The 55,847-nt window shown below is 60.2% G+C and carries 52 protein-coding genes and 1 tRNA gene (1 of these 53 only partly in view); 22 read left to right on the forward strand and 31 right to left on the reverse strand.

What is annotated here, in order from left to right:
- Positions 1-136 precede the first annotated feature (136 nt).
- Genes QVG21_RS05455 through surE form a run of 3 tightly spaced genes read right to left on the reverse strand, consistent with a single transcriptional unit; the run spans position 137 to position 2,554 of the window.
- On the reverse strand, positions 137-772 hold the full coding sequence (locus QVG21_RS05455; protein WP_287922901.1) for a response regulator: 636 nt from the start codon (positions 770-772) through the stop codon (positions 137-139).
- Positions 769-1,746: a sensor histidine kinase gene (locus QVG21_RS05460; protein WP_287922903.1), complete on the reverse strand. Its 978-nt coding sequence runs from the start codon at positions 1,744-1,746 to the stop codon at positions 769-771. Before QVG21_RS05460 ends, QVG21_RS05455 begins: the two co-directional genes overlap by 4 nt.
- A 34-nt stretch (positions 1,747-1,780) precedes the next feature.
- Positions 1,781-2,554 carry a 5'/3'-nucleotidase SurE gene (surE, locus tag QVG21_RS05465; RefSeq protein WP_287922905.1) on the reverse strand — a complete coding sequence of 258 codons (774 nt, stop codon included), beginning with the start codon at positions 2,552-2,554 and terminating at the stop codon, positions 1,781-1,783.
- Positions 2,555-2,888: 334 nt separating this feature from the next.
- Here surE and rplS point away from each other — a divergent pair, with 334 nt between their 5' ends.
- Positions 2,889-3,269, forward strand: a complete 381-nt coding sequence (gene rplS / locus QVG21_RS05470) for a 50S ribosomal protein L19 (RefSeq protein ID WP_251214116.1) — start codon at positions 2,889-2,891, stop codon at positions 3,267-3,269.
- Between the two features lie 398 nt (positions 3,270-3,667).
- Here the strand turns inward: rplS and QVG21_RS05475 are convergent, their stop codons facing one another.
- Genes QVG21_RS05475 through prfA form a run of 6 tightly spaced genes read right to left on the reverse strand, consistent with a single transcriptional unit; the run spans position 3,668 to position 8,474 of the window.
- Positions 3,668-4,441 carry a class I SAM-dependent methyltransferase gene (locus tag QVG21_RS05475; RefSeq protein WP_287923017.1) on the reverse strand — a complete coding sequence of 258 codons (774 nt, stop codon included), beginning with the start codon at positions 4,439-4,441 and terminating at the stop codon, positions 3,668-3,670.
- Complete coding sequence (gene xseB / locus QVG21_RS05480) at positions 4,441-4,632, reverse strand: exodeoxyribonuclease VII small subunit (protein ID WP_251214115.1); 192 nt, start codon at positions 4,630-4,632, stop codon at positions 4,441-4,443. The genes QVG21_RS05475 and xseB overlap by 1 nt, the downstream gene beginning before the upstream one ends.
- Complete coding sequence (xseA, locus tag QVG21_RS05485) at positions 4,596-5,873, reverse strand: exodeoxyribonuclease VII large subunit (protein WP_287922907.1); 1,278 nt, start codon at positions 5,871-5,873, stop codon at positions 4,596-4,598. Before xseA ends, xseB begins: the two co-directional genes overlap by 37 nt.
- A 3-nt stretch (positions 5,874-5,876) precedes the next feature.
- Positions 5,877-6,764, reverse strand: coding sequence for a 1,4-dihydroxy-2-naphthoate octaprenyltransferase (menA, locus tag QVG21_RS05490; RefSeq protein ID WP_287922909.1), 888 nt, complete (start codon positions 6,762-6,764; stop codon positions 5,877-5,879).
- Between the two features lie 40 nt (positions 6,765-6,804).
- Complete coding sequence (locus tag QVG21_RS05495) at positions 6,805-7,341, reverse strand: energy transducer TonB (protein WP_287922911.1); 537 nt, start codon at positions 7,339-7,341, stop codon at positions 6,805-6,807.
- Positions 7,342-7,388: 47 nt separating this feature from the next.
- Entirely contained in the window at positions 7,389-8,474 is a 1,086-nt protein-coding gene (prfA, locus tag QVG21_RS05500; protein ID WP_287922913.1) for a peptide chain release factor 1, read from the reverse strand.
- A 106-nt stretch (positions 8,475-8,580) separates the two neighbouring features.
- Between prfA and QVG21_RS05505 the strand changes: the two genes are divergently transcribed.
- On the forward strand, positions 8,581-9,471 hold the full coding sequence (locus QVG21_RS05505) for a glycosyltransferase family 2 protein (RefSeq protein WP_287922915.1): 891 nt from the start codon (positions 8,581-8,583) through the stop codon (positions 9,469-9,471).
- 119 nt (positions 9,472-9,590) lie between these two features.
- Here the strand turns inward: QVG21_RS05505 and QVG21_RS05510 are convergent, their stop codons facing one another.
- The 10 genes from QVG21_RS05510 to QVG21_RS05555 all read right to left on the reverse strand — a co-directional run bounded on the left by QVG21_RS05510 (position 9,591) and on the right by QVG21_RS05555 (position 18,824).
- On the reverse strand, positions 9,591-10,592 hold the full coding sequence (locus tag QVG21_RS05510; protein ID WP_287923019.1) for an adenosine kinase: 1,002 nt from the start codon (positions 10,590-10,592) through the stop codon (positions 9,591-9,593).
- A 38-nt stretch (positions 10,593-10,630) separates the two neighbouring features.
- Positions 10,631-11,611: a 6-phosphofructokinase gene (gene pfkA / locus QVG21_RS05515; RefSeq protein WP_251214109.1), complete on the reverse strand. Its 981-nt coding sequence runs from the start codon at positions 11,609-11,611 to the stop codon at positions 10,631-10,633.
- Between the two features lie 202 nt (positions 11,612-11,813).
- Entirely contained in the window at positions 11,814-13,112 is a 1,299-nt protein-coding gene (locus QVG21_RS05520; RefSeq protein WP_287922916.1) for a PspC domain-containing protein, read from the reverse strand.
- Between the two features lie 13 nt (positions 13,113-13,125).
- A complete protein-coding gene (locus QVG21_RS05525) occupies positions 13,126-13,986 on the reverse strand; it encodes a head GIN domain-containing protein (RefSeq protein ID WP_287922917.1) in 861 nt (286 codons plus the stop codon).
- A 26-nt stretch (positions 13,987-14,012) separates the two neighbouring features.
- Complete coding sequence (locus tag QVG21_RS05530) at positions 14,013-14,351, reverse strand: PadR family transcriptional regulator (RefSeq protein ID WP_287922919.1); 339 nt, start codon at positions 14,349-14,351, stop codon at positions 14,013-14,015.
- A gap of 7 nt (positions 14,352-14,358) precedes the next feature.
- Positions 14,359-14,562: a PspC domain-containing protein gene (locus tag QVG21_RS05535; protein WP_251214105.1), complete on the reverse strand. Its 204-nt coding sequence runs from the start codon at positions 14,560-14,562 to the stop codon at positions 14,359-14,361.
- 6 nt (positions 14,563-14,568) lie between these two features.
- Positions 14,569-15,078 carry a PspC domain-containing protein gene (locus QVG21_RS05540; RefSeq protein ID WP_287922923.1) on the reverse strand — a complete coding sequence of 170 codons (510 nt, stop codon included), beginning with the start codon at positions 15,076-15,078 and terminating at the stop codon, positions 14,569-14,571.
- Between the two features lie 278 nt (positions 15,079-15,356).
- Positions 15,357-16,100 carry a succinate dehydrogenase/fumarate reductase iron-sulfur subunit gene (locus QVG21_RS05545; protein ID WP_251214103.1) on the reverse strand — a complete coding sequence of 248 codons (744 nt, stop codon included), beginning with the start codon at positions 16,098-16,100 and terminating at the stop codon, positions 15,357-15,359.
- A 35-nt stretch (positions 16,101-16,135) separates the two neighbouring features.
- Positions 16,136-18,082: a fumarate reductase/succinate dehydrogenase flavoprotein subunit gene (locus tag QVG21_RS05550; protein WP_251214102.1), complete on the reverse strand. Its 1,947-nt coding sequence runs from the start codon at positions 18,080-18,082 to the stop codon at positions 16,136-16,138.
- A gap of 37 nt (positions 18,083-18,119) precedes the next feature.
- A complete protein-coding gene (locus QVG21_RS05555; protein WP_287922925.1) occupies positions 18,120-18,824 on the reverse strand; it encodes a succinate dehydrogenase cytochrome b subunit in 705 nt (234 codons plus the stop codon).
- Positions 18,825-18,972: 148 nt separating this feature from the next.
- On the opposite strand from QVG21_RS05555, the gene QVG21_RS05560 reads away from it, so the two are divergent.
- Together QVG21_RS05560 and QVG21_RS05565 are read left to right on the forward strand one after the other, a co-directional pair.
- On the forward strand, positions 18,973-19,509 hold the full coding sequence (locus QVG21_RS05560) for a 5-formyltetrahydrofolate cyclo-ligase (protein WP_287922927.1): 537 nt from the start codon (positions 18,973-18,975) through the stop codon (positions 19,507-19,509).
- 63 nt (positions 19,510-19,572) lie between these two features.
- On the forward strand, positions 19,573-20,358 hold the full coding sequence (locus tag QVG21_RS05565; protein WP_251214099.1) for a patatin-like phospholipase family protein: 786 nt from the start codon (positions 19,573-19,575) through the stop codon (positions 20,356-20,358).
- A gap of 447 nt (positions 20,359-20,805) precedes the next feature.
- Here QVG21_RS05565 and QVG21_RS05570 read toward each other — a convergent pair whose 3' ends face one another.
- Both QVG21_RS05570 and QVG21_RS05575 read right to left on the reverse strand, forming a co-directional pair.
- The gene (locus QVG21_RS05570) at positions 20,806-22,167 is read right to left on the reverse strand and encodes a DUF5723 family protein (protein WP_287922929.1); all 1,362 of its coding nucleotides are present in this window, start codon (positions 22,165-22,167) and stop codon (positions 20,806-20,808) included.
- Positions 22,168-22,182: 15 nt separating this feature from the next.
- A complete protein-coding gene (locus QVG21_RS05575; RefSeq protein WP_287922930.1) occupies positions 22,183-23,103 on the reverse strand; it encodes a hypothetical protein in 921 nt (306 codons plus the stop codon).
- A gap of 131 nt (positions 23,104-23,234) precedes the next feature.
- Between QVG21_RS05575 and uvrC the strand changes: the two genes are divergently transcribed.
- From uvrC to QVG21_RS05590, 3 genes are all read left to right on the forward strand, one after another.
- Positions 23,235-25,064: an excinuclease ABC subunit UvrC gene (uvrC, locus tag QVG21_RS05580; RefSeq protein WP_287922931.1), complete on the forward strand. Its 1,830-nt coding sequence runs from the start codon at positions 23,235-23,237 to the stop codon at positions 25,062-25,064.
- Positions 25,065-25,350: 286 nt separating this feature from the next.
- Positions 25,351-25,434, forward strand: a tRNA-Leu gene (locus tag QVG21_RS05585).
- Between the two features lie 228 nt (positions 25,435-25,662).
- Positions 25,663-26,388: a YebC/PmpR family DNA-binding transcriptional regulator gene (locus QVG21_RS05590; protein WP_287922932.1), complete on the forward strand. Its 726-nt coding sequence runs from the start codon at positions 25,663-25,665 to the stop codon at positions 26,386-26,388.
- 53 nt (positions 26,389-26,441) lie between these two features.
- Here QVG21_RS05590 and QVG21_RS05595 read toward each other — a convergent pair whose 3' ends face one another.
- The 3 genes from QVG21_RS05595 to QVG21_RS05605 all read right to left on the reverse strand — a co-directional run bounded on the left by QVG21_RS05595 (position 26,442) and on the right by QVG21_RS05605 (position 29,694).
- Complete coding sequence (locus QVG21_RS05595) at positions 26,442-27,092, reverse strand: rubrerythrin family protein (protein ID WP_287922933.1); 651 nt, start codon at positions 27,090-27,092, stop codon at positions 26,442-26,444.
- 256 nt (positions 27,093-27,348) lie between these two features.
- A complete protein-coding gene (locus QVG21_RS05600) occupies positions 27,349-28,680 on the reverse strand; it encodes a glucose-6-phosphate isomerase (RefSeq protein ID WP_287922935.1) in 1,332 nt (443 codons plus the stop codon).
- Between the two features lie 6 nt (positions 28,681-28,686).
- The gene (locus QVG21_RS05605) at positions 28,687-29,694 is read right to left on the reverse strand and encodes an NAD(P)H-dependent glycerol-3-phosphate dehydrogenase (protein ID WP_251214092.1); all 1,008 of its coding nucleotides are present in this window, start codon (positions 29,692-29,694) and stop codon (positions 28,687-28,689) included.
- A gap of 157 nt (positions 29,695-29,851) precedes the next feature.
- On the opposite strand from QVG21_RS05605, the gene QVG21_RS05610 reads away from it, so the two are divergent.
- The 6 genes from QVG21_RS05610 to QVG21_RS05635 all read left to right on the forward strand — a co-directional run bounded on the left by QVG21_RS05610 (position 29,852) and on the right by QVG21_RS05635 (position 38,185).
- Complete coding sequence (locus QVG21_RS05610) at positions 29,852-30,871, forward strand: rod shape-determining protein (protein ID WP_251214091.1); 1,020 nt, start codon at positions 29,852-29,854, stop codon at positions 30,869-30,871.
- 79 nt (positions 30,872-30,950) lie between these two features.
- Positions 30,951-31,805 (forward strand): rod shape-determining protein MreC, encoded by an 855-nt coding sequence (mreC, locus tag QVG21_RS05615; protein ID WP_287922939.1) that lies wholly within the window; start codon positions 30,951-30,953, stop codon positions 31,803-31,805.
- Between the two features lie 12 nt (positions 31,806-31,817).
- Positions 31,818-32,336 (forward strand): rod shape-determining protein MreD, encoded by a 519-nt coding sequence (locus QVG21_RS05620; RefSeq protein WP_287922941.1) that lies wholly within the window; start codon positions 31,818-31,820, stop codon positions 32,334-32,336.
- Entirely contained in the window at positions 32,333-34,162 is a 1,830-nt protein-coding gene (locus tag QVG21_RS05625) for a peptidoglycan D,D-transpeptidase FtsI family protein (RefSeq protein WP_287922943.1), read from the forward strand. The genes QVG21_RS05620 and QVG21_RS05625 overlap by 4 nt, the downstream gene beginning before the upstream one ends.
- A complete protein-coding gene (gene rodA / locus QVG21_RS05630; RefSeq protein ID WP_287922945.1) occupies positions 34,152-35,603 on the forward strand; it encodes a rod shape-determining protein RodA in 1,452 nt (483 codons plus the stop codon). Before QVG21_RS05625 ends, rodA begins: the two co-directional genes overlap by 11 nt.
- The gene (locus QVG21_RS05635) at positions 35,600-38,185 is read left to right on the forward strand and encodes a calcium-translocating P-type ATPase, PMCA-type (RefSeq protein ID WP_287922947.1); all 2,586 of its coding nucleotides are present in this window, start codon (positions 35,600-35,602) and stop codon (positions 38,183-38,185) included. Before rodA ends, QVG21_RS05635 begins: the two co-directional genes overlap by 4 nt.
- An 81-nt stretch (positions 38,186-38,266) precedes the next feature.
- Here QVG21_RS05635 and gdhA read toward each other — a convergent pair whose 3' ends face one another.
- Entirely contained in the window at positions 38,267-39,604 is a 1,338-nt protein-coding gene (gdhA, locus tag QVG21_RS05640) for an NADP-specific glutamate dehydrogenase (RefSeq protein ID WP_251214085.1), read from the reverse strand.
- 117 nt (positions 39,605-39,721) lie between these two features.
- Positions 39,722-42,694, reverse strand: a complete 2,973-nt coding sequence (locus QVG21_RS05645) for a PEP/pyruvate-binding domain-containing protein (RefSeq protein WP_287922949.1) — start codon at positions 42,692-42,694, stop codon at positions 39,722-39,724.
- A gap of 148 nt (positions 42,695-42,842) precedes the next feature.
- On the opposite strand from QVG21_RS05645, the gene QVG21_RS05650 reads away from it, so the two are divergent.
- The gene (locus QVG21_RS05650; protein ID WP_287922951.1) at positions 42,843-44,048 is read left to right on the forward strand and encodes a hypothetical protein; all 1,206 of its coding nucleotides are present in this window, start codon (positions 42,843-42,845) and stop codon (positions 44,046-44,048) included.
- Positions 44,049-44,097: 49 nt separating this feature from the next.
- Entirely contained in the window at positions 44,098-45,198 is a 1,101-nt protein-coding gene (gcvT, locus tag QVG21_RS05655; RefSeq protein WP_287922953.1) for a glycine cleavage system aminomethyltransferase GcvT, read from the forward strand.
- A gap of 128 nt (positions 45,199-45,326) precedes the next feature.
- Here gcvT and QVG21_RS05660 read toward each other — a convergent pair whose 3' ends face one another.
- From QVG21_RS05660 to QVG21_RS05675, 4 genes are all read right to left on the reverse strand, one after another.
- The gene (locus QVG21_RS05660) at positions 45,327-46,421 is read right to left on the reverse strand and encodes an FKBP-type peptidyl-prolyl cis-trans isomerase N-terminal domain-containing protein (RefSeq protein WP_287922955.1); all 1,095 of its coding nucleotides are present in this window, start codon (positions 46,419-46,421) and stop codon (positions 45,327-45,329) included.
- Between the two features lie 169 nt (positions 46,422-46,590).
- Positions 46,591-47,283 carry an FKBP-type peptidyl-prolyl cis-trans isomerase gene (locus tag QVG21_RS05665; protein ID WP_287923021.1) on the reverse strand — a complete coding sequence of 231 codons (693 nt, stop codon included), beginning with the start codon at positions 47,281-47,283 and terminating at the stop codon, positions 46,591-46,593.
- Positions 47,283-48,665 carry a Na+/H+ antiporter NhaA gene (nhaA, locus tag QVG21_RS05670; RefSeq protein WP_287922956.1) on the reverse strand — a complete coding sequence of 461 codons (1,383 nt, stop codon included), beginning with the start codon at positions 48,663-48,665 and terminating at the stop codon, positions 47,283-47,285. Before nhaA ends, QVG21_RS05665 begins: the two co-directional genes overlap by 1 nt.
- 12 nt (positions 48,666-48,677) lie before the next feature.
- Positions 48,678-49,736, reverse strand: a complete 1,059-nt coding sequence (locus QVG21_RS05675) for an agmatinase family protein (RefSeq protein ID WP_287922958.1) — start codon at positions 49,734-49,736, stop codon at positions 48,678-48,680.
- A 100-nt stretch (positions 49,737-49,836) separates the two neighbouring features.
- Between QVG21_RS05675 and QVG21_RS05680 the strand changes: the two genes are divergently transcribed.
- The 6 genes from QVG21_RS05680 to QVG21_RS05705 all read left to right on the forward strand — a co-directional run bounded on the left by QVG21_RS05680 (position 49,837) and on the right by QVG21_RS05705 (position 53,973).
- Entirely contained in the window at positions 49,837-50,832 is a 996-nt protein-coding gene (locus QVG21_RS05680; protein WP_287923022.1) for a 4-phosphoerythronate dehydrogenase, read from the forward strand.
- A gap of 26 nt (positions 50,833-50,858) precedes the next feature.
- Positions 50,859-51,983 carry a quinone-dependent dihydroorotate dehydrogenase gene (locus tag QVG21_RS05685; RefSeq protein ID WP_287922959.1) on the forward strand — a complete coding sequence of 375 codons (1,125 nt, stop codon included), beginning with the start codon at positions 50,859-50,861 and terminating at the stop codon, positions 51,981-51,983.
- 10 nt (positions 51,984-51,993) lie between these two features.
- Positions 51,994-53,241, forward strand: a complete 1,248-nt coding sequence (locus QVG21_RS05690; protein ID WP_287922960.1) for a competence/damage-inducible protein A — start codon at positions 51,994-51,996, stop codon at positions 53,239-53,241.
- A 128-nt stretch (positions 53,242-53,369) separates the two neighbouring features.
- A complete protein-coding gene (gene rpmB / locus QVG21_RS05695) occupies positions 53,370-53,603 on the forward strand; it encodes a 50S ribosomal protein L28 (RefSeq protein ID WP_251214076.1) in 234 nt (77 codons plus the stop codon).
- A 14-nt stretch (positions 53,604-53,617) separates the two neighbouring features.
- Complete coding sequence (gene rpmG / locus QVG21_RS05700) at positions 53,618-53,800, forward strand: 50S ribosomal protein L33 (protein ID WP_251214075.1); 183 nt, start codon at positions 53,618-53,620, stop codon at positions 53,798-53,800.
- Between the two features lie 11 nt (positions 53,801-53,811).
- Positions 53,812-53,973 carry a DUF4295 domain-containing protein gene (locus QVG21_RS05705; protein ID WP_251214074.1) on the forward strand — a complete coding sequence of 54 codons (162 nt, stop codon included), beginning with the start codon at positions 53,812-53,814 and terminating at the stop codon, positions 53,971-53,973.
- 117 nt (positions 53,974-54,090) lie between these two features.
- On the opposite strand, the gene QVG21_RS05710 is transcribed toward QVG21_RS05705, so the two are convergent.
- Positions 54,091-55,014 (reverse strand): hypothetical protein, encoded by a 924-nt coding sequence (locus QVG21_RS05710; protein ID WP_287922963.1) that lies wholly within the window; start codon positions 55,012-55,014, stop codon positions 54,091-54,093.
- Positions 55,015-55,200: 186 nt separating this feature from the next.
- On the opposite strand from QVG21_RS05710, the gene ftsY reads away from it, so the two are divergent.
- Positions 55,201-55,847 carry the 5' portion of a signal recognition particle-docking protein FtsY gene (ftsY, locus tag QVG21_RS05715; protein WP_287922964.1) on the forward strand. 376 nt of this gene lie beyond the right edge of the window, so only the first 647 of its 1,023 coding nucleotides appear in the window; its start codon is at positions 55,201-55,203; its stop codon lies beyond the right edge, outside the window.

The raw sequence follows: 55,847 nt of genomic DNA on the forward strand, positions 1-55,847 counted from the left end.
CTTGGCTTATTGAAAAAACGGGAAGAACTCGCCGAGTTCTTCCCGTTTTTTATTGTTGCACGGACCGAATGAATCAAAATGATTCTTAAGGTGCCTGCGACATATCGCCTTTCACTTTTAACCTTTCACCTCGGTTTTACACTTCCACCACTCCGTTGCGGATGGCATAGACCACCAGCGACGCGGTGTTCTTGCAGCCCGTTTTTTCCAGGATGTTGGCGCGGTGCTTGTCGACCGTGCGTTTCGAGATGAACAGGCAGTCGGCGATTTCCTGGTTCGACAGCCCCCGGCAGATTTGTACCAGTATTTCGCGCTCGCGTTCGGAGAGCTGCTCGTCCTGGGCGTCTTCGCGCGTGCGCATCCGGTGGGTCAGCGACGCCAGCAGCTGCGGACTGAAGTAGCTCCCGCCCGCCGCGACGGTCTCCACGGCTTCCAGCACTTCGCCTATCTGCGAATCCTTCAGCAGAAACCCGCGGGCTCCGGCTTCGACCATCCGCGAATAGTAGCTTTCTTCGCCGAACATCGACAGCGTGATGATTCGCAGGTCGGGCCGCAGGGCCAGGGCCCGTTCGGTCGTCTGCGCTCCGTCGAGCCCCGGCATCGAGAAGTCCATGAACACCACGTCGGCTTCGCAGTCCGGCAGCATCGCCAGCAGCTCTTCGCCGCTCCCCGCTTCGCCCGTCACCCGGCAGCCGTTGTGCTCCAGCAGGCCGCGCAGACCCTTGCGGAAAAGCGAGTGGTCGTCGACCAGTATGATGCGGGGACTGTTCATCGTTCGCGGTGTTTGTGCGTTCGGCGCGGCGGTTCCTGCCGGGCCGTTTCCACCCGGACCGTAGCGTGCATGCCCTTGCCTTTGGCCGACGCCATGTCGAAAGTTCCGCCCAGCGAGTTGATGCGCGAGGCGATGTTCGAGAGCCCCATGCCGCAGTCCATCATCGCCTGGGGGTTGAAGCCGCGGCCGTTGTCGCTGTAATCGAGCGTCAGCAGGCCGCCCGTCTGCGAGAGCGAGAGGTTGACGGTCGTGCAGGCGGCGTGCTTGAGCGAATTGTTGATGAGCTCGCAGATGACCCGGTAGAGTATCACTTCGATGTCCGTGTCGTAGCGTTCGGTCCGCAGGTTGGTCGTGAAGCGGATTTTGACGTTGTGCATCGCGGCGCTGCGGTCGATGAAGTGCTGCACGCCCCGCGCCAGCCCGAAGTCGTTGAGTACGTGGGGCGACAGGTTGTTCGAGATTTCGCGCAGCGAGCGTATCGCTTCTTCGATCACGTAGGTCGTGTTGTCGATGATTTCGCGCTGTTCCGGCGAGCGTTCTTCGTGCGCGAGGGCCGACAGCGACATCTTGGCCGACGAGAGCAGCGGCCCCAGCCCGTCGTGCAGCTCCTTGGAGAAGCGCGACCGGGCTTTCTCCTCGGTGCGCAGTACGGCGGTCAGAATGCGCCGGTTCATCGTCTGCCGCTGGCGGTTGAGACGCTCGATGTATTTGAACAGCTTGTGGGCGTACATCACCCCGATAGACAGGCACGCCGAGACCACGATGCCCAAGTAGCCGAACCACCAGCGGGGCATGACTTCGACCTCGCAGGCCATCAGCAGCTGTACGACCCGTTCGACCGACAGCAGCGAGAATCCCACGATGAAAAGTATCCACACCGAATTGTATTTCGTGGTGCGGACCAGCCGCAGGGCATAGACCGTGGCAGCCGACTGGATGAGAATCGAAAGGACAAGCAGGAACTTGAGGAGCATGGAAGCGGTTTTTACAAATGTACGTTGTTTTTCTCTATTCGCCGAAGATGCCGCCCAGTTTTTTCAGTTGGCGGTAGTCCGTCATGTCGGTCTGCACGGGTACGACCGAGACCCAGCCGTGCGCGAGGGCCCATTCGTCGGTGTCGTCGGCACCCGGTTCCATGTTGACGAATTCGCCCGTGAGCCAGAAGTATTCGCGGCCCCGCGGGTCTTCGTGGCGGTAGAATTCCTCGCGCCAGAATCCCCGGTTCTGGCGGCAGAGCTTGATACCGTGCAGCTGATCGGGTTTTCCCACCGGGACGTTTACGTTCAAGCACAGCGGCAGGTCGACCTCCTGGGCCAGGACCTCGCCCACGATGCGCTTGCCGTAGAGCACCGCGGCCTCGAAATCCGCGTCGGCCGAATGGTCGTCGAGCGAGAGCCCAACGGCCGGACAGCCGTAGAAACTGCCCTCGATGGCGGCGCCCATCGTCCCCGAATAGAGTACGTTGACCGCCGAGTTCGAGCCGTGGTTGATGCCCGAGATGACCAGCCCGACCCGTTCTTCGCGCAGCAGGTAGTCGAAAGCCATCTTCACGCAGTCGACCGGAGTGCCCGAAAAGGCATAGACTTCGAGCCCCTCTTCTTCGCGCACCTTGCGCAGATAGAGCGGGTTGTACATCGTGATGGCCTGGCTCATGCCGCTTTGTGTGGTCTCCGGGGCCACGGCCACCACCCGGCCGAATCCGCGCGCCACCTCGATGGCTGCGGCCAGTCCTTTCGAGGCGTAGCCGTCGTCGTTGGTCACCAATATCAGTCGTTCGTCCATTTTTTTCAGAATATGTCGATTACAAAGATAGCGCAAGCCGAACGCAAAAACAACCCTGTTCGCTTTTTTTGCCGGAGAGCGCGGCCGAAAACCGGGTTTGCCGAATGCCGTGCCCTGCTTCGCCGACGCCGAAGATACGAATATTTCGTGCCGTATTTGTTCGGAACGAAAAAACTTTCTATCTTTGTCGTCCCTTCGGGGACGTATATCAACCTCTTCCATTGGGCGGAGCGGTGCTGGCGGCAGGTACGCGGGATTGCCGGCCACAGGGCGGGCATGGTAGCCGCAACGCAGCGGGAATGTTGGGTGCGAAACTTCAAAATTTGTTGCAGCAATGAACAAAGACGCAATCATCCGGCTCGTCAACGAGCAGATGTGGCCCAAGACGGACGCCGACGTGCCGTCGTTCAAGGCCGGTGACACGATCACCGTTACCTACAAAATCGTCGAGGGCAGCAAGGAGCGCCTCCAGAGCTTCCGGGGTGTGGTTATCCAAATCAAGGGTCAGGGCAAGACCAAGATGTTCACCATCCGCAAGGTTTCCAACGGTGTGGGCGTCGAACGTATCTTCCCGCTCTACTCGCCCCATATCGAGAAGATCGAGGTCAACAAGATTGGTGTGGTTCGCCGCGCCCGCATCTACTACCTCCGCAATCTGACCGGTAAGAAGGCCCGTATCAAGGAGAAGCGCATGACGTCGGCTGCGGAGAAATAGTCCGTGGTCCGTCGCAAGTAAAAAGGATGCCGCATGTGCGGCATCCTTTTTAATTTTCATTCTTCACTCCGTTAAGAATCTGTTTCTCGCCGAAACTTTTGCGAGCAACTCGCAGCTCCATTTTCCTTTTCTTGTACTTTCTTGTGCAAGAAAGTACCAAAGAGCCTTTGCACAGTGAAAATGGCGGCATCCGTCTTCGGTCGTTCGCTGAGCAGGCACGGAAGACTTACGCTGTTCCGAACACCCGCTCCGGGCGCTCACTCCCTCGACGAATGAAACCCCGCCATTTCCACGAGTGCGGGATTTCGCAAGAACCATTCGTGGGCCTTGTCGGGGCGGTCGTGCAAAGTATTATCCCGTTATTCCGAGGAGGGCATCGGCCCGAGAAAATCTGTCGGTTACTTCTTGTAAACCGCGTAGATGTGGTCTTCCGGCAGGGCGTACAGGCGTCGTTCCGCATCGCTGAAAGTTGCGGCGTAGTCGATGTCGGCGACCTCGAATCCTGTTTCGCGCAGGCGGTCGGCATAGTCCCGGCCGTAGATGCGCCGATGGTCGTATTGGCCGAAGATGCGGGTGCGTTCGGCCGGGTCGGTAATCGTGTCGTCTTCGTAGGTGGTGGCGCGAGTCGGGTCTACGGGCGACAGAACGATGCCCCAGCCCCCGGGACGCAGCACGCGGTGGAGTTCGCGCAGGGCTTGGCGGTCGTCGGCCACGTGTTCCAGCAGATGGTTGCACAGCACTGCGTCGACCGACCTGTCGGCCAGCGGAATCCGTTGCACGTCGAAGTGCAGGTCGGCCAGCGGACTCTCCAGGTCGGCCGTCAGATAACGCTCCGGGCAGTCGGCGAAACGGGGCTTCAGGTGGCGCAGAATGCAGACTTCGGGGGCTATGTGGAGCGTGCGGGGCAGGTTTTGCAGCAACTCCGTCTCGCGCGAGAGGTAGAGCCACAGCAGGCGGTGGCGTTCGAGTGAAAGGCAGTTGGGACACAGCGCATTGCTACGCGAATGTACATAGCCGTAGGGCATGAACCTGCGGTAGCGGGCGCCGCATACCGGGCATTCCGCGCCGCGGCCTTTGTACAGCAGCCCGGCCAGCGGCACCGCCCATCCGGCCATGCGTTGGAGCATGGGGCGGGGTATGCGGTTGAGGGCCCAGCGGATAAGCCGTTTCATCATTCTCCCAGCATTTTGTTCACTTCGGCTTCGGCTTTCAGCAACCGGGCCTTGCAGGCGGCTATGAGTTCCGTGGCGCGCCCGACTTCGGCCGCCAGCTCGTCGACGGTCACTTCCTCGCGCTGGATGCGGCCCAGAATCTCTTCGACGCGGGTCATCGCTTCTTCGTAGCCGATTTCTTTCTTTGCCATATCGTCGTTTTGTTGATCGTTGCGGTGATGGTTCCGTCGGCGAGGCGGATTTCCACTTCGTCGCCCGGCTGCGCTTGTGCGGCCGAGGTTATCGCACCTCCGGTGCCGTGGAGCAGGGCAAAACCCAGTTTCAGCAGCCGTTCCGGGGCGTGGGCCGCTGCGATTTCCGCCGCGTTGTTCAACCGTTGTTTTTGGCGCGCTATCCATTCGCGGGCCGCTTCGGCCGGGCGTCCGGTCAGCCCTTCGGTCCGCAGGCGTTCGCGGGTCAGACGTTCGCCGCTCGTGCGGCGGAGTTCGGCCGTCAGTCGTTCCAGTTGCAGTTTGGCCGTGTGGGTCCGGCTGCAGGTCGCTTCCCGCAGCCGCACGGCCAGGTAGTCGAATCCTCCCTCTGCGTTCGCAAGCCGTTCGACCAGCCATCCCGCGACTGCTGTCGGGGTCTTGAGGGCCGCATAGGCCACCATGTCGGCGACGCTCGTGTCTTTGTCGTGGCCTATGCCTGTCAGTACAGGGAGCGGAAACTGCGCGACGTGGGCGCACAGCCGATAGGCGTTGAAACAGTTGAGGTCGCTTGCCGAGCCGCCGCCGCGAATCAGCGCCACCGCGTCGAATTCGTCCGCGCGTGCAGCAATCCGGCCCAGCGCGCCGATAATCGAGTTCTCCGCTTCGGCGCCTTGTACGAACGCGTCGAACAGCGTCAGGTCGAACCGGTAGGGGCTCTTTTCCAGCTCTTTGCAGAAGTCGCGGCAGCCTGCGGCATGGGCGCTCGACACCACCGCTATGCGCTGGATTCCGGTTGGGGCTTCCAGCTGGCGGTTCATTTCCCAGACCCCCTCTTCCTGCAATTGCGCAATGGTCTGTTGGCGTTGGCGTTCCATGTCGCCCAGCGTGTAGGTGGGGTCGATGTCGCTGATTTGCAGCGAAAAGCCGTATATTTCGTGGTACGATACCAGCGCTTTGGCCAGAATTTGCAGTCCTGCGGCGAGGGGCCGTCCCGTTTCGTGCTCGAAGCGAGCCGCAATCCGGGGGTAGCTGCTGCTCCAGATCATCGCCCGGGCCTGGGCCGTCGGCACTCCGTTCGCGTCTCCTTTTTCGACCAGCTCAAGGTAGCAGTGGCCCGAGTAGTTGACTTTGATTTCGGCGATTTCGGCGCTCACCCACACCGGCAGCTCGAACCCTTCTTCGAGGGTTCGTTTGACCGCGCGCTGGAGTTCGCGCAGGGTGATATGCCGGGGTTCGGCCATGCGTCAGCCCAAAAGGATGCCTATGGTCAGCAGGAGCCCGAAGAGCTGCATGTTGCGTGCCGTTTCGCCCAAGCAGGCGTTGAGTTCGTCGCCGTGGTCGATGCGGATGATTTTGCGCCACGTGGCCAGCAGCAGCGGCAGATAGAGCAGTGGCAGCAGTCCCGCCCACATTCTTCCGCCGAAAATCCACAGGCTCACGCACAGCGCTATGGCCACGGCGCCCAGCACCAGATAGCCCCAGCGGCCGACCCGCTCGCCCCAATAGACCACCAGCGTCTTCTTGCCGCAGCGGGCGTCTTCTTCGCGGTCGCGGAAGTTGTTGATCCACAGCATTGTGTCGATGACCAGCCCGCAGGCCAGCGCCGCCGCGGTCACTTGCCAGTTCCAGCCGCCCGTCTGTATATAATAGGTGAAGCAGGCAGGCACCAGTCCGAAGAACGTCACGACCGCCGCGTCGCCCAGCCCGTGATAGGCCAGCGGCCACGGCCCCGCCGTGTAGATGTAGGCGAAAAGCAGGCAGACCGCGCCCACCGGAATCAGCTGCCAGCCGCCGTAGAACAGCAGCCCGCAGCCCGCCAGCGCGGTGGCGAGGGTGAACAGCCCGATGCCCGCTTTCATCGCCGGGAGCGTTATGTAGCCTTTGGCGAATGCACGGTCGGGACCCAGCCGGTCGGGCTGGTCGGCGCCGCGCAGGAAGTCCCAAAGGTCGTTGACCAAGTTGGCCGTACATTGGGCCAGGATGGCGAAACATGCGCAGAGCAGCGTAACGTCGAGGTTGAACCCGCCGTCGCTCCATGCCAGGGCCGAGCCCACGGCTACCGGGATAATCGCGGCGCCAAGGCTGTAAGGCCGCACGGCCAGCACCCAGGCTGCAAAGGAATTGGTTTTCATGGTATGATGTCGTTTCTTGTGAGGCGCTCCTCGCCGGAGGCTACCATATTCTTATATAAGGTTCTCCCGGCAGCGGCTTGCCTTCGGGCAGCTGGATGCGCAGAACGCCTTCGCTTTCGACCGGGCGGCCGTTCTTCGTGGCGGGCTTCCAGCGCGGAGCTTCGGCCAAGGCTTTCAGCACGCGGCGTCTGAGCCGGCTGTCGGTCGATTCGAGGATGGCTCCGGCCACCGTTTCGCCCTCGGGCGTGACCGTGTAGCGCAGTGCCACCCGGGCGGCGGGTTCGTTTTCGCCCCACTTCACCTGCCGGGCGATGTGGTCGGCGAACGGCTCTCCGCCCTCGAATACTGCGGGCGAATCGTACTTCAGCGTGATGAGGATAACACCGTTCGTGGCTTTGTCGCCGTAGCGGGCTATGCTCTCCTCGTCGGCCGGCAGCTCCTCGATGCGTTCGATGTTGTCGGTCTCTATCCCCACGATTTCGTCGCACGGCGTGCCGTTGACTATGTAGAGCGGCTTTTGCGCGGCAAGAGGCGTCGCAGCGAGCAGGGCGGCAAAGAGGGCGAGACGGCGAATCATGGCGGGCGTTTTCTGTCCGAACGTTCCGGAGCCGGAAACGATTGTCCTTACAGCTCGCTTTCCTTGAGCCGTTCGGCGTTCTCAGCCACGATCAGATGGTCGATGCAGTCCTGGATGTCGCCGTCCATGAAAGCCGCCAGGTTGTAAATCGTGTAGTTGATGCGGTGGTCCGTGATGCGCCCCTGCGGATAGTTGTAGGTGCGGATTTTGGCCGAGCGGTCGCCCGTCGAGACCATCGTCTTGCGTTTCGAGGCGATTTCGTCCAGATACTTGGAGTATTCGAGGTTGAAGACGCGCGTGCGCAGCTCCTCGAACGCCTTGTCGAAGTTCTTGAGCTGCGACTTCTGGTCCTGGCACTGCACCACGATTCCCGTCGGGATGTGGGTCAGGCGGATGGCCGAATAGGTCGTGTTGACCGACTGCCCGCCCGGTCCCGAGGCGCAGAAGATGTCCTTGCGGATGTCGTTCATCGAGATTTCGACGTCGAACTCCTCGGCTTCGGGCAGCACGGCCACCGACGCGGCCGAGGTGTGGACGCGGCCTTGGGTCTCGGTCTGCGGCACGCGCTGTACGCGGTGCACGCCCGATTCGTATTTGAGCGTCCCGTAGACGTTCTGCCCCGTCACTTTCAGCACCACTTCCTTGTAGCCGCCCGCGGCGCCGTCCGAGAACGACGTGATTTCGTAGCGCCAGCCTTTCGATTCCACGTATTTGGTGTACATGCGCAGCAGGTCGCCCGCAAAGATGGCCGCTTCGTCGCCGCCCGTGCCGCCGCGGATTTCGACGATGGCGTTTTTGGAATCCTGCGGGTCTTTCGGTATGAGCAGCAGCTTGATTTCCTCCTCCATGCGTTCGATGGCGGGTTCGAGCTCGGCGATCTCCTCGCGGGCCATTTCGCGCATCTCCTCGTCCTTGTCGTTGGCCATGACGTCCTTGGCTTCCGACAGGTTGGCGATGGCCGTGCGGAAGCGGTCCGAGGTCTCGATGATGGGCTCCAACTCCTTGTATTCCTTGTTGAGTTGGACGAATTGCTTGACGTCGGCGATCACTTCGGGGTCGGTGAGTTTCTGGCCGATCTCTTCGTATTTGAGTTTCAGCCCGTCCAGCCGGGTCAGAATGGTGGTGTCTGCCATAGGGATATGTTTGCTTGGAATGCAAAGGTAATGAAAAATCGCGAATCGGAAGTCAAGAATCGGGTCGCAGGCGAGGTTTTGCCGATATTTTTCTTACTTTCGCGGTATGATTCGTCTTTCGCTTGTCATCCCTACGCACAACCGTGCCGAACAATTGCTGGTCGCTCTGCGCTCCGTCGTGCGGCAGAGCGCCGACCCGGCGTCGTGGGAGTGCGTTGTTGTGAACAACGCTTCGACTGACGATACCGAGGAACGTTTCGCGGCGTTCGCCGCGGAGCATGCGGGGATCAATCTGCGCATGGTCTTCGAGCCCGAGCCCGGCGTTTCCCATGCCCGCAACCGCGGTCTGTCGGAATCCCGGGCCGATTTGTTGGCCTGGATCGACGACGACGAGCGCATCGGCGAACACTTCATCGCCGCCTACCTGGATTTCTTCGATGCGTATCCCGGGGCTTCGGTAGCCGGGGGACGTATCGTCGCCGAGTATCCCAAGGGGCGGCCGCGCTGGATGTCCAAGTACGCTGAAATGCCCGTCGCCAATCCGATGGATTTCGGTCCTGCGGTGCGTCCGTTTCCGCTCGGCCGGGTGCCGGGGGGCGGCAACATGGCGTTCCGCCGCAGCTTGGCGATGCGTTACGGCGGGTTCGATGTGGCGTTGGGGCGTGTGGGCCGCGAGCTGATCGGCGGCGAGGAGAACGATTTCTTCGAGCGGCTGCTGTGCGGCGGCGAGACGATTTGGTACGTGCCCGGCGCCGTGATGTGGCATATCATTCCGCCCGAAAAGCTGACCGTCGATTATTTCCGCCGCCTGTGTTTCAACGTGGGCCGGAGCCAGCGCCTGCGGGCGGTCATCCACCGCCGCACGCATCGGACCCGCCTGCTCGAAATCTTCAAGTGGGGCGCCACGCTGCTGCTTTGTCTTACCATGCGCCCCGTGCAGTCGCGCTGGCTGCTGAGGATGCGCTGGCAGATTTCGAGAGGCTTGTTCGGTGAATAATTAATAATGAATTTTGCGATTCTGGTCTTGCCGAGACGCAGCCTATCCGAGTTGTAGGCAAGTCAAGCCCCTGGGAGCTAATTCACAATTATGCGGATATGTTGCTGACGGGTTATTAATTAGAACAGATACTTTTCCGTCTTGACCTTGTTGACCAAGCGATAGATGTCTTTCCAGGCGTCGTCGCCGAAAGTCGTTCCGACCACTTCGATTACCTTGCCTGCCGTGATGGCGCCTATCGTGCCGCACTGGCGCAGTGACAGCCCGTCGCACAGCCCTGCAAGGAATCCTGCGGCGTAGAAGTCGCCCGCACCTGTCGTGTCCACCCGCTTGGCCGCCGCCATGATGCCCACGTGCACCACCTCGTCGCCTTGTTTGATAAGGGCGCCGCGGATTCCGATTTTCACCACAGCCAGTTCGCACATGCCCGAAATCATTTGCAGGGCGTTCAGCGGTTCGGCTTCGCAGGTGAAGGCTTTGGCTTCGTCTTCGTTCGCAAAAACGATGTCCACGCAGTCGGTCACGAGCTTGCGCAGGAACTCCAGATTCTCGGCTACGATGTTGAAGCTCGCCAGGTCCAGCGCCACTTTCAGCCCGCAGGCTTTGGCCGTTTCGGCCGCCTTGCGGATAAGGGCGTGGTTCTGTACCAAGTAACCCTCCATGTAGAGACAATCGTAGCCCTCGAATACGGCCGGTTCGATTTCTTCGGCGCTCAGCTCCAGCGCCGCACCCAGGTGGGTCACCATCGTCCGCTCGCCGTCGGGCGATATGAGCGACACGCATTTGCCCGAACGCTCCTTGCCGCGGAAAACCGTCGGGGCGACTTTCAGATTCTCCAGCGCCTGGACGAAGAAGTCGCCCGTCGTATCGGGACCCACCTTGCCGATGAATCCCACCTTGCAGCCCAGCTGCGCCATTGCCCGGATGGTGTTGCCCGCCGAGCCGCCCAGCGAGAGCGAGTAGGGCAGTCCGGCCACCGACTTCGAGATTTCGGTTTGCAGGCGGTTGTCCACCAGGTTCATCGATCCTTTCGGCAGGTCGAACCGTTCCAGCACGGAATCGGTCTTCAGGTTCACCAGCATGTCGGTCAGTGCGTTGCCGATGCCGGTCACGCGTTTTATCTTCAGCATTGGGTTCGGGTTTTCTCTTGGGGAGCGATTTATATCGAGAGTATCTTCACCAGGTCGAGGTTCTGTCGGTCGATGCCTTTGTTGTGTTTCACGGCTTTCGGGAAAGGAACGTAGACGATTTTGCCGTTTTCGGTGCCTATCATCACGTTGCGCTGTCCCTCCTGGAGCGCTTCGATGGCTGCTTCGCCCATGCGCGAAGCCAGGATGCGGTCGAACGCCGTCGGCGAGCCGCCGCGCTGGATGTGGCCCAGGATGGTCACCCGGGCGTCGTATTGCGGGAATTCCTTTTTCACGCGCTCGGCCAGCGCCGTGGCTCCGCCTGTCTGGGGGTTCTCCGCTACGATGACTATCGCCGAGTTCTTGCTCTTGCGGAATCCGTGGTTGATAAGTTCGGCCAGCTGGTCGACTTCGGTCTCCATCTCCGGGATGATGGCCGCTTCCGAGCCCGTCGCCAGCGCGCTGTTGAGCGCCAGGTAGCCCGCCGTGTGGCCCATGACCTCCACGAAGAAAAGACGTTCGTGGCTCGACGCTGTGTCGCGCAGTTTGTCCACCGCTTCCATGATGGTGTTCAGCGCCGTGTCATAGCCGATGGTCGAGTCCGTACCTCCCAGGTCGTTGTCTATCGTGCCCGGCAGTCCCACGACCGGCACGTTGTATTCTTTCGCGAAGATTCCGGCGCCCGTCAGCGAGCCGTCGCCGCCTATGACCACCAGCGCGTCGATGCCCGCCGCCATCATGTTGTCGTAGGCTTGCCTGCGCCCTTCGGGCGTCGCGAACTCCTTGCAGCGGGCCGTCTTCAGTATCGTGCCGCCCAGCTGGATGATGTTGCTCACGCTCTGCGACTTGAATTCGACGATTTCGTTGTACACCAGCCCTTTGTAGCCGCGCATGATGCCCTTGACCGTCAGCCCGTTGTAGATTGCGCTGCGGGTCACGGCGCGGATGGCCGCGTTCATGCCGGGGGCGTCGCCGCCCGAGGTCAGCACGCCGATACATTTGATTTCTGCCATAATTTTCCGTTAACTAACAAAACCGCTCCCGGGAATGCGCGCATCCGGCCGAAGCGGAGTTCGTCCGCAGGGCGCCGGGGCCGCGCATCCAAGTTGTAGCCAAAGGTACGAATTATTTCAATTTTTTCAAAAAACACGGAGCGAACTCCATGCCCGCCCCGTGTCCCGGAAAACTTTTTATTTTGAAAACCTTGGTACTTTCTTACAGCTGCTGCGTCTCTTCTTCGTTTACTCGGATGTAGGCGCCGTCCGATTCGTCGGCCTGCATCCTTATGCGTTTGCCGTCGGCTTCGATGTCGAGCTGCGACGTCTGCTTGTCGTAGGTTATTTCGATGCCTTTCGACGGGACGCTGATATGCACCGAGCGCAGGTCGTCCTCCACGATTTTCTCGTCGTCGAAGTCCCGCAGTATTTGCCGCAGCGTCGTTGTGTCGCTCTCGATGACTACTTCCTTGTTGAGTATTTGTCCCAGCGGCTGGTAGTTCCGCACCCGGTCCACCGCCTTTTCCTTGTAGGCCAGCCCTATCAGCATCGCAAGGCCTGCAATCCACGTCAGGAAAATCGCCAGCAGGGTCTTGCTGCCCGGCTTGCGCGATGCGATCAGGCACATCAGCACGTAAATCAGCAAGATAACGGGTATCAATACAAGAAGTATGCCGAGAATCGGAATGCCCAGGTTCATGTCGTTCAGGAAGTGGGGCGACAGCGGCATGTCGTGGCCGCCCACGAGGATGGCGAACAGCGCGATGATAAGGGCGCAGGCGCCGAGAATCAGCCCGAAGACCAGCAGTCCCGCAAACAGCTTGCAGAGCATCAGCACGATTTTCCCGATTGCCGACACCGCTTCGGCCACCACCGGTTTGGTCCGGCTGTCGGGGTCCTGGGCCGCCGTCTGCTCGGTCGTCCGGCGAATCGCCTGCTCCGTGATGCGTTCGCCGTTCATTTCGAGTTTCTGACGCGCTGTGCGGGCTGTCGGCACCGCGAACCACATAATCAGGTAGCAGATGATGAAGATGCCGAACAGGTTGCCCATCATCGGGCCTACCCACCACCCGAAAAAGGGTATCCATTGCAGGCAGAGCAGCAGCAGCGGCAGGAACAGCGCCAGCCGCACCCACACCGGGTCGACGTCGAAATATTTGCCTATCCCTGCGCATACGCCGCCCAGCTTGGCGTTCTCCCGGTCGCGGTAGAGCCGGCGCGGGATGCGGGGGCCTCCGCGGCGCGCGGCCGCAGGGTCGGTCTCCGATATGTCTTCGGCCGAACCCATCTGGCGGATGATGTTCTCCACCAGCGGGCGCTCCACCACACGCGTGTTGTCCTGGGCCGAGAGGATCAGTTCCGCAATGCGGGCTTCGATGTCGGCCACGATTTCGTCGCCGTCGGCCGAATCCTCGTAGCTTTTTTTCAGGGTCTCTATGTATTCCGCCAGCAGGGCGAAGGCGTCGGCGTCCATCGTGAAGGCCACGCCGGAGAGACTGCATTTTCTGACTTCGTTCATAAGGTTGTGGGGGTTAGTTTTCGCGGATGCTGCCGCCGCTCGACGTCTTGATTCGCGCCCGGCAGTCGCCTGCGTAGCGGACCGATGCACCGCTCGATGCGCTGGCGTTGAGGGTTTCGGTGCAGCGGATACGGGCCGACGAGCCGCTCGACGCGTCGACGTCGTAGTTTTTCACCGCAAATTTATCTGCTGACAGCCGGGCGGCCGAGTTCGTTTCGGCCTTGCAGTCGGCGGCGGTTCCGTCGAGCGTCAGCGACGAGGCGCTCGACAACTCTATTTTGCAGCGTTCGGTCGTCACGTGGCCCGTTATCTTCGCGGCGCTCGACACGTCGAATGCGCATTCCGTGGTAGTTATCGTCGCGGCGATTTTCGCGGCGCTCGATGCCTCGGCTTCGCATTTGTCCGCATGGACCGTTGCTTCGATTTTTGCTGCGCTCGACGCGTCGAGCTCTACGTTCTTGGTTGTGAGCGGTGCTTCGCAGACTACGCATGCCGCGCTGTTGGCGTCGATTTTGCCGATGCGTGCGTTGTGGGGCACGGTCACCGTGACGTGGTGGTTCGCAAGTTCCTTGACCGATTTGTCGATGCTGATTTTCAACGTGCCTTCCTCTACCTGGACGGTCACTTTGTCCAGCAGATTGTCGTCGGCCTTGACCTCGACTTCGTTGCTGTCCGTGTTCTTTATTATTGCATGAATGCCCCGCGATACCTGTACCGCGTCGAACGCAGGCACCGTCACCGTGCGGGTAACGAGGTTTCCGCTGCCCTTGATTCTTTCGGCGGCGATGAGCGATTTGGCGGTCAGACCCAGTATGCAGCCTGTGATGGCGGCCAGGAAACCGAGCCCGGCAATAAGCAGAAAGAGTTTTTTCATGGTCGTAAGTGTTTGTTGTTAGGGGGTTATTCGTCTTTTTTGCCGTGGCGGATGGTGCCGATTTGCTTCACCAGCTCGTCCCACGCTTCGTCCAGGGCCGCGAGGTATTCGCGGCCTTTTTCGGTCAGGGTGTAGTACTTGCGGGGAGGGCCCTGCGGCGACTCTTCCCAGCGGTAGGTCAGCAGTCCGGCGTTCTTCTGCCGGGTCAGAATCGGGTAGAGCGTTCCCTCGACCACGATCATCTTCGCCGCTTTCAATTCGGCAATGATTTTCGGGGCGTAGGAATCTTCCCGCGAGAGGATGGCCAGGATGCAGTATTCCAGGATGCCTTTGCGCATCTGTGCCTTTACGTTGTCTTCAGCCATGAGGGTTTCAGGGGTTAAGTTGTGCGGGTGCTTTCGGAATGATGATCCACAGGATGATGTAGACCCAGAGCGAGAGCCCGCCGAAGAGTATCAGAATCGCCGTTGCGAGGCGGATGAGTCCGCGGTTGAGCCCGAAATAGTCGGCCAGTCCGCCGCATACGCCTGCCAGGACGCCGTTGCGGGTACGGTAAAGTCGTTGGTTTGTTTCCATCGTATTTCAGTGTTTTTTGTTGGTCGTGATGCGGGGGCTTTCTTCCGGGACGATTATCCACAGGAGGATATAAACCCAGAGCGAGAGCCCGCCGAACAGAAACAGCAGCAGCGTGATAATGCGGACCAGCGTAGGGTCCGTCCCGAAGAACCGGGCCAGTCCGCCGCAGACACCCGCTATCGAGCGGTCCGCCACCGTGCGGCGCAGCGGCCGCAGGATTTCATGGGGCGCCGGATTTCGGGTGCGTGCGTCTGCGGGGCCGTCGCCGAAGTCCGCAGGCCGCCCCATCCGTTTTATCGCTTCGTTCACGGTTTCCAGCGAGATTACCTGCATCGGGGAGGCGATGCGTTCGCCGAAGATTTCCGCAAAGTGGCGTTCGATGTCGTCCAGCGTCTCCGTGTCGTGTTCCGGCAGGCGGTCGCGCACGGCGTCTAAGTATTCCTTGAGTGTGTCGTAGGCGTCGCGGTCAAGCGTGAAGGCTACCGAGCCGATGTTTGCTTGGATCGTTTCTTTCATGTCTGCGGGTGCGTTTCTGGTTTTTCCGCCGGGGCGGGTGGTTTTCACGATGCAAATATAATGCACTTTTTGGTATTATGCAATACAAAGTACTTTTATTTTCTGTAATCTTCGCTTTTTTTTATGGGAACTCCTCCCGGCGATGGCTGTTTCAGCGAAGAAGCTGTTTTTGTTTTTTGTGTGCGCCAAGGGTTCTGCGGTTGCATCTGTCTGCAAATAACAAGCGGAATCCCGAAAAACCGGGATTCCGCTTGCTTGCAGGAAATATTGAGCGAATCTTAGTCCTCGAACTTGGCCGAGAGGAATTCGCGGTTGAGCCGGGCGATGTGGGCTATCGAAATCGACTTCGGGCATTCGGCCTGGCAAGCACCGGTGTTGGTGCAGTTGCCGAATCCCAGCTCGTCCATCTTGGCGACCATCGCCTTGGCGCGGCGTGCGCCTTCCACGCGGCCTTGCGGCAACTTGGCCAGCGACGATACGCGGGCCGCCACGAAGAGCATCGCCGAACCGTTCTTGCACGTCGCCGCGCAGGCTCCGCAGCCGATGCAGGCCGCGGCGTCCATGGATTCGTCGGCGTCGGCCTTGGGAATCGGAATGGCGTTGGCGTCGGGCACCGAGTTGGTCCGCACCGAGATGAAGCCTCCGGCCTGGAGAATCTCGTCGTAGGCCGAGCGGTTCACCACCAGGTCCTTGATGACGGGGAATGCTGCCGAGCGCCACGGCTCGATGGTGATCGTCGCGCCGTCCTTGAACTTGCGCATGTAAATCTGGCACGTCGTCGCCGCCTGGCTCGGGCCGTGGGCCTGCCCGTCGATGTGCAGCGAGCACATGCCGCAGATGCCTTCGCGGCAGTCGTGGTCGAAGGCCACAGGTTCCTTGCCTTCGTGGATAAGGTTGTTGTTCAGAATGTCGAGCATTTCGAGGAACGACGTGTCGGCCGAGATGTTCTCTACCTTGTAGGTCTCGAATGCGCCTTTCGACTTGGCGTCTTTCTGACGCCATATTTTCAACGTGAAATTCATGATTCCGAATTGTCTTTAATTGTACGTCAGAAAGTTTAGTCCTTGTAGTTGCGCTGGGCCGGGTGTACGAACTCGAAGTTCAGCGGTTCCTTGGTCAGCTCCGGTGCCTGGTCCATGCCTTTGTATTCCCATACGGCCGCATAGACGAAGTTTTCGTCGTCGCGCTTGGCTTCGCCCTCCTCGGTCTGGTGTTCCGAGCGGAAGTGTCCGCCGCACGATTCCTCGCGGTTCAGTGCGTCGCGGGCCATCAGTTCGCCCAGTTCGAGGAAGTCGGCCAGGCGCAGCGCCTTTTCCAGCTCTACGTTGAATTCGTTTTCGGCGCCCACCACTTTCACGTCGGCCCAGAATTCCTTGCGCAGGGCCTGGATTTCCACAATCGCTTTTTCGAGCGATTCCTTCGTGCGGGCCATGCCCACGTTTTCCCACATGATGTGGCCCAGTTTCTTGTGGATGTCGTCGACCGACTGCTTGCCCTTGATGGCCAGCAGCTTGCCGATTTTCTCACGCACGGCTTTCTCCGCTTCCGCGAACGCCGGGGTGTCGGTCGCCACCTTCGGGGCCTGAATCTTGTGCGACAGGTAGTCTCCGATGGTGTAGGGCAGTACGAAGTAACCGTCGGCCAGACCCTGCATCAGCGCCGAGGCGCCGAGACGGTTGGCTCCGTGGTCCGAGAAGTTGGCTTCGCCGATGGCGTACAGACCCGGAACGGTGGTCATGAGGTTGTAGTCGACCCAGATGCCGCCCATCGTGTAGTGTACGGCCGGGAATATCTGCATCGGTTCCTCGTAGGGGCTCACGTCGGTGATTTCCTCATACATGTCGAACAGATTGCCGTAGCGCTGCTTGATGATTTCCTTGCCGAGACGTTCGATTGCCGTCTTGAAGTCGAGGAATACGGCCAGGCCCGTTTCGTTCACACCGTAGCCGGCGTCGCAGCGCTCCTTGGCCGCCCGCGACGCTACGTCGCGCGGTACCAGGTTGCCGAACGCCGGGTAGCGGCGCTCCAGGTAGTAGTCGCGGTCTTCTTCGGCAATGTCCGACGGTTTCTTGGCGCCCGAGCGGATTGCCTGGACGTCTTCTATCTTCTTGGGTACCCAGATGCGGCCGTCGTTGCGCAGCGACTCCGACATCAGGGTCAGTTTCGACTGCTGGTCGCCGTGTACCGGGATGCACGTCGGGTGAATCTGCGTGAAGCAGGGGTTCGCAAAGCCTGCGCCTTTGCGGTAGCACTGGAATGCCGCCGAGCCGTTCGAGGCCATCGCGTTGGTCGACAGGAAGAATACGTTGCCGTAGCCGCCCGTTGCGATTACCACTGCGTGGGCTCCGTGGCGTTCGATTTCGCCCGTCACCAAATTGCGGGCGATGATGCCCTTGGCTTCGCCGTCCTCGATGACGATGTCGAGCATCTCGTGACGCGGATAGCTCTTCACCGAGCCGGCGGCGATTTCCTTGTTGAGGGCCGCATAGGCGCCCAGCAGGAGCTGCTGGCCCGTCTGGCCGCGGGCATAGAACGTGCGCGATACCTGTGCGCCGCCGAACGAACGGTTGGCCAGCAGACCGCCGTATTCGCGGGCGAACGGTACGCCCTGCGCCACGCACTGGTCGATGATGAGGTTCGACACCTCGGCCAGTCGGTAGACGTTGGCTTCGCGGGCACGGTAGTCGCCGCCCTTGATCGTGTCGTAGAACAGACGGTATACCGAGTCGTTGTCGTTCTGGTAGTTCTTCGCTGCGTTGATACCGCCCTGCGCCGCAATGGAGTGGGCACGGCGGGGCGAATCCTGGATGCAGAATATCTTCACGTTGTAGCCCAGTTCGCCCAGCGAGGCAGCGGCCGAAGCGCCGCCCAGTCCGGTTCCGACAATGATGATGTCGAGTTTTCGTTTGTTGGCCGGGCTCACTACCTTGATGGCCGCCTTGTGGTTGTTCCACTTCTGCGCAAGTTCGCCGGCAGGAATTTTAGCATCTAATTTGAGTGCCATATCTTCGTGCGATTTATTGTTTCGTGATAGGGTGGATTCAGCAGGCGCCTGCACAGCAGGGGCATACGCTCTTCAGATAGTATACGACCACCACGGCCGCGAAGCCCAGGAAGATGATCGTGGCCGCGATGTTGGCCGCGCACTTCAGACGCGGGTACCACGTGTCGTTGGCCCAGCCCACGGTCTGGAACATCGACCATACGCCGTGCGTGAGATGGAACCACAGCGCGAAGAACCACGCCAGGTAGAGCGCTACGTAGTACCATTGCGAGAACGTGTAGGCTATCAGCGCCGCTCCGTCGGTGGGGGCGTAGCCCAGCGAGTTCACGTGGTCGCCCATGAGTTCCACCAGCTGCATCTTCGCCCAGAAGTTGTAGAGGTGGAGGGCCAGGCCGCCCAGTACGATGAAGCCCAGTACGAGCATGTTCTTCGAGGCCCACGATACGCCCGGTTCCTTGACCGTCACTTCGTAGCGCTGCGAGCCGCGCGCGCGATAGTTGTTCAGCGTCAGCACGATTGCATAGATGAAATGCAGCGCTACGATGGCCGCCAGGCCCGCCGTCGCTACCAGCGCATACCAGTTCGCGCCCAGTAACGAGCAGATTACGTTGTAGGCTTCCGGCGAGAAGAGCGCCGTCAGGTTCATGGACATGTGGAACAGGATGAAGAGCACCAGCACGCAGCCCGAGACGCTCATCACCAGTTTCTTGCCCACCGAGGAGTTGCAAAGAAAACAGTTCATAGGAATAATTTTGTTATATTTGTAATGTTCGTGTTGCCGTGGGTTTCCGCAGCGATGGTCCGTGGCGGACAAACTGCCACAAATATACGTATTGTTTGCGGAATAACAATGGCGGCACGAAGGAAATTGTCTTAAGTCGGAGGGTTTTATGAATAAGAAGGAGCTGCGTGCCGAAATGAAGCGGCTCAACCGGGCTTTGACCGGGGAGGAGCGCCGGGTGGCATCGGAAAGGATTTTTGCGGGCATAGCTGCTTTGCCCGAGTTCGCTGCGGCCCGGTGCGTGGGGCTGTTCTGCGCCCTTGGCGACGAGCCCGACACTTCGGCGGCGCTCGCCGCTTGGTGCAGGCAGAAGCGCATCGTCGTGCCCCGGGTCGAGGGCGAGACCATGCAGTTCTACGATTATGTGCCCGAATCTTTGTGCTGCGGGGCTTTCGGTATCGCCGAGCCCGGACCCGGGGCTTCGGTTTGCCCGCCCGGCGACATAGACCTCATCATCGTTCCCGGCGTAGCCTTCACCCCGTCTGGTGTCCGGTTGGGACGCGGCAAGGGGTTCTACGACCGTTATCTCACCCAGCCCGGTGTGCGGGCCCTTAGGTTCGGCGTGTGTTATCCGCATCAGTTGGTTGGCGAACTGCCCGCCGAGCCGCACGACGTAGCGATGGACCGGGTGTTTTGCGGCGAGTAGTTCGTGCCCCGCGGTTCGGCACGATGCGTGTATTTTTTTTGGATTGTTCGGAGGATTTGTCTTATGCAGAAACGTAAGGTTGCTTTGGTGCTCAGCGGCGGCGGCGCGCGCGGCATCGCCCATATTGGGGCCATCGAGGCGCTGGAGGAGGCCGGGTTCGAGATTTCGTCCGTCGCCGGCACTTCCATGGGAGCGCTCGTAGGGGGAATGTTCGCCGCCGGGCGTCTGGCGGAGTTCCGCGACTGGATTTGTTCGCTCGACCGTTACAAGGTCCTCGGCATGGTCGACTTGGCGTTCAGCTCCGAGGGGCTGGTCAAGGGCAACCGCGTTATGAAGGCTTTGAAGTCGCTCGTTCCCGACGTGCGCATCGAACGTCTCGCCGTTCCTTTTGCCGCCGTCTCCGCCGACCTCGTCACCGGGCGCGAAGTCGTCTTCGACCACGGCGATTTGTTCGGCGCCGTCCGGGCTTCCATTTCCATTCCCTCGGTCTTCCAGCCCGTGCGTTACAATGGCATGGTTCTTATCGACGGCGGTACGGTCAACCCCTTGCCGCTCAACCGCGTGCAGCGGCAGCCCGGCGATTGGCTCGTCGCTGTCGATGTCTGCGGTTCGTGCTCCGGGCTGTGCTCGTCGCTCAATTATTACAACTTGATTTCCGTCTCTTCCGAAATCATGATTCAGCGCATCACGCAGCTCATGTGCCGGATTTATCCGCCCGATTTGCTGGTTGAGCTGCCTTGCGATTTGTTCGGCATCTTCGAGTTCTACCGCGCCGCTGAAATCGTCGAGGCCGGCCGTCATCTGATGGAGCAGGCGCTGCAGCGCCACGGGGTTCCCGTCAGCGGTTGATTTACTTCTCCTTAATTTATATAGGAACCCCGTACTGCCTTGCCGGCAATACGGGGTTTCGGGTCAAAAATTGCGGCGGTCCGTTGAAGAATTCAAGTTCAGTGACGCAACTTCACACAGAGTTCGGACCGCCGCAATGGGTACTTAATTATTTTTACTAACCTTCAAACTTTGCGAGGTTATTCGTCGGATTTCTCCAACACCACAAAGATACGCAAAGATTCCGAATTTGCAATAGCTTTGCCCGAATCTGGTATGGGTGCGTCTGAAATCGTTAATTCCGATGCCTTTTCCGGAGTTCGCGTTCGCATTTTTCCGCATCGCTGCGAACCTTATCCGGTATCGGGGGTGCACAAAATGCCCGGATTCGGGCGGTCGGGGCCGTTTGAATCCGGGCGTAAACGGGTTGAAATCCTCGTAGTTCGGCTGTTTCGGCCGGCAGGAGGTCTATTTTTGCGTGCGCTGGCCTTTGGGTCCGAGCGGGAACCCCAGCCCGAACGTGACATTCATCGTGCGCTGGCGGACGGGGATGTATTGCGGCGTGAATTTCGCCGTCGCCAGGTCGGTCGCTATGAAGAAGTTGATCCAGCTCGGGCAGAGGTTCAGCGCAAGGCCGAAACTTCCTCCGCAGCGGGTCGTGCGCGTGTAGCTCGCCGCCAGCGTGAACCATCGTACCGGGCTGAAGTTCACCGAACCCGTCACGCTGTGCAGCGTTGTAAAGTGGTGGAAGCGGGCTTGGTAGAGCAGGCCGAATCCTACCCGGTGGTCCCACAAGTAATATTCCGCCCCTGCGTTGAGCGTCGCTTGCAGCATGCGGGTTTTCATTTGGCTGTCGTCCGGGCGGAAGCGCAGCAGGTCGTCGAACGAGAAGTCGGGCGAAGCGAACGTCATGTCGTTTTCCACCGTGATTCCTGTGTATTCTACATGTTCTTCCGAGTGGCCCCGGATGTTGTTTTCTTTGTCCCAGTCGATGAATCCCAGGTCCGTCACCGAGAGCGACACCTGCAAGTCGGGCAGTACATTGTATGTCGCGCCCAGGTCGACTGCGAATCCGTAGCCTGTGGGCTTGAAGCCTTTCATGCGGATGTCGCTCAACTCGAAATAGGGGCGGCCTTCTTCGTCATAGCGGTAGTTGATTTCCGCTTCCGGTATGTTCGCGTCCAGCGTGGCATAGGTGTCTACCGCCCAACGGTCGTCGTGGAGCGTTACGTCCATTCGGTCGAACGTCAGTTTCGCGCGGCCCAATCCCACCAGCACCTTGGCTTTGGCGCCTATGTAGAGCTTGTCGTCGAGCAGCGGGAACGAGTAGGAGAATCCCGCGTCCGCATAGGTTTCGACGCTTATCCCCAGGTCGCGGATCGAGCCGTCGGTGCCGCGTTTGACGAATTCGACCAGTTTGCCCGGTATGTTGAGCGTCGCGCTGGCGTGCAGGTTGAGGTCGAACGACCAGAAATGTTTGCGGTTGCGGGTATAGCTGCCGAATCCCAGCAGGTTCACCCGCGTGCCGGCCGTCAGCGTGTTCTTGTCGCGAATGTTGCGCAGGGCTTCCGACGTCGGTACCGACGCGTCGAACAGCGTCACAAGCCGTCCGTCGCGCGGGTAAAGCAGGTTGTCGAGGGTAAGGCTGCTGTTCACGCCCACTTGTACGCCACCCGCGCCCGGTACGTTGAAGTAGCCGCGGTGCGGGGCGAACGCCGGGTTGTATTGCATGCGGAGGGTGCTCCCCTCCATGAAGTAGGTCGTGGGGTTCTGTGCCGCTGCTGTTGCGGCCGCCAAGAGCGCTATTATATATATAGGAATCCTTTTCATGGTCTGTGCCGCGGGTTAGAGGTTCAGAGCTCCGGTTTTGTGGAGGCTCAGCCGGATGGAGATCGGGCGCGCGTCGAGTGCCCGTCCCGGGTAGTAGCGCTGCAACTCGACCGGTACATGGATGGCCAGGTCGTTGGCTCCTGCCAGCGCCCGCAGGTCTTCGGTGTAAATCCGCGTCGGGGTCAGTTCGGTCGTTGTGCCCGGGGCTATGGCGAACGGGGCGATTTCCAGCCCCGTCGGCGTGAATACGGGCGACAGCCGCATGCTCAGCGGCAGCGTACTCTCTACCTTGCCTTTGATGGAGAGCGTGTTGCGCGGGTCGGGCGTCCCTTCCGGGTCGAGGTTCGCGGTCAGCATGTCCAGTGCTTCGCCCAAGTCGATGGCTCCCAGCTGGTAGTCCAGGTCGGATACTTGCAGCAAAATCAAGAATTTGCGGGCTGCCGCTTCGGTTTGCTCCCGAAGCGCTTCGCTGGCTGTGAACCGGTCGACGAACAATGTTGTAAACTGGGCTTTGTCGACGGGTATTCCCTCCAGCCCCAGCGGTTTGAGGAAGTCATCCTTGTAGCACCGCCATACCAGGTCGGCCACTTTGTCCACCTTGGCCGCATCGCGGCCCATTTCATCGACCAGAGCTCCGGTCACTTCCGCCAGATAGGCGTCGTCCGCATAGAGGCGCTGGAAGTCTACGTAGTCCACCCCTCCGGGCAGCTCCGACGGCAGCCAGATGTCGGCTTCGTCCAGCATTTCTTGCAGCGAACCTTGGCTGTCGTGGATGTCGTCGAGCAGGACCGTCACGGTCACCAGCGGTGCCGCGAATTCCGATTCGTCGTCGCCGACGGCGATTTGTCCTCCCTCCAGGCGCCCGAGGTCGTAGGCTTTGTCGACGCACGACAGGGTCAGCAGTCCCGCGGCCAATAGGAGTATCGTTCTTTTCATGGGTGTGAATATGAGTGTTTTGTGCGCAAATATACGGCGTTCGGCCCAATAAAGCAAAAATCGCCCGGGCTTTGTCGCTGCGCGTATTCGGGGCCGGGGCTTTGCGAAAAAATTCCTACATTTGCACACGTATGGCCGAATCCGACAATTCCTTTCTTCGCGAGCAGGTGGCTTTGCTGCCCTTGTCGCCGGGCGTCTACCAGTTCGTGGACCGCTCCGGCACGATTATCTACGTCGGCAAGGCCAAAAGCCTGCGCAAGCGCGTTTCTTCGTATTTCGTTCAGAGCAAGGAGCATAGCGCCAAGGTGCGTGTGCTGGTCAGGCAGATTGCCGAAATCCGCCATATAGTCGTCGGCAGCGAGACCGACGCTTTGCTGCTCGAAAACTCGCTTATCAAGACCCTCCAGCCGCGTTACAACATCCTCCTCAAGGACGACAAGACCTACCCGTGGATCGTCGTGCGGCGCGAGCATTTTCCCCGTGTGCAGTCTACGCGGCAGCTCTTGCGCGACGGGTCGCAGTATTTCGGTCCTTACGGGTCGGGCATGATGCAGCACAGCGTGCTGGAGTTCATCCGCGAGGTCGTGCCGTTGCGTACCTGCAAGCTCAACCTCGCTCCCGAACTTATCGCGCGAGACAAGTATTCGGTCTGTCTTCAGTATCATATCGGCAATTGCAAGGGGCCTTGCGTCGGGCTGCAGTCCGAGGAAGACTACGACACGCAGGTCGGGCTGGTCGTCTCCATTCTCAAAGGCGACTTGCGGCCCGTGCGGAGCTACCTGGAGGAGGAGATGGCCCGGGCTTCCGCGGCGCTGAGGTTCGAGCAGGCGCAGCGCTACAAACAGCGGCTCGACGCTCTGGACCATTACGCCGGTCGGTCGGTCATCGTCAGCGCCCGCATCGTCGACGTCGACGTCTTTTCGCTCTTGCCCGACGACGATGTGGCTTATTGCAATTTCGTCCGTATCCGCCACGGGTCGGTCGTCGGCGTTTCTACCGTGCGTCTTTCCACGGGCGTCGGGGCTGACGAGCGCGACATGCTCACCTTGGCTATCCAGCATGTCGTCGAGCATATCGCGGGCGGGGAGTTGGCGCGCGAAGTAATCGTTCCGTTCCTGCCCTCCACTACCTTGCTGTTCGACGGCGTCACCTTCACCGTTCCCAAGCGTGGCGAGAAGCTCGATTTGTTGGAGTTTTCGCAGAAAAGCGCCCGCATCTACCGCGCCGAGCAGCTCAAGAACCTTGAAATCAAGAATCCCGAGCGCCACGCCGACCGTTTGATGAACGCCATGCAGAAAGAACTGCACCTCGACCGGCAGCCGCGCCATATCGAGTGTTTCGACAATTCCAATTTGCAGGGGTCCCACCCCGTCGCGTCGTGCGTCGTCTTCCGCAACGGCAAGCCCTCCCGCAAGGAGTACCGCCATTTCAACGTTAAGACCGTCGAGGGGGCCGACGATTACGCTTCCATGCGCGAGGTTGTTTTTCGGCGTTATAGCCGGCTCGTGGCCGAGGGGGCCGAGCTGCCCGATTTGATTATCGCCGACGGCGGCAAGGGGCAGATGGCGGTTATCCACGAAGTGCTGGAGTATCTGCAGCTCGATATTCCCATCGCCGGGTTGGCCAAGGACAGCCGCCACCGCACCGCCGAATTGTATTGCGGTTATCCGCCTTTGTTGGTCGGGCTGCGGCCTACTTCGCCCGTTTTCCACCTGTTGTCGCATATCCAAGAGGAGGTGCACCGTTTTGCTGTTTCGTTCCATCGGCAGAAGCGGAGCAAGGCGTTTATCCATAGCGAGCTGGAGCAGATTCCCGGCGTCGGCGAAAAGACCGTCCGCCTGCTCTTGCAGCATTTCCGGACCGTCGCTAAGGTCAAGGCTGCCAATTTCGGCGAGCTCGCCGCCCTCGTCGGCGACGCCAAGGCCCGTAAAATCCAGGAGTTTTTCCACCCTGCGGATTAGCCCTCTCCTCTTTCTGTCATTCTGAGCGCAGCGAACCGACGCTCGCAGCATGTGCAGAGACTGCTTGCAGGCTATGCCATGCAAGGAGGAGGTCAACAAGCGTAGCGCAGTTAAGAATCTGCTTTGTATGAAAAAGTTTATTTTTATGCAGAATTTTTCTCCTCGGCATAGCCCAGGCGAGAAACCGTGTTTTTTCGGCTTCGATTGAAATAATTGTGTGTTAGGAATTGCGAATTGTGAATTAATTCCTATCTTTGTGCGCCCGATTCTTCGTTGGAGACGGTTTGCCCGGATGGCGGAATCGGTAGACGCGTTGGTCTCAAACACCAATGACAGCAATGTCGTGCCGGTTCGACCCCGGCTCCGGGTACCTTTTCAATCTGCTGGTTTACAGCAGATTGTTTTTTTTGTGCCGCAGGGTCTTCCTCCGGATGTCTTGTTTGCGAAACCCCGCAGCGCTTTGCCGCCGACGGTTCAGCCGGGCAGAGCTTGTTCGTTGCTGGCTCCGCTGATTTTTCGGCTTCTATTTTTCCGTTTTTGGCCGCGTTTTTATAACTTTGCGCCACCAAGTCCGAGAAATCGTAAATCTGAATATATTATGGGAAGAGCTTTCGAGTATCGCAAGGCGCGCAAAATGAAGCGTTGGGGGCACATGGCCCGCACGTTTACCAAGTTGGGCAAGGAGATCGAAATCGCCGTCAAGGCCGGCGGCCCCGATCCGTCGGGCAATACGCGTCTGCGCATTCTGATGCAGAACGCCAAGGCCGAGAACATGCCTAAGGAGAACGTCGAGCGTGCCATCAAGCGTGCTACCGAGAAGGATGCCGCCGATTACAAGGAGGTCGTTTACGAAGGTTACGGTCCTCACGGTGTCGCGTTCCTTGTCGAAACCGCTACCGACAACACCAACCGGACCGTCGCCAATGTGCGGATGCACTTCAACAAGTGCGGCGGAACGTTGGGCAACAGCGGTTCCGTTGCGTTCATGTTCGACCACAAGTGCATCTTCAAATTCAGCGTTCCTGCCGGAACCGACCCCGAAGAATTGGAGCTCGAAATGATCGACCTCGGCGTCGACGAGTTCTACCCCGAGGAGGACGGAATCACGGTCTACGCTCCCTACGAGTCGTTCGGCGCCATTCAGAAGTGGCTCGACGACAAGGGTTTCGAGATTGTTTCGGGTGAATCGGCTTACCTGCCTACCGATACCAAGGAGCTGGATGCCGAGGGGCGCGAAGCTGTCGAGAAGCTCGTCGAGCGGCTTGAGGAGGACGACGACGTTACCAACGTCTACCACGCCATGAAGGAGGCCGACGAGGAGTAGCCGCACCATATATGAAAAGCCCGGTCGTTCATAGAATGGACCGGGCTTTCTTTTTACTCGAAGCGGACGAACTGGCGGCCCGACGTCAGACAGAACGGGCAGTAGGGTTCGCAGTAGACCGATATGAAGAGGTTTCCGCAGCGCGGGCAGACCAGATATTCCCAGTTGGTCGCCGTTTCTTCCGGTATCCGGCACAGGTGCATGAACGCCGCGTTCCGCATGTCTACCGACGAGGACCATGTCAGCAGGCGCGCCGCGAAGCGGTTGTCGCAGGCTATGGCCCGGTCGATTTCGCCGCATTTGCATTCTTCCGTCGTGCGCAGTTCATAGGCGATGCTCCGTTCGAGATTGCCGTCCGTGTCGCCGCGGAATACCACGATTTTCTCCGGCGGCAGGTATTCGCCGCCCAATTGTTGGATTGCATCTGCGCAGTTGTGTTCCTGGAGCCGTTCCGAAAGGGCCATCGCCCGGAACAGCCGCGCGATTTGCTGGCGGCTTTCCTGTTCGGCTATCGTCGCGAAGTGGTCGTACTGCATCGACTTCACGTGTTTGCGGCGGCAGCAGGCGTCCAGGTCGGCTATGATTTCGTGCCAGGTTTCGGTGGGTTTTTCCTGCCGCGGGTGGGTGGCCTTGTAGTATATCCAGCCCAGGATGGCCGTCGATACGACGAACAGAATCAGGATGAATAGCGGACGCAGTTTCATGGTTCGGTTTGCTTGTCTAAGGGATTGTTTCCGGGTGCATTTTTTGTGCCACTTTATTTATAAGGTGAAAAGTGAAAGGCTAAAGGTGATTGGCCATTCCGAGGAGTTCCTCTCTGTCATTCTGAGAAGCCGCAGATGAACCGATGCTTGGCAACATTCTATGCCGCAAGGAGGAGGTCGCAAGGAGAGTCCGCGTCCTGCCTACAAAAAAGCGGACCTCGGTGAGAGGTCCGCTTTCGATTCGCAATGCGATGTTTTATAGTCTTGCCTTAATGGCTTTCGATGCTTCTTCGTAGCCCGGTTTTTCCAGCAGTGCAAACATGTTTTTCTTGTACGCTTCCACGCCCGGCTGGTCGAACGGGTTCACTCCCAGCAGATAGCCGCTGATGCCGCAGGCTTTCTCGAAGAAGTAGAGCAGGCCGCCTATCGTCTGCGCGTCGATGCGCGGGATTTCGATGCGGATGTTGGGCACTCCGCCGTCCACATGGGCCAGCTGTACGCCGATTTCTGCCATCCGGTTCACTTCCGAGATTCGTTTGCCCGCCAGGTAGTTCAGACCGTCCAGGTTTTCTGCGTCCGTTTCCACTTTCACTTCGTGCGCAGGCGTTTTCACCGAAATAATCGTCTCGAACAGCGTCCGCTCGCCCTCCTGGATGTATTGGCCCATCGAGTGCAGGTCGGCCGTCAGCGTCACGCTCGCCGGGAAGATGCCTTTGCCTTCCTTGCCCTCGCTCTCGCCGTAGAGTTGTTTCCACCATTCGTTGACGTATTGCAGCTGCGGTTCGTAGGAGCCCAGGATTTCCGTTTTCTTGCCGTTCCGGTAGAGAGCGTTGCGTACCGTCGCATAGATCGCCGCAGGGTTTTCGGCATACGGTATCTTTTCGTCCGTCGCCTTTTCCATTTCCTGCGCTCCGCGCACCAGCGCACGGATGTCTATGCCCGCCGCAGCCAGCGGCAGCAGACCTACCGGGGTCAGTACCGAGAAGCGGCCGCCCACGTTGTCCGGAATCACGAACGTCGGGTAGCCTTCGTTCGTCGCCAGCGTCTTCAGCGCGCCGCGCGCCGCGTCGGTCACCGCTACGATTCGTTCCGCCGCTTCTTTCTTGCCGTAGCGTTTTTCGATTTCCGCCTTTATCAGCCGGAACGCAATGGCCGGTTCGGTCGTCGTGCCCGATTTCGAGATGACGATTGCCGCTACCGAGTGCTCTTTCGAGGCCTCCAGCAGGGCGTGAATGTAGTCTTCCGAGATGTTCTGGCCTGCAAATACCACCGTTGGGTCTTTCTGCTCCCTGCGCAGTTGCTTGAACGGGTCGTTCATCGCTTCCAGCACCGCCTTGGCTCCCAAGTACGAGCCGCCGATGCCGATGCAGATTATCAAGTCGGCTTTCGCGCGCAGGTTGGCCGCCGTTTTTTCGATGGCCGCCAAGTCGGCGTCCGTTATCGACGACGGCAGGTGTACCCAGCCCAGAAAGTCGCTGCCCGCTCCCTTGCCCGAGTGCAGCAGGGTATTGGCCGCTTCGGCCGCCTTCTTCATCTCGTCGGTCGGCGTTATGCCGCTTTTGCGGATGTCCAGTTCGAGTGTTTTCATGTCGTATCAGATTAGTTTTGTCGTCAGTTCTTTCATGCTCCGGCGCGCCGGGGCTTTTTCGTAGAGGATTTTGTAGACCGTCTCCGCTATCGGCATTTCGATGCGGTGGCGGGTGTTGATGTGGCGGATGCAGTCGGCCGCGAAGTAGCCTTCCGCCACCATCGTCATTTCGTTCAGCGCGCTTTTCACCGTGCAGCCGTGGCCGATGAGCAGTCCCAGACGGCGGTTGCGGCTGTGTACCGAGTAGCACGTCACCAGCAGGTCGCCTACATAGGCCGATACCAGCGTGTCGCGGGCGTCCGGGTAGCTTTCGTCTAAGAAACGTTTCATTTCGCCCGCGCTGTTGGCTATCAGCACCGCCAGGAAGTTGTCGCCGTAGCCCAGCCCCACGGCTATGCCTACCGCCAGCGCATAGATGTTTTTCAGTATCGCCGCGTATTCGATGCCGTAGAGGTCCGTGGCGTAGCTCAGCTGGATGTGCGGGGCTGCGAATTTCTTGCCTATCTCCCGTGCGTTTTCCAGGTCGGTGCATACCGCCGTCAGGTAGGTGAGTTTTCCGCGCGACACTTCTTCCGCATGCGACGGGCCCGTCAGCAGGCCCAGCTGCTTGTACGGCACTCCGTAGTGGTCGTGGATATATTCTACCACCGTCGTGTAGTCGCCCGGTATGATTCCCTTGATGGCCGACACGATGAATTTGTCCGTCAGCGGTTCGGTCAGCGGCGCCAGGAAGTCTTTCAGATAGGCCGACGGGGCCGCCAGCACCACGATGTCCGCTTCGCGGACCGCTTCGTTCAGGTCGTCCGTGGGGGCTATGCGTTCCCGGTCGAATTCCGCGTCGCTCAGATAGCGCGGGTTGCGGCCTTCGGTGCGCAGGGCTTCCAGCACTTCGGGGTTGCGTACATGCCAGCCTACGCGCGTTTCGTTGGCCGCCAGCAGACCCACGATCGCCGTCGCCCAGCTTCCGTAGCCGATTACGGCGCAGCGGGCTTCTTTTCCTATTTTGTATTCCATGCAGTCGTTGTTTGGCCACACAAAGTAAATAAAAAAATCTCAAAAAATATACAAATTATTTCACAGCTTTTTCCTACCTTTGTCCGGGTAGCTTCCCGCCGTTCTCCCTTGGGGTTTTCGCCGGGTCCGCGCCGTTGTTAAATTCTTCGCATTCAGTATGGGATTATTTTCTTTGACACAGGAGTTGGCCATCGACCTCGGTACGGCCAATACGCTCATCCTCTATAACGGCAAGGTCGTTGTCGACGAACCGTCCATCGTCGCGCTCGACGTCCATACCGGCAAGCTGGTCGCCATCGGCAGCCAGGCGCGCAACATGCACGAGAAGACCAACCCCAATATCAAGACCATCCGCCCCTTGAAAGACGGCGTCATCGCCGACTTCAACGCTACCGAGCTCATGCTGCGCGGGATGCTCAAGAAGGTCAAAACTTCGGGCAGTCTCTTCGCGCCGTCGCTGCGCATGGTCATCTGCATCCCGTCCGGGTCTACCAACGTCGAGATTCGCGCCGTCCGCGATTCCGCCGAGCACGCCGGGGGGCGCGAGGTCTATATGATTTACGAGCCCATGGCCGCCGCCTTGGGTGCCGGGCTCGACGTCGAGGCTCCCGAGGGCAACATGGTCATCGACATCGGCGGCGGTACTTCCGAAATCGCCTGCATCTCCCTCGGCGGCATCGTTTGCTCCGAGTCGGTCAATGTCGCCGGCGACGTCTTCACCAACGACATTCAGAGTTACGTCCGCCAGCAGCATAACATCCGCATCGGCGAGCGTACGGCCGAGGCCATCAAGTGTTCCGTCGGTGCCGCCGTCTCCGACCTTGACAACGAGCCCGAAGATTTCGTCGTCACGGGTCCCAACATGCTCACCGCCCTGCCGCAGACCGTCTCCCTTTCTTACAGCGAAATCGCTTACGCTTTGGAGAAGTCGCTCACCAAAATCGACGCCGCGCTGATGAAGGTCCTCGAGTCCATGCCGCCCGAGTTGTACGCCGACATCGTCAAGAACGGTATCTACCTTGCTGGCGGCGGTGCCCTCATCAAGGGGCTCGACAGACGCCTTACCGAGAAGACCGGCATCCCGTTCCACCTCGCCGAGGACCCGCTGCGGGCCATCGCGCGCGGTACCGGCATTGCCTTGAAGAATATCAACCGTTTTTCGTTCCTCATGAAGTAGCCGCCGGTCCCAAGCCGGTCATACATAGCGTTTTTTGGATTGCGGGCCGACGGTCCGCAATCTTGAATTAGTAAAAGTCGTGCACAAGCTCATCGAGTTCATCCGTAGTATCTACCTCGTGGTGTTGTTCGTCGTGTTGGAGGCCCTCGCCATCGGGTATTACGCACGGTCCACCTACTTCACGCAGGCCCGCCTGCTCGCGCGTTCCAACGCCGCCGCCGGGTCGGTCCACGAGTTTTCCGCCGGGGTGCGGCGCTACTTCCGGCTCGAAGCCGAGAACCGCATCCTCCTCGACCGTGTCGCCCTCCTTGAGGAACGGCTTGCCCAGTACGACGAGGCCGCCAATATCGACAGGCTCAAGCGTTACATGCTCGATTTGGGCGGGTCCAAGTTCCGCGTCATGACCGCTACCGTCGTCTCCAATACCATCAACCGGGCGCAGAATTTCGTCACCATCAACCGGGGTTTGCGCGACGGCGTCACTCCCGATATGGCGTTGCTCGCTCCCGGCGGTTCCATGTTGGGGTATATCGTCGATTGTACCGACCGCTATTCTGTCGCCATCCCCTTGCTTAACACCTCGTTCCGAGCCAGCGGCAAGTTGGAGGGCACCGATTATTTCGGGTCCGTGTATTGGGACGGCGTCGACCCCCATTCCGTCTTGCTCGGCGAGCTGTCCAAGTATGCCGAGCCCAAAATTGGGCAGCGGGTCATCACGACCGGGTTTTCGCAGTTCTTTCCCGAGAACGTCCTCATCGGGTGGGTCGAGAGCGCTTCCATGAACGAGAACAGGACCGCCTATACCGTCCGTCTGAAGCTCGCCACCGATTTCGCCCGGCTCACCGACATCATCCTCGTCGAGAACCGCGACGCCTGCGAGGTCCTCGACTTGCAGGCCCGGCAGGAGAACGACGAGCGTTTCCGCCATCAGTAGCCATATTCCGCCATGTATCGCATAGTCACTTATTCGTCGCTCTTTCTGGTCACCGTGTTGTTGCAGGTCTTCCTCTTCGACAACCTCTCGGTCAGCATCTACCTCAATCCGCTTATCTACGTCGCGTTCATCGTCCTTCTGCCCGTCGATACGGCACCTGTCACCGTTCTGCTCGCCGGGTTGGCCATGGGCGTCACCATGGATTTTCTCATGGGGGCCGCAGGTATCAACACGATGGCTACCTTGCTGATGGCGTTTTTGCGGCCTTATATCCTCGCTTCGTTTTATAGCCGCGACGACTTGCGCGATGGCGGCGTCCCGTCGCCCGAGCGGTTGGGACATCATGTATTCCTCAACTACCTTATCGTCCTCGTCGCCGTCCACCACGTCGTCTTCTTCTCTTTGGAGGCGCTTTCGTGGAGCCATATTGTCCGTACCGTGCTGCGTATCGTCGCTTCCGGGTCGGTCACCGTCGCCGCCGTCTGGCTGCTCGGCCGTATCTTCACCGCCAAATTCGTCGCGCGGTTATGAACGGGCCCGTCGACGGTTTCGCCCGCATGCGTTTGTTGCAGGGGGTAGTGATTTTCATCTTCGCCCTCCTGGTCGGGCGGCTCGCGTGGCTGCAGCTCTTCGATTCGCGTTACGAGGAGCTGGCCAAGGCCAATGTCCTGCGCCACGTCGTCCAGTATCCCTCGCGCGGCGAGGTTCTCGACCGCAACGGCGAGTTCCTGGTCCAGTCGCGCGAATGCTACGATTTGATGGTCATCTACCGCGAGCTCGACAAGCGCGGGTTCGATACCGCCCGCATGTGCCGGATTCTCGGTCTCTCCGTCGCCAAGCTCAACCGCGAAATCGCCAACGCCCGGATGCGGCCCCGCGCGCCGAGACTCGTTTCCAGCTACATTTCCAAGGAGGACAAGCTGCGTTTCGACGAGTGCAATTTCCGCGGGTTCTATATGGTCTACCGTACCGTCCGGCGTTATCCCCGCAAGGTCGGCGGCAATTTGTTGGGATTCGTCTCCGAGGTCACTTCCGAGTATCTCAAGCGCCACCCTTATTACCAGGCCGGCGATTACGTCGGGCTCACAGGCGTCGAATCCGCTTACGAGACCGTCATGCGCGGTGAAAAGGGGGTCAAGATCCAGGAGGTCGACACCCACGGCGAGGTCAAGGGTTCTTACCTCGACGGGCGTTACGATTCGCTGCCCAAGCCCGGGCGCAACCTCGTCAGCACCATCGACACCCGGCTCCAGCTGCTCGGTGAGGAGCTGATGCACGGCAAGGTCGGGGCCGCTGTCGCCATCGAGCCCTCGACCGGAGAAATCCTCATGATGGTTTCGTCGCCTACTTACGACCCCGACGAGCTCGTTGGACGCGGGCGCGGCAACAATTACATGCGTATGTTGCGCAACAAGCGGCGGCCGTTGTTCAACCGCGCCGTCAAGGCCAAGTATCCTCCCGGGTCCACTTTCAAAATCGTGCAGGGGCTCATCGGGTTGCAGGAGGGAGTCCTGCGGCCGTCCGACCTCCACGCCTGCAACATGGGGTATCAGGCCGGCCGGCAGCGGATGGCCTGCCACGCCCATTCTTCGCCCCTCGACCTGCGGTTCGCCGTCGCCACTTCGTGCAACGCCTATTTTTGCTACGTCTTCCGCGACATCCTCGACAATCCCCGTTACGACGGGCCCAAGGAGGGTTTCGACGTCTGGAAAGAGTACGTCCACAGCTTCGGTTTCGGGCGCAAGCTCGGTTCCGACTTCCTCGACGAGGGCCACGGCTACGTCCCCAACCGCGAGTTCTACGACCGTCGTTACCGCCGTTCCTGGAATTCGCTCACGCTGCTTTCCCTCTCCATCGGGCAGGGCGAGCTGGGCTGTACGCCCTTGCAGCTCGCCAACCTCGCCGCCATCGTCGCCAACCGCGGCTATTATTACATCCCCCACATCGTCAAGCAGATAGAGGGGTGCGATTCGCTCGATGCAAGGTTCTATCAGCGTCATTATACCATGGTCGACCCCAAGCATTTCGAGCCCATCGTCGAGGGCATGTGGCGGGGCGTCAACGTGGCGGGTACTTCTACCGACGCTTATCTGGAGGGTTGGGACGTCTGCGGCAAGACCGGCACGGCCCAGAACCCCCACGGCAAGGACCATTCTACGTTCCTTTCGTTCGCTCCGCGCAACAACCCCAGAATCGCCATCTCCGTCTACGTCGAGAACGGCGGTTTCGGTGCTTCCGCCGCGCTGCCCATCGCTTCGCTGCTGGAGGAGTTCTACCTCACCGACACCATCCGGCGGCCCGAGCTGTTCGAGCGTATCAAGAACATGAACATTTATTATCCTTATTATGATCGGTGAGCGTTTCCGCAACATCTTCGGGTGGGTCGACGTCTGGACGGTCCTCCTCTACCTGGCCATCGTCGCCGCCGGGGCCCTGTCGATTCTCGCGGCCACTTACAAGGAGGATTCGCTCGCTCCTTTCGCCCTCTCGCATTTCTACATGAAGCAGTTGGTCTGGATCGGCATCGCGTGGGTCGCCGCGCTGGTCGTCCTGCTCCTTGACAAGCGGTTCATCCACATGCTCGCCTATCCTGCTTATTTCGCCGGGCTGGCCCTCCTCCTCGCTGCGCTTCTGTTCGGTAAGGAGGTCAACGGTGCCAAGGCGTGGTTCGAGTTCGGGTCGTTCCGTGTCCAGCCCGCCGAATTCGTCAAGATAGCCACCGCCCTGGCGCTCGCCCGCGTCATGAGTTCCTATTCGTTCTCCATTTCGCGGTCCGGCGACTTGTTCAAGGTCGCGGCCGTCATCTGCGCGCCGCTTTTCATCATCGTCTTGCAGAACGACACCGGGTCCGGTATCGTTCTCTGTTCGTTTCTTTTCGTTCTCTACCGCGAGGGGCTCAATAAGTGGCTTTGCATTCCCATTTTGCTGGTCGCCGGGCTGTTCATTTCGTCGTTTCTCCTCTCGCCTGCCGTTTTGTTGGTGGCGCTGATTGTCATCTGCACCCTCTCCGAGGCCATGATGAGCGGCGAGTGGCGTTCGCGCATGGTCTATCTGGCGGCGCTCGCGCTCGGCAGTCTGCTCTTTTTCTGGACCGCCCACTTCATCGCTCCCGGCGCCGTTTCGTTCTACGCCGCGCTGCTCACCGTCACGCTTTTGTCGTTTATCGGCATCGCCGTCTACGCTTACCGGGCCAATATTCGCAGCGTCTTTTTGCCCGTCGGGCTGTTCGTCGGCGCCATGATTTTTCTCCCCACCACCGATTACATCTTCGATTCCGTGCTCCGGCAGCACCAGCGCGACCGCATCCTCAGTTTCCTGGGCATCATCAGCGACCCGCGCGGCATCGACTACAACGTCAACCAGTCCAAAATCGCCATCGGGTCGGGCGGCTGGTTCGGCAAGGGTTTCCTGCGGGGTACGCAGATCAAGTACGGTTTCGTTCCCGAACGGCATACCGACTTCATCTTCTGCACCGTCGGCGAGGAGTGGGGTTTCGTCGGCGCCGCGGCGGTCCTCGTGCTGCTGTGTCTGTTGATTCTCCGCCTCATGCGTATGGGCGAGTACCAGCAGGAGCCTTTCGGGCGTATCTATTGCTATTGCGTGGCGTCCATTCTCTTGTTCCACGTCTTGGTCAACGTCGGCATGACCATCGGCATGATGCCCGTGATGGGTATTCCTTTGCCTTTCATGAGTTACGGCGGGTCGTCGCTCATCGCCTTTACCATCCTGCTCTTCATCGCCGTGCGGCTCGATGCGTCGTCGCGGCAGTTCCCGCTGGAGAAAAAAAGTTCGTTATGATTCCTTCCCGTTCCGTCGGTCTGTCCGCTTCCGAGGTCGCCGAAAGCCGGCGGCTCCACGGTGTCAATGTCATTACACCGCCGCGCGAGCAGTCGCCGTGGGTGCTGCTGCTCGACAAGTTCCGCGACCCCGTTATCAAAGTGCTGCTCGCCGCCGCCGTGCTTTCGTTCGTCGTCGGGGCTGTCCGCCATGATTTCACCGAATCCGTCGGCATCGTTTGCGCCATCGTCCTCGCCACTTGCGTCGGGTTTCTTTTCGAGTGGGACGCCCAGCGGCGGTTCCGCAGGCTCAACAGGGTCAGCGACGACGTTCCCGTCACCGTCCTGCGCGACGGAGCCATGCAGCGCGTTCCCCGGCGCGATGTGGTCGTCGGCGATGTCGTCGTTATCGAGAGCGGCGAGACCGTACCTGCCGACGGGCAATTAGTTGAGGCCGTTTCGCTCAAAGTCAACGAATCTTCCCTCACCGGGGAGCCCGAAACCGACAAAACCGCCGACCCCGCCCATTTCGACCCCGAAGCCACTTATCCCTCCGACCGTGTTTTGCGCGGCACTACCGTCGCCGACGGATACGGGCGGTTCGTCGTCACGGCCGTGGGCGACGCTACCGAAGCCGGGCGCGTCACCGAGCAGGCCGCGGTCCTCTGCGACGAGCCCACGCCGCTCAATCGCCAGCTCGCACGACTTTCGCGGCTCATCGGGCGCGTCGGCATTTCGCTTGCCGTCGCCATCTTCTGCATCATGCTCTTCAAGGCCATTTTCTTCGGCGGGCTGTTGCAGCAGAATTGGCTCGCCGTTTCGCAGCAGGTGCTCCACCTTTTCATGATTTCGGTCGCCATCATCGTCATGGCCGTGCCCGAGGGGCTGCCCATGAGCATTACGCTTTCGTTGGCCATGTCCATGCGCCGCATGCTGAAAACCAATAACTTGGTCCGTAAGATGCACGCGTGCGAGACCATGGGCGCCGTGACGGTCATCTGTACCGACAAGACCGGGACCCTCACGCAGAACCGCATGCATGTTTGCGGGTTGGTGCGTTACGATGCCTTGTCCGACCCCGAATTCGCCGAGGTCGTCGCGGCCAATTCCACCGCGTTCCTCGATGCCGAGGGGCGGATTCTCGGCAATCCCACCGAGGGGGCGCTGCTCGCGTGGCTGCGCAGTCGAGGGTTCGATTACGAGCCTTTGCGGGCCGGGGCGCAGATTGTCGACAGGCTCACTTTCTCCACCGAGCGCAAGTATATGGCTACCATCGTCCGCAGCGGGGTCTCCGGGCGCAAATTGTTGTGCGTCAAGGGGGCACCCGAAATCGTGCGGGCCTTGTGCCGCGATGACGGCTTGGGTGCCCAGGTTGCTCAGCAGTTGGCCGATTTCCAAAGCCGCGCCATGCGGACGCTCGCCGTTGCTTGGTCCGAAACCGATGCCGATACCTGCGAGGAGGCTGTCGCTCGGGGCGGATTGACCTTTTCGGGTGTCGCGGCCATCGCCGACCCTGTGCGGGACGACGTTCCGGCTGCTGTACAACAGTGCTTGAGTGCCGGAATCGCCGTTAAGATTGTCACCGGCGACACTTCGGCCACCGCTTGCGAAATCGCCCGCCAAATCGGCCTTTGGGACGATTCGGCCGACGGCGACCGCAACCGCATGACCGGGGCAGAGTTCGCCGCGGCCAGCGACGGGGAGCTGCTGGCCCGTGTGCAGGATTTGAAGATTCTTTCGCGGGCCCGGCCCTTGGACAAGCAGCGGCTCGTGCGGCTCTTGCAGCAGTGCGGCGAGGTCGTCGCCGTCACGGGCGACGGCACCAACGACGCACCTGCGCTCAACTTCGCCCATGTCGGGCTCTCCATGGGCTCCGGCACTTCCGTGGCCAAGGATGCGTCCGACATCACGCTGCTCGACGATTCGTTTTCGTCCATCGCCACGGCCGTCATGTGGGGCCGTTCGCTCTACCGCAACATCCAGCGGTTCGTGCTGTTCCAGCTCACCATCAACTTCGCGGCCATCGTCATCTGCTTCGCCGGGGCGGTTTTCGGCACCGAAATGCCCCTCACCGTCGTGCAGATTCTGTGGGTCAACATCATCATGGACACCCTCGCCGCCATGGCCATGGCTTCGCTCCCGCCCGACCCCGGAGTGATGGCCGACCGTCCGCGTCCGCGCGACGAGTTCATCATCACGCCCGCCATGGCCCGGACTATCTTCGTCTGCGGCGGGCTGATGGTTGTTGCTCTGCTCGGTTTGTTGGGATGGTGGTCCTGCGGCGACGCCGAGCTTTCCGTGCGGCAGCTGACGGTCTTCTTCTCCGCATTCGTCTTTATGCAGTTTTGGAACATGTTCAACGCCAAAGGGTTCGAGACGCGGCGCTGTGTCTTTGCTTCGTGGAAAGGATGCCGCGAATTCTTCCTTATTCTCCTTGCTATCGGCTTCGGGCAGTTCCTTATCGTGCGTTTCGGCGGAGAGGTTTTCCGCACCGTTCCCCTTTCCTTGCGTGAATGGGCTTTTGTCGTCGGTGCTTCTTCGTTCCTCGCCCTCGGTGGCGAGGCCGTCCGCAGTTTGAAAAGAAAGTTAAAGGTGAAAGGCTAAAAGTAAGAGGTTTTTTGCACGCTAAAAAAACGGGAAAAGCCATTCGGCTTTTCCCGTCGTCGTATTCTTGAACCGTTGCTCTTAGAGGATTCCCTGCTCGACCATCGACTTGGCCACTTTCATGAAGCCGGCGATGTTGGCGCCTTTCATGTAGTTGATATAGCCGTCTTTCTCCGTGCCGTATTCCAGGCAGGCTCCGTGAATCGAGCTCATAATCTGGTGCAGCTTCGCGTCGACTTCTTCGGCCGTCCAGTTGAGCTTCTGCGAGTTCTGCGTCATTTCCAGACCGGACGTCGCTACGCCGCCCGCATTGACCGCCTTGCCCGGGCCGTAGGGTATCTTCGCCGCGATGAACGCGTCGATGGCTTCCGGGCGGCAGCCCATGTTCGACACTTCGGCCACGATCTTCACGCCGTTGGCCAGCAGCTGTTTGGCGTCTTCGCCGCCCAGCTCGTTCTGCGTCGCGCAGGGCATCGCGATGTCGACCTTCACTTCCCACGGCTTGCGGCCCGCCACGAATTTCGAGCCCGGGAACTTGTCGGCATAGGGAGCCACTACGTCGTTGTTCGACGCGCGCAGTTCAAGCATGTAGGCGATTTTCTCGGCGTTCAGTCCTTCGGGGTCGTAGATGTAGCCGTCCGGGCCCGAAATCGTCACGACCTTGGCACCCAGCTCCGTGGCTTTCGTCGCCGCGCCCCACGCTACGTTGCCGAAGCCCGAGATGGCGATGGTCTGGCCCTTGATGTCCATGCCCGCTTTTTCGAGCATCTGGCGCAGGAAGTAAACCGCGCCGAAGCCCGTCGCTTCCGGACGAATCAGCGAGCCGCCGTAGGTCATGCCCTTGCCCGTCAACACGCCCGTGTTCTCGCGCGCCAACTTGCGGTACATGCCGTAGAGGTAGCCGATTTCGCGGCCGCCCACGCCGATGTCGCCTGCAGGTACGTCGGTCTCCGGGCCGATGTGGCGCCACAGCTCCGTCATGAAAGCCTGGCAGAAGCGCATCACCTCGCGGTCCGACTTGCCCTTGGGGTTGAAGTCCGAGCCGCCTTTCGCACCGCCCATCGGCAGGGTTGTCAGCGCGTTCTTGAAAATCTGCTCGAAGCCCAGGAATTTCAGAATCGAGGGATTCACCGAGGGGTGGAACCGCAGCCCGCCCTTGTAGGGGCCGATGGCGTTGTTGAACTGGAAGCGGTAGCCCGTGTTGACCTGCACTTCGCCCTTGTCGTCGACCCATACCACTTTGAACGTGAAGCTGCGGTCGGGTTCCACGATTCGTTCCGCAATGCGGTTGGCCTCGAATTCGGGGTGTTTGTTGTAGGTCTCCTCTACGGTCATGAGTACTTCGCGCACGGCTTGCAGGTACTCGCTCTCGCCCGGATGCTTCCGTTCGAGTTCGGTCATCAGATTGTTTACATTCATAGCTTGCAGGTGTTTTAAGGTTTTTGTTTAGAACAAATATAGGAATTATTCTTATGGATTGTAATCTTTTTGTGGATTTTTTCAGCCGGGCTCTTATTTATCCGCAAAATTCACCTTTCACTTTATAGCGACCATTCCCCGGTCCGAGCGGCCGTCGATGCAGACCCACAGCGGGCGGTCGAAGCGTACCAGCCGCAGGTATTCCCCTTCGTAGAGGGCTTCGCGGGCGTCCAATTGGTCCTGCCGGAAGATGCCGTCGCCCCGGAACGGGTTGATTGTCAGATAGCCTACGCCCAGCGAGGTGACGTTCTGGAAAAAGTGGGTTCCTTGCGAGGGTTCCACGTCGAAGTTTTCGATGCCGCATTCTACGATTACTTTCGCTTCCGATATGTGGCTCCATTTGACCGGCACCCCCAGATACGGGTCCGACGAACCCCAGCGGCCCGGGCCTACCAGGATGTAGGGGCGTTTTTCGTCGCGCAGACGTGCGTTGAGCGCCAGCAGTTCGTCGGCGATTTTCTCCGTCGCCAGCGAACTGAATTTCTCGGTCTTCACATAGACGATGTCCGCGATGTCGGCCATCTGGCCGATGCCCAGCGCGCTCTCGCCGTAAATCAGCGCATCGCTGGTCTCCGTTTCGCTCCAGTCGACCGGGCGGTTGTCCTGGCTGTCGATAATCGGGCGGATTTGCAGCAGGTTGAATATCCGTTCGCGGCCCGCGTCCACGTCCATGTTGACCGCAAATTCCACCTCCACCGGGCAGCGCATCTCCTCGGCTCCCATCGCCAGGATGTCGCGCACGATTTCCGCCAGCGGGAAAGTGTTGTACTTCAGTATGTTGTTGAACGTTATCAGCTTGCGCCCGCGGTCGTAGGGGCTGTCCGAGATGCGTTCGTTCTCGCGGTCCCACACCGACGTCGCATGGCAGGCGTTGCGGTATTCGCCCGCTTCGCTGACCGTCAGCCGGCGCAGGTTCACCGCGTCGTCTATCGACGTCCGGAATTCTTCGGGCCGCAGGCTCAGAGCCAGCACCTCCGTCTGCGTGTCGCGCAGCGCAAGTTCCGGAGTCGAGGTCTGCAATACTTTCTGCGGGTAACGGGGCGAGAAGCGCAGCGTCCGTCCGCCGTCGACCACGAGTTTGCCAAGGCCCATCGCCACGTTGCAGATGCCGTCTTCGGGCTTTTCGTCGCCGATGGGGTAGCAATTGATCGAGCGCGCCACGCCCGAGAAGGTCGGGAAGAAGAGCCCGTTCTGCTCCGTACCGCACACTTCCTGCACGATGACCGCCATCTTCTCCTCCGAAATCAGGTTCTGCGAACTCTGTATGTAGGCCCTCGACGCCGCGAAGTAGACCGAGGCATAGACGCTTTTCACGGCCCGCAGCAGGAGCCGCAGCATCTGGTCCTCGTTCTCCGTGTAGGGAATCATGTAGGTCGAGTAGATGCCCGCGAAAGGTTGGTAGTGCGAGTCTTCCAGCTTCGACGACGAACGCACGGCCAGCGGCGCCCGTACGGTGCGGATGTAGGCCTTGAGTTCTTCCTGGAGCCGGGCCGGGATGGTTGCCGTGACGAATTCCGACAGGATTTCCTCGTCGGTGCACTCCCGCGAAATGACGTATTGCAGGCCGTTCTGCCGGATGAATTCGTCGAACCAGTCGGTCGCGATGACCACCGAGCGCGGAATCATGATGCGCACCCCGTCGTGCTTGTCGTACTGGCGGTATTTGATGAGCATCGAGTTCATGAACGCCAGCCCGCGGGCCTTGCCGCCCAGCGAGCCCTCGCCGATGCGGGCGAACGCCACGGCGTCGGAATAGGTCTCCGGGTCGAAGCGCGCCACCACGCCCTGCCCAAGCAGCGTGCGGTAGTCGCGGATGAGCCCCACCAGCACCCGGCGGTGTTCTTCGACCGACGCGAAATGGCCCTTGTTGTAGCGGCGGATGGAGGCCGCCAGCGGGAAGAGCCCCCGCGAGTAGAGCCATTTGGAGAGGTGGTTCTGCGAAGTGTGGTACTCGAACGCATCGTCGGGCACCGTTGCAATCATCTGTTGCATTTGCGCCAGGTCCTTGGCCCGGCCGATGACCGTGCCTGTCTGCGGATCGCGGAACACGAAGTCGCCGAACGCGAATTCCGTCGAGATGTAGTCGTGCAGTTCCGACAGCAGCGTCTTGGAATTCTTGGCGATGAACCCGGCGCCCAGCTCACGGGCCTGCGCCCGGAATTCGACCTGCGACGATTGCAGCAGCACCGGCATCAGCGGGTTGTCCTGACGGATGCGGCGGCAGAGCGCCATGCCTGCGTCGGGCCGCTCGTCGGCTGGCTTGTCGTCGGCGTGCATCACGAATCCCACGTCCGAAATGACGCCGAGCAGGTTGTTCTTGTAGCGGTCGTAAAGTTCGGTCGCCTGGTCGTAGTTGGTCGCCAGCAGGATTTTGGGCCGGGCCCGTTTGCGCAGAATCTGCTGCTGCTCGTTGAGGGCGTCCTTCAGAAATTCGGTGTTCTGCATCAGCAGCAGACGGTACAGCTCGGGCAGATAGGTCGAGTAGAAGCGAATCGAGTCCTCGACCAGCAGAATCGCCTGCACGCCGCCTTGCAGAATGTCTTCCTCGGCGTTCATCTTGTCTTCGACCAGCTTGATGATGGCGATGATGAGGTCGTTGTTGCCGTGCCAGCAGAAGATGTAGTCGAGCCCCGAGCGGTCCTGCTCCTCGATGCGGCGGTAGATGTCTTTCGAGAACGAGGTCAGCAGTGCCACGGGTATCTGCGGGTGGCGCTGCTTGACGGTCTTGGCGAAACTGAAGACGTCCGGTTCGCCGACGTTGTACATCGTCAGGATGAAGTCGTACGAATCGTCGTCGGCCAGTACGTCGAGGGCTTCGCGCGTCGAACTCACCCGCGTGAACGAGGGCGGATTCGACAGGTTGAGGTCCAGGTACTCCTGGTTGATCTGCGATTCGATGTGGCCGTCTTCTTCGAGTATGTAGCCGTCGTAGCTGCAGCATACCAGCAGGATTTTGTGTATCCGGTACTTCATGAAGCGGTACTGCGGCCGGGTGCCGTCGGGCAGTTGTTCTTCGCGGGTCTTTTCCATAGGGCGTCTCTTTTTCGGTCGGCTGAACAAATATAAGAAAAAATGGTTATCTTTGTCTTAAGGCAGGCGCGCTTCCGCAATATTTTCGAGCGAACGTTGCGTGGGGCGGGCGCCGGCCGTGGTTACCGGTTCACCAAAATATCGTACGATGGATTCGCAAAAATATCGTTTGCAGGAGGTTGCGACCCCTGCCGCCGAGCGTGAGTGGCTCGATTTTCCCAAGACCCTCTACGAGGGTTATCCCAACTGGGTCTGCCCGCTGGACCAGGATGTTCTGGAGGTCTTCGACCGCGACAAGAACGAGCTTTTCGCCGACGGCGAGGCCGTCCGGTGGGTCGTGCGCGACAGCAGCGGCAAGGTCGTCGGGCGCATCGCCGCGTTCTACAACCGCGAGAAGGCCGCTTTGGAGGAGCAGCCCACGGGCGGGTGCGGATTCTTCGAGTGTATCGACTGCCAGCAGGTCGCCGACATGCTGTTCGACGCTGCCCGCATGTGGCTTGCCGGCCGCGGCATGGAGGCGATGGACGGTCCGATCAACTTCGGACAGCGGCGCGACTGGTGGGGGCTCCTGGTCGAGGGCTACGAGTTCCAGCCCCTCTACAAGAACCCCTACAATCCTACATATTATAAGGAGCTGTTCGAGAACTACGGGTTCAAGAACTATTTCAACCAGCACAGTTTCATCTGGCGTAAGGATGCGTCCGAGGCCAACCGCCAGATTTTCGCCCGCGCCGCGCGGCTCTATTCCACGCCCGGCTACCACGTCGAGCACATCGACATGAAAAACGTCGAGGAGGCCGCCGAGAATTTCCGCGTCGTCTACAACCGTGCCTGGGCGCTTTTCTCGGGCGTCAAGCCCATGACGCAGAGCGAAGCGCTCGACATGATGCGGGCGCTGCGTCCCATCATCGACCCCGAAATCGTCTTCTTCGCCTACTACAACCAGGAACCAATCGGTTTCTTCGTCACCGTGCCCGACCTCAACCGGCTTATCGGCAAGTTCCGCGGCAAGTTCGGGCTGTGGCAGAAACTGCGGCTGATGTGGGACCTCAAGGTGCGGCGCAAGTGCGACCGGATTTTCGGCATCATCTTCGGCATCGCGCCCGAGTTCCACGGCAAGGGGGTCGAATCGGCTATCATGGCCGAATATTGGAAATACCTCGACCGGACGGATATTCCTTACAAGACTTTGGAGCTGGCATGGATCGGCGACTTCAACCCCGTGATGAACCGCATGATTGAGACCTACGTCTGCGCGTCGCGCCACAAGGTCCATACGACCTACCGTTATTTGTTCGACCGCGACAAAGAATTCCACCGCTGCCCCCGTCTGGGGATGAAAAAGCGCGAGTAGCATCCTTTCAGCCCGAATCCGGAAACAGCCTGAAACCTTACCTGATACCATGAAAACAACCGCTTTCACCAAGTACCACATCGCCGCCGGGGCCCGCATGGCCGAGTTCGCGGGGTACAACATGCCCATCGAGTTCTCGGGCATCAACGACGAGCATCTGACCGTGCGGCAGGGCGCCGGGGTCTTCGACGTCAGCCACATGGGCGAAATCTGGGTCAAGGGGCCCAAGGCGCTCGACCTTTTGCAGCGTATTACGTCCAACGACGTGTCGAAGCTCTACGACGGCAAGGTGCAGTATTCGTGCATGCCCAACGGCCGCGGCGGCATCGTCGACGACATTTTGGTTTATCGTGTCGACGCCGAGACCTATCTGTTGGTGGTCAACGCGGCCAATACCGACAAGGACTGGCAGCATATCTGCGCCGAGGGGGCCAAGCTCGGCATGGAAGCCGGTCACGGCAAGGAACTCTACAACGCTTCCGACGAAATCTGTCAGCTCGCCGTGCAGGGGCCCCTGGCCATGAAAATCGTGCAGAAAATGTGCGCCGAACCCGTTGAGGAGATGGAGTATTATACGTTCCGCAAGATGCGGGTGGCCGGGTGTGACGCCATTCTTTCGATTACGGGCTACACCGGGTCGGGCGGCTGCGAAATCTATGTGGCCAACGAGGACGGCGACAAACTCTGGACGGCGCTTTGGGAAGCCGGGACCGAATACGGGCTGAAGAATATCGGGCTCGGTGCCCGCGACACGCTCCGGCTCGAAAAGGGTTTCTGTCTCTATGGCAACGACATCGACGACACGACTTCGCCCATCGAGGCCGGGCTCGGGTGGATTACCAAGTTCGCCGAGGGCAAGGAGTTCATCGACCGGGCGCTGATGGAGAAGCAGAAGAGCGAGGGCGTCACGCGCAAACTCGTCGGGTTCAAGATGATCGACCGCGGCATTCCGCGCCACGGCTATGCGCTGGCCGCTCCCGACGGCACGCCCATCGGCCACGTCACCTCCGGCACCATGTCGCCGTGTCTCAAAATCGGTTTCGGGCTCGGGTACGTCGCTGCCGGCTTCTCCAAGCCCGGCACCGAAATCGCCGTCATCATTCGCGACAAGGCCCTCAAGGCCCAGGTAACTCCGCTCCCGTTCGTGTAGGGGCTTGTCTTATATGCTTCAGGGCCGCCTTGCGCGGCCCTGTTTGTTCGGGTGAATAAGCGTGGTCAGAGCGTTGAAAAAAGGCCGTCCTTTTTCGGGACGGCCTTTTGAACTGAATGGCGGAATGGTTATTCTGCGGGAGTTTCGGCAGGAACTTCCTCAGCGGGAGCGGGCTCCTCGTAAGGCGTTACGTCGATCAGCTCCACGTCGAACTCCAACGCTTCGTTGGGGCCGATGCGGCCGTTGTCGCTCGAACCGTAAGCCAGTTCGGCCGGAATCCAGAGCTTGATTTTACCGCCTTTGCCGACCAGCTGCAAACCCTCGGTCCAGCCGCGGATAACCCGGTTGAGCGGGAATTCGATGGGCTCGTCCTTGTCGTAGCTGTCGGGAAGCTGCTGCTTCATCATCTCCTGCTGCTCCTTGGGACGGTTCTTGAACAACGAAGTGTCGAAAACGTCGCCCGTGCGCAGACGGCCGGTATAGTGCACCTTCACCACGTCGCGCGGGTCGGAGGGCTTCATATTCATGTCGCCGGCCTTGACCACCTTGTAGAGCAGGCCCGATTCGGTCTTCTTCACGCCCGATTTTTTCTCGATTTTCTCTAGCCATGCCTGCGATGCCTCGGCGTTCTCGGCGGGACGCTTCACCATGAAGTAGTATTGGAGATACTGGCCTACTTCGTCTTCGGTCATCTTGGGGTTCTTGTCGCGAACGTTCTGCATGCCTTCGAGCATCCACACCACCTGCAGGGGCAGGCCGCTCTGACGAACGTTGTAGCCCATGTCGGTACCGAATGCCGACGAAATTTCGTCGCGCTCCTCCTCGGTCTCGAACATTTCGGGGTCGGCGCCGTAAACGACCTGGGTCGTGTCGCCGTTGGCAAGGCGGATGCTGTCGGCTTCCTTGCGCTTGCGGTCGATGGCCTGCATGCGCTTGCCGTAGGTTTCATAGTTGAAGAAGTCCTGCAGGGTCTTGCGGGCATCTTCGTGCTTGACCGACGTCTTGCCCAGCACAGCGTTCTTGAAACTTTCGTCGATGGCCTTGTAATCGAACGGAACGTTGCTCAGCTGGTAGTTCATGCCCGCAGCGATGTTGGCACCCAATGCGTAGGAAAGGGTGTCGAATTGCGCCGTGTCGCCCATGACGACCGTCGTCTTGCGGTCGCCGCTGCAGGAAACCAGCGTCATGGCAGCGATGGCCGTTGCCAGAAGGATTTTTTTCATGGTTTTATTTTGTATAAGTGTTTGTTTCTCACTCCGAGTGACAAAGATAGTGCAAGCCGAGCGGAAAAGCAAACGAAGTTTGCATTTTCCCGAGGCGCCGCCTATCTAAACCGAGCATAGCGCAGGTAAAGTGCAAGCCGAGCGGAAACCTGTTATTCATTAGTTAGCTTTACCGTCTCCGGGCCGAATATTTGATGACGTCGATCAACTCCATTTCGTAGTAGAGCGTTGCGTTGGGGCCGATACCGAGTTCGGCATTGCCTTCAGCGCCGTAGGCCGTGGCGGCGGGTAGCCATGCGTTGATGCGGCCGCCCTTGCCTATCAGTTTCAGGCTCTCGCGCACACCGCGCTGCAATTGTCCGACGGAGCTGCGCAGCGTGTCGCCCCGCTCATAGGAGGAGTAGACTTCGTGCCCGTCGGCCGTGCGGATTACATAGCGGAGCAGCACCGTGTCGCGGTCCGAGTTGGGGAGACGTTCCTGGTCGCCCACCTCGTCGACGGTGTAGGTCACCCCCGAAGCGGTGCGGGCGTAGGCACGGTTGGATTTGGCGATGTCGAGCAGGAACTGCTCCTCGTAGGCGCGGGCTTTCTCGGGCAGGGTGTGGTTCTGAAAACGTAGGTAGCAGGTCTCCGCATCGGCCGCCGAGAGCTTCGTGGTGCCTCGGAATACGTCGCGGATTCCCTCGCAGACGGCTTCGGCGTTGAGGGTCGAATCCATCCGCTGAAGGTTCAGTCCGATGTTGAAGCCCAGCACGTAGGCGACCGAGTCGGTGTCGGTGCGGAGTTTCGCGCCGCCGCTGCCGTTCTTGGAGCAGGCGAGGGCCGTCGCACCGACGGCCAGCAACAGAATCGTCCGTTTCATCATCGCGGTTGTTTTTTGGAAAAGAGCAGAATCAGCAGGCTGCCGGCTACGGCGGCCGCGGTCGAACCCATCAGAATGGCGATTTTGCCGCGGTCGATAAGCCCCGGGTCGGTGTAGGCCAGCGAATCGACGAACAGCGACATGGTGAAGCCGATACCGCCCAGGCACGCTACGGCCAGCAGCATCCGCCACGAAGCGCCCTCGGGCATGACCGCCATTTTGGATTTCACGGCGATCCAGCTTGCAACAAAGATGCCCAACGGTTTGCCGACCAGCAGGCCGAAGAAGACGCCCATGCCCACCGAGCCGATTTCGGGCGAGAAATCGAAGATGTTGATGTATTCCAGCGAGGTGATTTCCACTCCGGCGTTGGCCAGTGCGAAGATGGGCATGATGAGGAACGTCACATAGGGAGCCAGCGCGTGTTCGAGCCGGTAGCTCATCCCCACGGATTGGGCGCCTAAGCAGGTCATCTGACGCAGGTAGAAGCGGTGCTCCTCGTTGGGGAATTCCTCGGCCGAATCCTCTACGGCCAGCAGGTGGTCGCGCAGCCAGCGCATCTTGTGGATGAAATATTCCTTGCTGTAGCGCGGCTCCATCGGAATCAGCATGGCCATTGCCACGCCCGAGAGGGTCGCATGAATGCCCGAATAGTAGAACAGCCCCCAGACGGCGATAGCGGGCAGCAGGTAGAAAATCATCCGTTTTTCGCCCATTCGGTAAGCGATGTAGACGCCCGCCATGATTAGCAGCGCCAAGAGCAGCAGTTCCGTTTGCAGTTCGCCGCCGTAGAAAAGTGCGATGACCAGGATGGCCCCGAGGTCGTCGGCGATGGCCAGCGCCGTCAGAAAAATCTTGAGCGAGACGGGCACCCGGTCGCCCAGCATCGAGAGAATGCCCACGGCGAACGCGATGTCGGTGGCGGTGGGGATTCCCCAACCGTTGGCCGCGAGCGTGCCGTGGTTGAAAAGTGCGAAAATCATCGCCGGAGCCATCATGCCGCCAGCCGCGGCGACGACCGGAAGGATGGCCTTGCGCACCGACGAGAGCTGGCCGTGGACGACCTCGCGCTTGATTTCGAGCCCGACGGTGAAGAAGAAGATGACCATCAGACAGTCGTTGATGAATTTTTCGACGGTCATCCCCTGCGGAAACGCCCAGTCGATCAGTCCGCCCGGCGAATGGACCACCAGCGAGAGGTCGGTCTCCAGCAAGTTGTGGTAATAGTCCTTGACTACGGGGAGGTTGGCCAGCAGCATGGCCACGAAGACGCAGGCCAGCAGCACGACGCCGCCAGCCCAGGGGGCTTCCGTGAAACCCCGGCTGCGCAGCGACAGCTTGTGGCTGTTGCGCACCCAGCGATACATTGAAAACAGACGCATAGCTATTTGTTTTTATTGCTTGTCATTCGATTTGAGGGTCAGGCCGCAGAGCTTCCACAAAACCCGGGCGCCTACGATGGCGTCGGTCCGGTCGGCGGGCGAGGGGGAGACCTCCACGACGTCGAACCCGATGATGCGGCGGCCCGAGCGGACGAGCGTTTCGATGAGCCACAGCGCGCGGTTGAAACTCAGCCCGCCCGGCACGGGCGTACCCGTATGGGGGCAGTTTTCCGGCGAAAGGCCGTCGATGTCGAAGCTGACGTAGACTTCCTGCGGCAGCCGTTCGACCATGCGGCGGCATTGCTGGTCCCACGTTTCGCCGCGGAACTCCGCCTCGGCGAGCGAGAGGTCGCCGAACTGCTCGACCCGCTCCGAAGCGGCGGCGAACTCGAACTCGCGGCGGCTGAAATCGCGGACAGCCACCTGCACGATTTTGGCGGCCTGCGGAATGTCGCGCAGTACGTTATACATAATTGACGCGTGCGAGAACTCGAATCCCTCGTAGGCTTCGCGCAGGTCGCAGTGGGCGTCGATATGGAGGATGCCGAACCGCTCGTGGCGTTCGGCCAGCGCTTGGAGCAACCCGTAAGGGGCGGAGTGGTCGCCGCCGACGAGCCCTACGATTTTGCCTTGGCCGAGCCAATGGCGGGCCTGTGCGGCGATGTTGGCGTTCATGGCTGCGCTGCCCTCGTTGACGCGGCGGACCTTGCGGGCGATGCTGTCGTCGTCGGGCGAACCGCCCTCTTCCAGGTGGCGGATGACCTTTTCGGCGTCGTTGCGCAGGCGCTGCGATGCCTCCTGGAGGGTGTAGTCGATGTCGGCTGTGGCGATGCCGCGGCGCCATGCGTCGGGCGACAGCGGGTCGTAGAAGTCGAGCTGCGTCGAGGCTTCGATGATGGCGTCGGGGCCGTAGGCCGTGCCGGCGCCGTAGGAGACTGTGACGTCCCACGGTGCCGAGACGAGCACCAGCGCCGCATCGTCCGGGGCGAACGGCATCCCGAAATAGGTGCCGTTGTCCACGCCCACACCGTCCGGATCGAAAGATTGTGTATCCGCAGTTTCCGCCATCATATTAATATATTAGGTCAAGTATTTGTTTCCGCGGTCAAAGGTACGCATTTTTTGTTTTTTTTCTACCTTTGGCGGAGCAATGGAAAATTCTGTCCGAAAAATAACCGTCGTTGCCGACAGCGCGATACCCTTCCTGGAAGGGGTGCTGGAGCCGTGGGCCGAGGTGCGCCGTCTGCCCGGAGCCGCAATAACTGCCGCGGACGTGGCCGATGCCGACGCGTTGATTGTCCGGACCCGGACCCGCTGCGACGAAGCGTTGCTGGGCGGGTCGCGCGTGCGGCTCGTGGCTACGGCGACCATCGGATTCGACCATATCGACATGGACTGGTGCGCTGCTAACGGCGTCCGGGTGGAGACGGCTGCCGGATGCAACGCCCGCGGAGTGCTTCAATGGGTCGCTGCCGTGCTGGTGCATTTCGCCCGCAGGCAGAGGTGGCAGCCCGCCGAAAAGTGTTTGGGAGTCGTCGGTGTGGGGCACGTGGGGGCGCTCGTAAAGGCGTATGCCGAGAGCTGGGGATTCCGGGTCGTGTGCTGCGACCCGCCGCGCGAAGCCCGCGAACATTGCGGGTTTCTGCCGCTCGAAGAAGTCGCCCGCCAGGCCGACCTGCTTACGTTCCACGTGCCGCTGGACGACACGACCCGCCACATGGCCGATGCCGCGCTTTTCCGCATCATGAAGCCCGGGGCCGTGGTCATTAACTCGTCGCGCGGCGAGGTGGTCGACGGCACGGCCTTGCTGGCCAGCGGTTTGGCCTGCGCGCTCGACGTTTGGGAACACGAACCGCACCTTGATGCAGGACTGCTCGCCCACGCAGAACTCGCCACTTCCCATATTGCGGGCTATTCCGAGCAGGGCAAGGCGACCGCCACCGCCATGGCTGTGCAGGCTGTTGCCCGGACGTTCGGCCTGCCACTCGGCGGCTGGTACCCGCCTGCGGCCGCCCCGTCGGTGCCGTGGCCCGTGGGCTGGCCGGAACTTTGCGGTTCCATCGGCAGCGCGTTCGACGTGGAGGCCGAAACCCGCCGCCTGAAAGCCTGCCCAGGGGATTTCGAGCGTATCCGCGATGCTTACGCCTACCGTCGGGAATACTTTTAGGGAAAAATTCGTACTTTTGCGCCGTTATGTATCGCAGCGTCATCAGACCTATTCTTTTCGCACTCCACATCGAGCGGGCGCACCGCACCGTGGTGTGGCTGCTGCGCCTGGTGGGATGGTTGCCTGGCGGCCTTTGGCTGCTGTCGCGCTGTTTCGCCGTCCGCCATCCGGCGCTCGGCCGCGAAGTCTTCGGGCTGCATTTCGATAACCCGGTGGGGCTGGCGGCGGGTGTCGACCGCAGCGGCGAAGCCATCGCCGGGTGGGGTGCCACCGGATTCGGATTCGTTGAAGTGGGAACCCTCACGCCGCGCCCCCAGCCGGGTAACCCGCGTCCCCGCATCTACCGGCTGCCCAAGGACGACGCGATGATTCACCGCACGGGACTGCCCAACCGCGGTCTCGAAGCGGTGATCCGCCATCTGCGCCGCCCGCGCAAGGGGGTGGTGGTCGGGTGCAACATCGGCCGGAACACCTCGACGCTCCCCGAGAACGGGCCGTCGGACTACCTCAAGCTCTTCCGCAACCTGTATCAATACGCCGATTATTTTACGGTCCACATCTGCTGCGACAATCCGGTGGAGCAGGAACCGTCGCTGGAAGAGGTGCGCAAGGAGATACTGCGCATTCTGGACCCGCTTTTCGACTTCCGCCGCGGGCAGAACCAATACCGACCCATCATGCTCAAGGTCTCGCCCGACATGTCGGACGAAACGGTCGACGTGGTGACCGACATTCTGATAGAAACCCCGCTGGACGGCATCGTAGCCACGGACGGAACTCTCGGCCGCGACGGGCTGAAGACGAGCCGTGCGGCTGTGGGCAAGGCCGGAAGCGGCCGGCTGAGCGGTGCGCCGCTGACCCGGCGGGCCGTGGAAATCGTGCACCGCATCCATACCCGCTCGGGCGGCAACTACCCGATTATCGGCGTGGGCGGAGTGATGAGCGCCGACGACGCCCGGGCCATGTTCGCCGCAGGAGCCGACTTGGTGCAGGTCTGTACGGGACTGGTGTACGAAGGCCCCCGGCTGGTCCGCGACATCTGCCGGGCACTGATAGCCGATGCGGAAGCGGCTGCGAACACGGCGGCGCCCGAAGTAGCCGAGAATACGACGGCTGCGGAGACGCCCGACACCCCGGCATCCGAAAACTGAATTCACCCTTATGAACGCTACGATTCTGACGATAGGCGATGAAATTCTCATCGGCCAGATAGTCGACACCAATTCGGTCTCGATAGCCCGCCACCTCAATGCGGCAGGAATTGCGGTCCGCGAAAAAATATCCATCGGCGACGACCGCACGCAAATCGTGGAGACGCTCCGGCATGCGCTGGCCGAATCGCAAGTGGTCATCGTCACGGGCGGGCTGGGGCCCACCAAGGACGACATCACGAAGAAGACCTTGGCCGAAATGTTCGGCAGCGAACTGGTCTGCGACCCGGCGGTGGCGGCCCATGTGGAACGGATGCTGACCGAAAGGGGCATCGAATTCAACGCGCTGAACCGCTCGCAGGCGCTGGTCCCTGCCTGCTGCACGGTGCTTTTCAACGCCCACGGCACGGCGCCGGGGATGTGGTTCGAGCGGGAAGGGCGCGTCGTGGTTTCGCTGCCCGGAGTGCCGTTCGAGATGGAACACCTGATGCAGGACGAAGTGATGCCGCGGCTCAAGGCGCGCTTTGCGCTGAAACAGATCGTCCACCGCACGCTGATTACCACGGGGCTGGCCGAATCCATGCTGGCCGCGCGCATCGAAGCGTGGGAAAACGCCCTGCCGCCCTACCTCAAGCTGGCCTACCTGCCCAATCCGGGGGCGGTGCGGCTGCGGCTGTCGGCCTACGAAGTGGATGGCGAAAGCGCAGCGCGCGAAATCGAAGGTCGTTTCGAGGAACTGCGGGTGCTGATTCCGGAACATGTGGTGGGCTACGAAACGGCGACGGTGCAGGAACTCATTCACACCATGCTGACCGAATCGGGCCGGACCCTGGCTGTGGCGGAGAGCTGCACGGGCGGGACCATTGCGGCGCGCTTCACGGCGATGCCCGGTGCGTCGGCCTATTTCCTTTGCGGAGTGGTGAGCTACAGCAACGAATCGAAAATAAAGGTGCTGGGCGTTGACCCCGGAACCCTCGAACGCCACGGCGCGGTGAGCGAAGCGACGGCCCGCGAAATGGCCGAAGGAGCCCGCCGGATGTCGGGGGCGGACTTTGCGGTGGCGACGACGGGAATTGCGGGCCCGACGGGAGGCACGGACGAAAAACCTGTGGGCACGGTATGGATGGCCGTAGCCACGCCCCGCGGCACCTTTGCTGTGTGCAGGCAATGCGGTACGGACCGCGGACAAATCATCGACCGCGCGTCGTCGCAGGCCATAGCGCTGCTGCGGGAAGAAATCGTGAAAATCAAGAATTGAGAATCGGGCATCTCGGAACAATGGGGACTGCCCCGGTTTTTTAGTTCCCGGATTTTGCCGTTTGCGGAAAAAATCGTATATTTGCAACCCGTTTTGTGCGGGAACAACTCAAATAAACCGAACGACAAATGAAAGTTTGCGAAATCACAGGCAAGGTGGCGATCGTGGGCAACAACGTCTCCCACTCGCACCACAAGACCAAGCGCAAATTCAGTCCCAATCTGAAAACTAAGCGCTTCTGGTCGGAACAGGACGGCCGCTGGATCACCCTCAAGGTAACCGCCGCCGGCATGAAAACCATCAACAAGAAAGGGCTCGAGGTCGCTCTGCGCGAAGCCGTGGCTCCGAAGAAAGTCTACTAAAAATCACCGTCACAATGGCTAAGAAAGGCAACCGCGTGCAGGTAATCCTGGAATGCACCGAACAACGCGAGAGCGGTGTGGCCGGAATGTCCCGCTACATCACCACCAAGAACAAGAAGAACACCCCCGACCGTCTGGAACGCCGCAAGTACAACCCGTTCCTCAAGCGTGTCACCCTTCACCGCGAAATCAAATAACATAGAACCCCATGGCAAAGAAAGTAGTCGCTACACTGAAGACCGGCACGGGCAAGAACTTCACCAAGTGCATCAAGATGGTCAAGTCGGAGAAGACCGGAGCCTACATGTTCAAGGAAGGTATCGTTCCCAACGAACAGGTCAAGGATTTCTTCGCAGAAGAGAAGAAATAAGTATTTTAGGAGCAAGTCTCTTAAATACAAAGGGCATCCCGAGGGATGCCCTTTGTATTTTGAATGAATAGTGAATAATTGTTTTTTTTCGGGTTGCCTGTATTTATTCATTATTGATTAGAACCGGTGCACGGCCCGGACGAGGAACTTGCTGGATTTGGGAATCTCGACCAGGTAGGGAGGCTGGAGGTCGAGGTGCGAAGTGAGGGCCTCCCTGTCGTTCTTTTCGGTGGATGAAAAGTAATAGACCATCCGGTCCATACGCTTGCCGCCGTGCGAACGCAAGGCGTCGTTGAACCGGTTGCGGGCCTGCCGGCTGCTGCGGACCCGCGACCCGCCGTGGTAACCGTGGCCGATGGCGAGCAGCTCGTCGATAGCGGGCAGGTACCACCCGTCGCCGTGGCTGCGGCACCACTTGAAAGCGGGGAAGTCGTCCCACGAAAGGTTGTTGGCTTCGATATAACGCTCCAAAGTCGCCATGTTTTCCAGACCGTCGTTGGCGCTGGCAGTGCCGACGGTGCGCAAATCGGGCTTGCGGAAGATGCTCCACGGTAACATCGCCTCGTCGAGTGAAATGACAAGCCCGTGCCGTCCGTTCGCTTCGACGTAACATACAATGCCCTGCACGCCGTTGCGGTTGTAATAGTCGCCGACACGGAGCGGTCCGTCGGGGATGGAAGCCGTTGGCTCGGGCAGTGTGGGTGCTGGGGTTTCTGCTGGAGCGGTTGGTGCAGTCGGAGGGATGCTCTCGGGTGCTTCGGCCGGAGTTTTTGCAGGTGCTTCTGTGGGATGGAGTGCTGCGGCCGGGGCGAAGACCTCTTCTTCGCCGTTGGCGTAACGGATCGACCGGACGTCGCCGAGCGGCAGGACGTAAGTGGGCCCGTCGGGGTTGGAAGCGCGCTTGTAACGGATTTCGGTCGGGGATATTTCGGTGACCCGGGCTTCGATGCGCGCCGAATCGCGCCGGACGATGAGGTCCTGCGCCGACGCCGACGCGAGAACCCCCAAAGCGGCCCAAACGAAAAGAAGTGTCTTTTTCATGGTTGAGGAATGACTATATATAAACAAAGGTAAGGAATTTTTTTTGTTATCTTTAACTATGCCGAAGATACTTTGTCCTGCACATGGGGGGGTGAAAAATACCTTTCACTTTTCACCTTTCAACTTTTACCTTATTTATTCGTATCTTTGCCAAACAGATTCCCCTTGGGGACAATTCGTGCGAATATGGCGATTTTCGATATTTTCAAAAAGAAATCCGGCGACCCGGCCCGGCCCGACGAAGGCAGCCGCGACGGTCGGGAAACATCCGCTGCGGGTCAGAAAGAACTTGATGCGGGGCTGGAGAAGACCAAGGCCGGGCTGTTCAGCAAACTGACCCGTGCCGTGGCGGGACGTTCGACTATCGACGCGGAAGTGCTGGACGACCTGGAAGAAGTGCTTGTGACCTCCGACGTGGGGGTGGAGACGACCGTCAAGATTATCCGCCGCATCGAAGAACGGGCTGCCCGCGACAAATACATGAATGCGTCGGAACTGCAAAACATCCTGCGCGAAGAGATAACCGCCCTGCTGGAACAAGCCCACGGTACGGCCGACAATTTCGGGCTGGATGCCCGGCCCGGCGAACCCTATGTGGTGATGGTGGTGGGGGTGAACGGTGCGGGCAAAACCACGACCATCGGAAAGCTGGCGGCGCAACTCACCAAGGCGGGCCGCAAGGTGTGGATAGGTGCCGCCGATACGTTCCGTGCGGCCGCCATCGACCAACTCAAGGTATGGGCCGACCGTGCGGGCGCCACGATGATCCGGCAGGAGATGGGCTCGGACCCGGCGTCGGTGGCGTTCGACACTCTGACCTCAGCCAAGGCCAA

The organism is Alistipes sp. UBA6068 (genome assembly GCF_949428155.1).
Lineage (GTDB): Bacteria > Bacteroidota > Bacteroidia > Bacteroidales > Rikenellaceae > Alistipes > Alistipes muris.

Excerpts from the sequence above, each read along its gene's own strand:
- QVG21_RS05710 (WP_287922963.1), bottom strand. The coding sequence starts at position 55,014 with ATGAAAAAGACACTTCTTTTCGTTTGGGCCGCTTTGGGGGTTCTCGCG.
- QVG21_RS05545 (WP_251214103.1), bottom strand. The coding sequence starts at position 16,100 with ATGAATTTCACGTTGAAAATATGGCGTCAGAAAGACGCCAAGTCGAAA.
- QVG21_RS05540 (WP_287922923.1), bottom strand. The coding sequence starts at position 15,078 with ATGAAAGAAACGATCCAAGCAAACATCGGCTCGGTAGCCTTCACGCTT.
- QVG21_RS05555 (WP_287922925.1), bottom strand. The coding sequence starts at position 18,824 with ATGAACTGTTTTCTTTGCAACTCCTCGGTGGGCAAGAAACTGGTGATG.
- QVG21_RS05475 (WP_287923017.1), bottom strand. The coding sequence starts at position 4,441 with ATGAAACGGCTTATCCGCTGGGCCCTCAACCGCATACCCCGCCCCATG.
- QVG21_RS05645 (WP_287922949.1), bottom strand. The coding sequence starts at position 42,694 with ATGGAAAAGACCCGCGAAGAACAACTGCCCGACGGCACCCGGCCGCAG.
- QVG21_RS05565 (WP_251214099.1), top strand. The coding sequence starts at position 19,573 with ATGCAGAAACGTAAGGTTGCTTTGGTGCTCAGCGGCGGCGGCGCGCGC.
- rpmG (WP_251214075.1), top strand. The coding sequence starts at position 53,618 with ATGGCTAAGAAAGGCAACCGCGTGCAGGTAATCCTGGAATGCACCGAA.
- QVG21_RS05595 (WP_287922933.1), bottom strand. The coding sequence starts at position 27,092 with ATGAAACTGCGTCCGCTATTCATCCTGATTCTGTTCGTCGTATCGACG.
- QVG21_RS05505 (WP_287922915.1), top strand. The coding sequence starts at position 8,581 with ATGATTCGTCTTTCGCTTGTCATCCCTACGCACAACCGTGCCGAACAA.
- QVG21_RS05525 (WP_287922917.1), bottom strand. The coding sequence starts at position 13,986 with ATGAAAAAACTCTTTCTGCTTATTGCCGGGCTCGGTTTCCTGGCCGCC.
- QVG21_RS05685 (WP_287922959.1), top strand. The coding sequence starts at position 50,859 with ATGTATCGCAGCGTCATCAGACCTATTCTTTTCGCACTCCACATCGAG.
- QVG21_RS05570 (WP_287922929.1), bottom strand. The coding sequence starts at position 22,167 with ATGAAAAGGATTCCTATATATATAATAGCGCTCTTGGCGGCCGCAACA.
- pfkA (WP_251214109.1), bottom strand. The coding sequence starts at position 11,611 with ATGGCAGAAATCAAATGTATCGGCGTGCTGACCTCGGGCGGCGACGCC.
- nhaA (WP_287922956.1), bottom strand. The coding sequence starts at position 48,665 with ATGCGTCTGTTTTCAATGTATCGCTGGGTGCGCAACAGCCACAAGCTG.
- QVG21_RS05620 (WP_287922941.1), top strand. The coding sequence starts at position 31,818 with ATGTATCGCATAGTCACTTATTCGTCGCTCTTTCTGGTCACCGTGTTG.
- QVG21_RS05605 (WP_251214092.1), bottom strand. The coding sequence starts at position 29,694 with ATGGAATACAAAATAGGAAAAGAAGCCCGCTGCGCCGTAATCGGCTAC.
- QVG21_RS05455 (WP_287922901.1), bottom strand. The coding sequence starts at position 772 with ATGAACAGTCCCCGCATCATACTGGTCGACGACCACTCGCTTTTCCGC.
- QVG21_RS05460 (WP_287922903.1), bottom strand. The coding sequence starts at position 1,746 with ATGCTCCTCAAGTTCCTGCTTGTCCTTTCGATTCTCATCCAGTCGGCT.
- QVG21_RS05530 (WP_287922919.1), bottom strand. The coding sequence starts at position 14,351 with ATGGCTGAAGACAACGTAAAGGCACAGATGCGCAAAGGCATCCTGGAA.
- QVG21_RS05575 (WP_287922930.1), bottom strand. The coding sequence starts at position 23,103 with ATGAAAAGAACGATACTCCTATTGGCCGCGGGACTGCTGACCCTGTCG.
- QVG21_RS05625 (WP_287922943.1), top strand. The coding sequence starts at position 32,333 with ATGAACGGGCCCGTCGACGGTTTCGCCCGCATGCGTTTGTTGCAGGGG.
- QVG21_RS05590 (WP_287922932.1), top strand. The coding sequence starts at position 25,663 with ATGGGAAGAGCTTTCGAGTATCGCAAGGCGCGCAAAATGAAGCGTTGG.
- xseA (WP_287922907.1), bottom strand. The coding sequence starts at position 5,873 with ATGGCCGAACCCCGGCATATCACCCTGCGCGAACTCCAGCGCGCGGTC.
- menA (WP_287922909.1), bottom strand. The coding sequence starts at position 6,764 with ATGAAAACCAATTCCTTTGCAGCCTGGGTGCTGGCCGTGCGGCCTTAC.
- QVG21_RS05550 (WP_251214102.1), bottom strand. The coding sequence starts at position 18,082 with ATGGCACTCAAATTAGATGCTAAAATTCCTGCCGGCGAACTTGCGCAG.
- QVG21_RS05690 (WP_287922960.1), top strand. The coding sequence starts at position 51,994 with ATGAACGCTACGATTCTGACGATAGGCGATGAAATTCTCATCGGCCAG.
- QVG21_RS05650 (WP_287922951.1), top strand. The coding sequence starts at position 42,843 with ATGGATTCGCAAAAATATCGTTTGCAGGAGGTTGCGACCCCTGCCGCC.
- rodA (WP_287922945.1), top strand. The coding sequence starts at position 34,152 with ATGATCGGTGAGCGTTTCCGCAACATCTTCGGGTGGGTCGACGTCTGG.
- xseB (WP_251214115.1), bottom strand. The coding sequence starts at position 4,632 with ATGGCAAAGAAAGAAATCGGCTACGAAGAAGCGATGACCCGCGTCGAA.
- QVG21_RS05495 (WP_287922911.1), bottom strand. The coding sequence starts at position 7,341 with ATGATTCGCCGTCTCGCCCTCTTTGCCGCCCTGCTCGCTGCGACGCCT.
- uvrC (WP_287922931.1), top strand. The coding sequence starts at position 23,235 with ATGGCCGAATCCGACAATTCCTTTCTTCGCGAGCAGGTGGCTTTGCTG.
- rpmB (WP_251214076.1), top strand. The coding sequence starts at position 53,370 with ATGAAAGTTTGCGAAATCACAGGCAAGGTGGCGATCGTGGGCAACAAC.
- QVG21_RS05560 (WP_287922927.1), top strand. The coding sequence starts at position 18,973 with ATGAATAAGAAGGAGCTGCGTGCCGAAATGAAGCGGCTCAACCGGGCT.
- QVG21_RS05520 (WP_287922916.1), bottom strand. The coding sequence starts at position 13,112 with ATGAACGAAGTCAGAAAATGCAGTCTCTCCGGCGTGGCCTTCACGATG.
- QVG21_RS05665 (WP_287923021.1), bottom strand. The coding sequence starts at position 47,283 with ATGAAACGGACGATTCTGTTGCTGGCCGTCGGTGCGACGGCCCTCGCC.
- gdhA (WP_251214085.1), bottom strand. The coding sequence starts at position 39,604 with ATGAATGTAAACAATCTGATGACCGAACTCGAACGGAAGCATCCGGGC.
- QVG21_RS05660 (WP_287922955.1), bottom strand. The coding sequence starts at position 46,421 with ATGAAAAAAATCCTTCTGGCAACGGCCATCGCTGCCATGACGCTGGTT.
- QVG21_RS05675 (WP_287922958.1), bottom strand. The coding sequence starts at position 49,736 with ATGATGGCGGAAACTGCGGATACACAATCTTTCGATCCGGACGGTGTG.
- QVG21_RS05635 (WP_287922947.1), top strand. The coding sequence starts at position 35,600 with ATGATTCCTTCCCGTTCCGTCGGTCTGTCCGCTTCCGAGGTCGCCGAA.
- prfA (WP_287922913.1), bottom strand. The coding sequence starts at position 8,474 with ATGGCAGACACCACCATTCTGACCCGGCTGGACGGGCTGAAACTCAAA.
- QVG21_RS05610 (WP_251214091.1), top strand. The coding sequence starts at position 29,852 with ATGGGATTATTTTCTTTGACACAGGAGTTGGCCATCGACCTCGGTACG.
- QVG21_RS05535 (WP_251214105.1), bottom strand. The coding sequence starts at position 14,562 with ATGGAAACAAACCAACGACTTTACCGTACCCGCAACGGCGTCCTGGCA.
- rplS (WP_251214116.1), top strand. The coding sequence starts at position 2,889 with ATGAACAAAGACGCAATCATCCGGCTCGTCAACGAGCAGATGTGGCCC.
- QVG21_RS05600 (WP_287922935.1), bottom strand. The coding sequence starts at position 28,680 with ATGAAAACACTCGAACTGGACATCCGCAAAAGCGGCATAACGCCGACC.
- QVG21_RS05705 (WP_251214074.1), top strand. The coding sequence starts at position 53,812 with ATGGCAAAGAAAGTAGTCGCTACACTGAAGACCGGCACGGGCAAGAAC.
- surE (WP_287922905.1), bottom strand. The coding sequence starts at position 2,554 with ATGGACGAACGACTGATATTGGTGACCAACGACGACGGCTACGCCTCG.
- gcvT (WP_287922953.1), top strand. The coding sequence starts at position 44,098 with ATGAAAACAACCGCTTTCACCAAGTACCACATCGCCGCCGGGGCCCGC.